Annotated in this window: 59 protein-coding genes and 2 tRNA genes (2 of these 61 only partly in view); 23 read left to right on the forward strand and 38 right to left on the reverse strand. The window is 68.8% G+C overall.

The window, feature by feature from the left end:
* Positions 1–67 carry the 5' portion of an RNA-guided endonuclease InsQ/TnpB family protein gene (locus NO998_RS04685; protein ID WP_267645908.1) on the reverse strand. The gene continues 1,148 nt to the left of window position 1, outside the view, so the window shows 67 of its 1,215 coding nt (coding positions 1–67); the start codon lies at positions 65–67; its stop codon lies off the left edge, out of view.
* 394 nt (positions 68–461) lie between these two features.
* On the opposite strand from NO998_RS04685, the gene thrS reads away from it, so the two are divergent.
* Together thrS and NO998_RS04695 are read left to right on the forward strand one after the other, a co-directional pair.
* Positions 462–2,387: a threonine--tRNA ligase gene (gene thrS, locus NO998_RS04690; RefSeq protein WP_267645909.1), complete on the forward strand. Its 1,926-nt coding sequence runs from the start codon at positions 462–464 to the stop codon at positions 2,385–2,387.
* Between the two features lie 78 nt (positions 2,388–2,465).
* A complete protein-coding gene (locus NO998_RS04695; RefSeq protein ID WP_267645910.1) occupies positions 2,466–3,656 on the forward strand; it encodes a pyridoxal-phosphate-dependent aminotransferase family protein in 1,191 nt (396 codons plus the stop codon).
* An 18-nt stretch (positions 3,657–3,674) separates the two neighbouring features.
* Here NO998_RS04695 and NO998_RS04700 read toward each other — a convergent pair whose 3' ends face one another.
* Positions 3,675–5,033 (reverse strand): MFS transporter, encoded by a 1,359-nt coding sequence (locus NO998_RS04700; RefSeq protein ID WP_267645911.1) that lies wholly within the window; start codon positions 5,031–5,033, stop codon positions 3,675–3,677.
* 70 nt (positions 5,034–5,103) lie between these two features.
* Positions 5,104–6,081 carry a PGF-CTERM sorting domain-containing protein gene (locus tag NO998_RS04705; protein ID WP_267645912.1) on the reverse strand — a complete coding sequence of 326 codons (978 nt, stop codon included), beginning with the start codon at positions 6,079–6,081 and terminating at the stop codon, positions 5,104–5,106.
* 344 nt (positions 6,082–6,425) lie between these two features.
* Between NO998_RS04705 and NO998_RS04710 the strand changes: the two genes are divergently transcribed.
* Entirely contained in the window at positions 6,426–7,925 is a 1,500-nt protein-coding gene (locus NO998_RS04710) for a cryptochrome/photolyase family protein (protein WP_267645913.1), read from the forward strand.
* Positions 7,926–7,953: 28 nt separating this feature from the next.
* On the opposite strand, the gene NO998_RS04715 is transcribed toward NO998_RS04710, so the two are convergent.
* Positions 7,954–8,097 carry a hypothetical protein gene (locus NO998_RS04715; protein ID WP_267645914.1) on the reverse strand — a complete coding sequence of 48 codons (144 nt, stop codon included), beginning with the start codon at positions 8,095–8,097 and terminating at the stop codon, positions 7,954–7,956.
* Positions 8,098–8,183: 86 nt separating this feature from the next.
* Here NO998_RS04715 and NO998_RS04720 point away from each other — a divergent pair, with 86 nt between their 5' ends.
* Positions 8,184–8,804 (forward strand): DJ-1/PfpI family protein, encoded by a 621-nt coding sequence (locus NO998_RS04720; RefSeq protein ID WP_267645915.1) that lies wholly within the window; start codon positions 8,184–8,186, stop codon positions 8,802–8,804.
* Here the strand turns inward: NO998_RS04720 and NO998_RS04725 are convergent, their stop codons facing one another.
* Entirely contained in the window at positions 8,805–9,992 is a 1,188-nt protein-coding gene (locus NO998_RS04725) for an MFS transporter (protein WP_267645916.1), read from the reverse strand.
* A 169-nt stretch (positions 9,993–10,161) separates the two neighbouring features.
* On the opposite strand from NO998_RS04725, the gene sod reads away from it, so the two are divergent.
* The 3 genes from sod (at position 10,162) to NO998_RS04740 (ending at position 11,493) form a co-directional block, all read left to right on the forward strand.
* Positions 10,162–10,764 carry a superoxide dismutase gene (gene sod / locus NO998_RS04730; RefSeq protein WP_267647185.1) on the forward strand — a complete coding sequence of 201 codons (603 nt, stop codon included), beginning with the start codon at positions 10,162–10,164 and terminating at the stop codon, positions 10,762–10,764.
* Between the two features lie 189 nt (positions 10,765–10,953).
* The gene (locus NO998_RS04735) at positions 10,954–11,277 is read left to right on the forward strand and encodes a DUF5827 family protein (RefSeq protein WP_267645917.1); all 324 of its coding nucleotides are present in this window, start codon (positions 10,954–10,956) and stop codon (positions 11,275–11,277) included.
* Between the two features lie 39 nt (positions 11,278–11,316).
* Positions 11,317–11,493: a DUF8178 family membrane protein gene (locus NO998_RS04740; protein ID WP_267645918.1), complete on the forward strand. Its 177-nt coding sequence runs from the start codon at positions 11,317–11,319 to the stop codon at positions 11,491–11,493.
* Here NO998_RS04740 and NO998_RS04745 read toward each other — a convergent pair whose 3' ends face one another.
* Together NO998_RS04745 and NO998_RS04750 are read right to left on the reverse strand one after the other, a co-directional pair.
* A complete protein-coding gene (locus tag NO998_RS04745) occupies positions 11,494–12,282 on the reverse strand; it encodes an HpcH/HpaI aldolase family protein (protein WP_267645919.1) in 789 nt (262 codons plus the stop codon).
* 247 nt (positions 12,283–12,529) lie between these two features.
* Positions 12,530–12,681 (reverse strand) — tRNA-Met (locus tag NO998_RS04750).
* Between the two features lie 96 nt (positions 12,682–12,777).
* Between NO998_RS04750 and NO998_RS04755 the strand changes: the two genes are divergently transcribed.
* Complete coding sequence (locus tag NO998_RS04755) at positions 12,778–13,785, forward strand: DUF7115 domain-containing protein (RefSeq protein WP_267645920.1); 1,008 nt, start codon at positions 12,778–12,780, stop codon at positions 13,783–13,785.
* A 1-nt stretch (position 13,786) separates the two neighbouring features.
* Here the strand turns inward: NO998_RS04755 and NO998_RS04760 are convergent, their stop codons facing one another.
* The 10 genes from NO998_RS04760 to NO998_RS04805 are packed head-to-tail and all read right to left on the reverse strand — an operon-like array spanning position 13,787 to position 24,516.
* The gene (locus NO998_RS04760) at positions 13,787–14,665 is read right to left on the reverse strand and encodes an SDR family oxidoreductase (protein ID WP_267645921.1); all 879 of its coding nucleotides are present in this window, start codon (positions 14,663–14,665) and stop codon (positions 13,787–13,789) included.
* Entirely contained in the window at positions 14,665–15,090 is a 426-nt protein-coding gene (locus tag NO998_RS04765; protein WP_267645922.1) for a DUF5791 family protein, read from the reverse strand. Before NO998_RS04765 ends, NO998_RS04760 begins: the two co-directional genes overlap by 1 nt.
* A 35-nt stretch (positions 15,091–15,125) precedes the next feature.
* The gene (locus NO998_RS04770; RefSeq protein ID WP_267645923.1) at positions 15,126–18,191 is read right to left on the reverse strand and encodes a DUF7286 family protein; all 3,066 of its coding nucleotides are present in this window, start codon (positions 18,189–18,191) and stop codon (positions 15,126–15,128) included.
* Complete coding sequence (locus tag NO998_RS04775) at positions 18,188–19,027, reverse strand: DUF7284 family protein (protein WP_267645924.1); 840 nt, start codon at positions 19,025–19,027, stop codon at positions 18,188–18,190. Before NO998_RS04775 ends, NO998_RS04770 begins: the two co-directional genes overlap by 4 nt.
* On the reverse strand, positions 19,024–19,389 hold the full coding sequence (locus NO998_RS04780; protein WP_267645925.1) for a DUF7285 family protein: 366 nt from the start codon (positions 19,387–19,389) through the stop codon (positions 19,024–19,026). Before NO998_RS04780 ends, NO998_RS04775 begins: the two co-directional genes overlap by 4 nt.
* A 13-nt stretch (positions 19,390–19,402) precedes the next feature.
* The gene (locus NO998_RS04785; protein ID WP_267645926.1) at positions 19,403–19,867 is read right to left on the reverse strand and encodes a DUF7283 family protein; all 465 of its coding nucleotides are present in this window, start codon (positions 19,865–19,867) and stop codon (positions 19,403–19,405) included.
* 39 nt (positions 19,868–19,906) lie between these two features.
* Positions 19,907–21,649, reverse strand: coding sequence for a type II secretion system F family protein (locus NO998_RS04790; protein WP_267645927.1), 1,743 nt, complete (start codon positions 21,647–21,649; stop codon positions 19,907–19,909).
* A complete protein-coding gene (locus NO998_RS04795; RefSeq protein WP_267645928.1) occupies positions 21,649–23,604 on the reverse strand; it encodes an ATPase, T2SS/T4P/T4SS family in 1,956 nt (651 codons plus the stop codon). The genes NO998_RS04790 and NO998_RS04795 overlap by 1 nt, the downstream gene beginning before the upstream one ends.
* Positions 23,579–24,067, reverse strand: a complete 489-nt coding sequence (locus tag NO998_RS04800; RefSeq protein ID WP_267645930.1) for a DUF7311 family protein — start codon at positions 24,065–24,067, stop codon at positions 23,579–23,581. Before NO998_RS04800 ends, NO998_RS04795 begins: the two co-directional genes overlap by 26 nt.
* Positions 24,064–24,516, reverse strand: a complete 453-nt coding sequence (locus NO998_RS04805; RefSeq protein ID WP_267645931.1) for a DUF7310 family coiled-coil domain-containing protein — start codon at positions 24,514–24,516, stop codon at positions 24,064–24,066. Before NO998_RS04805 ends, NO998_RS04800 begins: the two co-directional genes overlap by 4 nt.
* An 86-nt stretch (positions 24,517–24,602) precedes the next feature.
* Here NO998_RS04805 and NO998_RS04810 point away from each other — a divergent pair, with 86 nt between their 5' ends.
* The 3 genes from NO998_RS04810 (at position 24,603) to NO998_RS04820 (ending at position 26,918) form a co-directional block, all read left to right on the forward strand.
* On the forward strand, positions 24,603–25,739 hold the full coding sequence (locus NO998_RS04810; RefSeq protein ID WP_267645932.1) for a tubulin/FtsZ family protein: 1,137 nt from the start codon (positions 24,603–24,605) through the stop codon (positions 25,737–25,739).
* A gap of 66 nt (positions 25,740–25,805) precedes the next feature.
* Positions 25,806–26,327 carry a CinA family protein gene (locus tag NO998_RS04815; protein ID WP_267645933.1) on the forward strand — a complete coding sequence of 174 codons (522 nt, stop codon included), beginning with the start codon at positions 25,806–25,808 and terminating at the stop codon, positions 26,325–26,327.
* 96 nt (positions 26,328–26,423) lie between these two features.
* A complete protein-coding gene (locus NO998_RS04820; RefSeq protein ID WP_267645934.1) occupies positions 26,424–26,918 on the forward strand; it encodes a metal-dependent hydrolase in 495 nt (164 codons plus the stop codon).
* Here the strand turns inward: NO998_RS04820 and NO998_RS04825 are convergent.
* A complete protein-coding gene (locus NO998_RS04825) occupies positions 26,915–27,649 on the reverse strand; it encodes a PHP-associated domain-containing protein (RefSeq protein ID WP_267647186.1) in 735 nt (244 codons plus the stop codon). The two genes, NO998_RS04820 and NO998_RS04825, sit on opposite strands and share 4 nt — an antisense overlap.
* Before the next feature lie 123 nt (positions 27,650–27,772).
* Between NO998_RS04825 and NO998_RS04830 the strand changes: the two genes are divergently transcribed.
* Entirely contained in the window at positions 27,773–28,072 is a 300-nt protein-coding gene (locus NO998_RS04830) for a DUF7565 family protein (protein ID WP_267645935.1), read from the forward strand.
* A 73-nt stretch (positions 28,073–28,145) separates the two neighbouring features.
* Here NO998_RS04830 and NO998_RS04835 read toward each other — a convergent pair whose 3' ends face one another.
* From NO998_RS04835 to NO998_RS04850, 4 genes are all read right to left on the reverse strand, one after another.
* Entirely contained in the window at positions 28,146–28,583 is a 438-nt protein-coding gene (locus NO998_RS04835) for a transcription elongation factor Spt5 (protein ID WP_267645936.1), read from the reverse strand.
* The gene (locus NO998_RS04840; RefSeq protein ID WP_267645937.1) at positions 28,584–28,763 is read right to left on the reverse strand and encodes a protein translocase SEC61 complex subunit gamma; all 180 of its coding nucleotides are present in this window, start codon (positions 28,761–28,763) and stop codon (positions 28,584–28,586) included.
* Between the two features lie 107 nt (positions 28,764–28,870).
* The gene (gene ftsZ / locus NO998_RS04845; protein WP_267645938.1) at positions 28,871–30,040 is read right to left on the reverse strand and encodes a cell division protein FtsZ; all 1,170 of its coding nucleotides are present in this window, start codon (positions 30,038–30,040) and stop codon (positions 28,871–28,873) included.
* A gap of 78 nt (positions 30,041–30,118) precedes the next feature.
* The gene (locus NO998_RS04850; protein ID WP_267645939.1) at positions 30,119–31,459 is read right to left on the reverse strand and encodes a D-aminoacyl-tRNA deacylase; all 1,341 of its coding nucleotides are present in this window, start codon (positions 31,457–31,459) and stop codon (positions 30,119–30,121) included.
* A 114-nt stretch (positions 31,460–31,573) separates the two neighbouring features.
* Here NO998_RS04850 and NO998_RS04855 point away from each other — a divergent pair, with 114 nt between their 5' ends.
* The 5 genes from NO998_RS04855 (at position 31,574) to NO998_RS04875 (ending at position 36,433) form a co-directional block, all read left to right on the forward strand.
* On the forward strand, positions 31,574–32,389 hold the full coding sequence (locus tag NO998_RS04855) for a shikimate dehydrogenase (protein WP_267645940.1): 816 nt from the start codon (positions 31,574–31,576) through the stop codon (positions 32,387–32,389).
* An 83-nt stretch (positions 32,390–32,472) separates the two neighbouring features.
* On the forward strand, positions 32,473–33,279 hold the full coding sequence (locus tag NO998_RS04860; protein WP_267645941.1) for a helix-hairpin-helix domain-containing protein: 807 nt from the start codon (positions 32,473–32,475) through the stop codon (positions 33,277–33,279).
* Positions 33,280–33,324: 45 nt separating this feature from the next.
* A complete protein-coding gene (gene pabB, locus NO998_RS04865) occupies positions 33,325–34,968 on the forward strand; it encodes an aminodeoxychorismate synthase, component I (protein ID WP_267645942.1) in 1,644 nt (547 codons plus the stop codon).
* Positions 34,965–35,564, forward strand: coding sequence for an anthranilate synthase component II (locus tag NO998_RS04870; RefSeq protein WP_267645944.1), 600 nt, complete (start codon positions 34,965–34,967; stop codon positions 35,562–35,564). The genes pabB and NO998_RS04870 overlap by 4 nt, the downstream gene beginning before the upstream one ends.
* Positions 35,561–36,433 carry an aminotransferase class IV gene (locus NO998_RS04875; protein ID WP_267645945.1) on the forward strand — a complete coding sequence of 291 codons (873 nt, stop codon included), beginning with the start codon at positions 35,561–35,563 and terminating at the stop codon, positions 36,431–36,433. The genes NO998_RS04870 and NO998_RS04875 overlap by 4 nt, the downstream gene beginning before the upstream one ends.
* On the opposite strand, the gene NO998_RS04880 is transcribed toward NO998_RS04875, so the two are convergent.
* The 6 genes from NO998_RS04880 to NO998_RS04905 form a co-directional block, all read right to left on the reverse strand.
* On the reverse strand, positions 36,430–36,579 hold the full coding sequence (locus tag NO998_RS04880) for a hypothetical protein (protein WP_267645946.1): 150 nt from the start codon (positions 36,577–36,579) through the stop codon (positions 36,430–36,432). The genes NO998_RS04875 and NO998_RS04880 overlap by 4 nt on opposite strands.
* A 46-nt stretch (positions 36,580–36,625) precedes the next feature.
* Positions 36,626–37,051 carry a Rieske (2Fe-2S) protein gene (locus tag NO998_RS04885; protein ID WP_267645947.1) on the reverse strand — a complete coding sequence of 142 codons (426 nt, stop codon included), beginning with the start codon at positions 37,049–37,051 and terminating at the stop codon, positions 36,626–36,628.
* Positions 37,052–37,219: 168 nt separating this feature from the next.
* Positions 37,220–37,294: transfer RNA gene (locus NO998_RS04890), tRNA-Met, on the reverse strand.
* Between the two features lie 68 nt (positions 37,295–37,362).
* On the reverse strand, positions 37,363–37,809 hold the full coding sequence (locus tag NO998_RS04895) for a GtrA family protein (protein WP_267645948.1): 447 nt from the start codon (positions 37,807–37,809) through the stop codon (positions 37,363–37,365).
* The gene (locus NO998_RS04900; protein ID WP_267645949.1) at positions 37,806–38,573 is read right to left on the reverse strand and encodes a glycosyltransferase; all 768 of its coding nucleotides are present in this window, start codon (positions 38,571–38,573) and stop codon (positions 37,806–37,808) included. The genes NO998_RS04895 and NO998_RS04900 overlap by 4 nt, the downstream gene beginning before the upstream one ends.
* Before the next feature lie 54 nt (positions 38,574–38,627).
* Positions 38,628–41,363: a DNA-directed DNA polymerase gene (locus NO998_RS04905; protein ID WP_267645950.1), complete on the reverse strand. Its 2,736-nt coding sequence runs from the start codon at positions 41,361–41,363 to the stop codon at positions 38,628–38,630.
* 126 nt (positions 41,364–41,489) lie between these two features.
* Here NO998_RS04905 and NO998_RS04910 point away from each other — a divergent pair, with 126 nt between their 5' ends.
* From NO998_RS04910 to NO998_RS04920, 3 genes are read left to right on the forward strand one after another with little or no spacing between them, the layout of a single operon-like run.
* Positions 41,490–41,666, forward strand: a complete 177-nt coding sequence (locus NO998_RS04910; protein ID WP_267645951.1) for a DUF7331 family protein — start codon at positions 41,490–41,492, stop codon at positions 41,664–41,666.
* A 45-nt stretch (positions 41,667–41,711) separates the two neighbouring features.
* Positions 41,712–42,197 (forward strand): DUF7322 domain-containing protein, encoded by a 486-nt coding sequence (locus tag NO998_RS04915; RefSeq protein WP_267645952.1) that lies wholly within the window; start codon positions 41,712–41,714, stop codon positions 42,195–42,197.
* A gap of 41 nt (positions 42,198–42,238) precedes the next feature.
* Positions 42,239–42,670, forward strand: a complete 432-nt coding sequence (locus NO998_RS04920; protein WP_267645953.1) for a DUF7346 family protein — start codon at positions 42,239–42,241, stop codon at positions 42,668–42,670.
* On the opposite strand, the gene rad50 is transcribed toward NO998_RS04920, so the two are convergent.
* The 3 genes from rad50 to NO998_RS04935 are packed head-to-tail and all read right to left on the reverse strand — an operon-like array spanning position 42,667 to position 47,051.
* Positions 42,667–45,360: a DNA double-strand break repair ATPase Rad50 gene (gene rad50, locus NO998_RS04925; RefSeq protein WP_267645954.1), complete on the reverse strand. Its 2,694-nt coding sequence runs from the start codon at positions 45,358–45,360 to the stop codon at positions 42,667–42,669. The two genes, NO998_RS04920 and rad50, sit on opposite strands and share 4 nt — an antisense overlap.
* Positions 45,357–46,655: a DNA double-strand break repair protein Mre11 gene (gene mre11 / locus NO998_RS04930; RefSeq protein WP_267645955.1), complete on the reverse strand. Its 1,299-nt coding sequence runs from the start codon at positions 46,653–46,655 to the stop codon at positions 45,357–45,359. Before mre11 ends, rad50 begins: the two co-directional genes overlap by 4 nt.
* 3 nt (positions 46,656–46,658) lie before the next feature.
* Positions 46,659–47,051, reverse strand: coding sequence for a DUF7966 family protein (locus NO998_RS04935; RefSeq protein WP_267645956.1), 393 nt, complete (start codon positions 47,049–47,051; stop codon positions 46,659–46,661).
* 137 nt (positions 47,052–47,188) lie between these two features.
* On the opposite strand from NO998_RS04935, the gene pan1 reads away from it, so the two are divergent.
* Both pan1 and NO998_RS04945 read left to right on the forward strand, forming a co-directional pair.
* Positions 47,189–48,403: a proteasome-activating nucleotidase Pan1 gene (gene pan1, locus NO998_RS04940; RefSeq protein ID WP_267645957.1), complete on the forward strand. Its 1,215-nt coding sequence runs from the start codon at positions 47,189–47,191 to the stop codon at positions 48,401–48,403.
* Positions 48,404–48,479: 76 nt separating this feature from the next.
* The gene (locus tag NO998_RS04945) at positions 48,480–48,617 is read left to right on the forward strand and encodes a hypothetical protein (RefSeq protein ID WP_267645958.1); all 138 of its coding nucleotides are present in this window, start codon (positions 48,480–48,482) and stop codon (positions 48,615–48,617) included.
* Here NO998_RS04945 and NO998_RS04950 read toward each other — a convergent pair.
* From NO998_RS04950 to NO998_RS04980, 7 genes are all read right to left on the reverse strand, one after another.
* On the reverse strand, positions 48,605–48,727 hold the full coding sequence (locus tag NO998_RS04950; protein ID WP_267645959.1) for a hypothetical protein: 123 nt from the start codon (positions 48,725–48,727) through the stop codon (positions 48,605–48,607). The genes NO998_RS04945 and NO998_RS04950 overlap by 13 nt on opposite strands.
* 40 nt (positions 48,728–48,767) lie before the next feature.
* Positions 48,768–49,706 (reverse strand): PAC2 family protein, encoded by a 939-nt coding sequence (locus NO998_RS04955; protein ID WP_267645960.1) that lies wholly within the window; start codon positions 49,704–49,706, stop codon positions 48,768–48,770.
* A gap of 48 nt (positions 49,707–49,754) precedes the next feature.
* Positions 49,755–49,946 carry an RNA-protein complex protein Nop10 gene (locus NO998_RS04960; RefSeq protein WP_267645961.1) on the reverse strand — a complete coding sequence of 64 codons (192 nt, stop codon included), beginning with the start codon at positions 49,944–49,946 and terminating at the stop codon, positions 49,755–49,757.
* On the reverse strand, positions 49,943–50,737 hold the full coding sequence (locus NO998_RS04965) for a translation initiation factor IF-2 subunit alpha (protein ID WP_267645962.1): 795 nt from the start codon (positions 50,735–50,737) through the stop codon (positions 49,943–49,945). The genes NO998_RS04960 and NO998_RS04965 overlap by 4 nt, the downstream gene beginning before the upstream one ends.
* Positions 50,738–50,743: 6 nt before the next feature.
* The gene (locus tag NO998_RS04970) at positions 50,744–50,917 is read right to left on the reverse strand and encodes a 30S ribosomal protein S27e (RefSeq protein ID WP_267645963.1); all 174 of its coding nucleotides are present in this window, start codon (positions 50,915–50,917) and stop codon (positions 50,744–50,746) included.
* The gene (locus tag NO998_RS04975) at positions 50,914–51,195 is read right to left on the reverse strand and encodes a 50S ribosomal protein L44e (RefSeq protein WP_209489254.1); all 282 of its coding nucleotides are present in this window, start codon (positions 51,193–51,195) and stop codon (positions 50,914–50,916) included. Before NO998_RS04975 ends, NO998_RS04970 begins: the two co-directional genes overlap by 4 nt.
* 119 nt (positions 51,196–51,314) lie before the next feature.
* The gene (locus tag NO998_RS04980) at positions 51,315–51,878 is read right to left on the reverse strand and encodes a hypothetical protein (protein ID WP_267645964.1); all 564 of its coding nucleotides are present in this window, start codon (positions 51,876–51,878) and stop codon (positions 51,315–51,317) included.
* Between the two features lie 388 nt (positions 51,879–52,266).
* Here NO998_RS04980 and NO998_RS04985 point away from each other — a divergent pair, with 388 nt between their 5' ends.
* Positions 52,267–55,143: the 5' portion of a PKD domain-containing protein gene (locus NO998_RS04985; RefSeq protein WP_267645965.1), read on the forward strand. Its footprint extends 27 nt past the window's final position; only the first 2,877 of its 2,904 coding nucleotides appear in the window; it begins with the start codon at positions 52,267–52,269; its stop codon lies beyond the right edge, outside the window.

The following is a 55,143-nucleotide window of genomic DNA, read 5'->3' on the forward strand; positions in this document are numbered from 1 at the left end:
GGAGGAGAGCCGCGTCGCTATCGTCCACGTCCAGTTTGACGATGACTGTACGACGCACCTCAACCATACTTCATACGGGTCTATTCATTTTCCTAATCTGCCCTGACATGTTGGAGTCTGTCCGCACTGTATAGAGGTTGCACCCAGTGCGTCGAGTTTCTTTCCTCACGGATACGGCGGAGTCCCCTGATCACGTTCCTACTATCCGGAACGGGTCTCTAGGCGGCGGTCCCGAATCTCCCATTCCTTACTAGCAGTTCCTTCGTCTTCGGCCTTAAACTCAGGTACGCTTGATCAGGGGGCTCTAGCAGTAAGAACGACCGAGACTCCCTATCGAAGTGAGGATCTCCACTGTCCTCAACTGACTTCTCTCCTGGGGATCAGCCTCCTTTCGACCTGGCACTCTCAGCCCCGCGGAGAGTTGCGTCAACTCTTAATCCCCACGGCTGATCAGGTGGTCTATGAGCGAGATCACGGTCGTGCTACCCGACGGCTCGGAGCTCTCCGTGCCCGAGGGCGCAACGGTCGAGGACGCTGCCTACGAGATCGGCCCCGGGCTCGGGAAGGACACCATCGCGGGGGTCGTCGACGGCGAACTCGTCGCCAAGGAGGACGAACTCCACGACGGCGCCCAGTTGGTCATCGTCACCGACCAGTCCGACGAGTACCTCGACGTGCTGCGCCACTCGGCGGCCCACGTCTTCGCACAGGCGCTCCAGCGGCTCCACCCCGAGGCGAAGCTCACCATCGGCCCGCCCACGGAGGAGGGGTTCTACTACGACGTGACCGGCGTCGACCTCGAGGAGTCGGACCTCGCCCCGATCAAGGCCGAGATGGAGGAGATCATCGAGGCCGACTACGAGATCGAGCGGCTCACGCGCTCCCGCGAGGAGGCCCTCGAGGCGTTCGAGGACAACCGCTTCAAGCGCGAGATCCTCGAGGAGGAGGCCGCCGGCGAGGAGACGGTCAGCTTCTACCGGCAGGACGGCTGGGAGGACCTCTGTCAGGGCCCCCACGTCGACTCGACGGGGGAGATCGGCGCCGTCGAACTGCTCAGCATCTCCTCGGCGTACTGGCGCGGCGACGAGAACAACGAGGCGCTCACGCGGGTCTACGGCACGGCCTTCGAGTCCGAGTCTGACCTCCAGGAGTTCCTCCAGATGCGCGAGGAGGCCAAGGAGCGGGACCACCGCAAGATCGGCCAGGAGATGAACCTCTTCTCCGTGCCGGACGTGACGGGCCCGGGCCTGCCGCTCTACCACCCGCCGGGGAAGACGATCCTCCAGGAGCTCGAGAACTACGTCAACGAACTCAACCGCGATGCGGGCTACGACCAGGTCGAGACGCCCCACCTGTTCCGCACGGAACTCTGGAAGCAGTCGGGCCACTACGACAACTACCGCGACGACATGTTCCTCCTCGACGTAAACGACGAGGAGTACGGCCTGAAGCCGATGAACTGCCCCGGCCACGCGGCCATCTTCGACCAGTCCTCGTGGTCCTACCGTGACCTCCCGATGCGGTACTTCGAGAACGGGAAGGTGTACCGCAAGGAGCAGCGCGGCGAACTCTCCGGGCTCTCCCGGACGTGGGCGTTCACCATCGACGACGGCCACCTGTTCGTCAAACCCGAGGACATCGAGCGGGAGGTCCGGACGACGATGGACATGATCTTCGAGCTGATCGGCCACTTCGACCTCGAAGTCGAGGTCGACCTCGCGACCCGGCCCGAGAAGTCGGTCGGCAGCGACGAGATCTGGGAGAGTGCGGAGGAACAGCTCCGTGAGGTGCTCGACTCCGAGGGGTACGACTACGGGATCGAGCCGGGCGACGGCGCGTTCTACGGCCCAAAGATCGACTTCTCGTTCCGTGACGCGCTCGGGCGCTCGTGGGACGGCCCGACGGTGCAACTCGACTTCAACATGCCCGAGCGGTTCGACCTGACCTACACGGGCGAGGACAACGAGGAGCACCGCCCGGTGATCATCCACCGCGCGCTCTATGGCTCCTACGAGCGGATGTTCATGGTGCTGATCGAGCACTTCGACGGACAGTTCCCGCTCTGGCTCGCGCCCGAGCAGGTCCGCATCCTCCCCGTGTCGGACGACTCGCTGGGCTACGCCCACCGCGTGAAGAACGAACTCGGCGACTTCCGCGTCGAGGTCGAGGACCGCGACTGGACGGTCGGCCGGAAGATCCGGGAGGCCCACGACGACCGCGTCCCCTACATGCTCATCGTCGGCGACGACGAGGAAGAAAGCGGCACCGTGTCGGTCCGCGACCGCTTCGAGCGCGAAGCGGAGGGCGTCGACACCGCGGCGTTCCGCGAGCACCTCGAAGCCGAGCGTGACGAGAAGCGCATCGAACCGGACTTCCTCGACGACTAACCCGGCGGCCCGCTCCGGCCCCGATCGGGACCTTCCGCTGCCCCCACCTTTTAGCCGCCCCACACGAACGCCACAGCCATGGCCGACGCACCCGAGGTCGGAGAGCTCTCGCCGCCGAACCGGACGCTGATGGGCCCGGGCCCCAGCGACGTACACCCCCGCGTGCTGCGGGCGATGTCGACGCCGCTCGTGGGGCATCTCGACCCGTCGTTCGTCGAACTGATGGACGAGGTGCAGGAGCTACTGCGCTACACGTTCCGGACCGACAACGAGTGGACCATCCCCGTCTCCGGAACCGGGTCGGCGGCGATGGAGGCCGCGATCGGCAACGTCGTCGAACCCGGTGATCGGATGCTCGTCCCCACGAACGGCTACTTCGGCGGCCGGATGGCCGACATGGCACAGCGTGCGGGTGGCGAGGTGGTGGCGGTCGACGCACCGTGGGGCGAACCACTCGATCCCGAGGACGTCGCCGCCGCGTTCGACGCCCACGGCGACATCGACGTGTTCGGGTTCGTTCACGCCGAGACGTCGACGGGCGTCCTCCAGCCGAACGTGTCCGAACTGACCGATATCGCTCACGACCACGACGCGCTGGCTATCGCGGACAGCGTCACCTCCATCGGCGGCGTCGAACTCCGCGTCGACGAGTGGGGGATCGACGTCGCCTACGCCGGCCCGCAGAAGTGCCTCTCCTGCCCACCGGGCGCGTCGCCGCTTACGCTCAACGACGCGGCGATGGAGAAGGTCCTGAACCGCGAGACGGACGCCCGCTCGTGGTACCTCGACCTCTCGCTGCTAGAGGGCTACTGGGGCGAGGAGCGCGCCTACCACCACACGGCGCCGATCACCAACGTCTACGCCATCCGGGAGGCGCTGCGACTCGTCGCCGAGGAGGGGATCGAGGAGCGGTGGGACCGCCACCGCCGCGTCGCCGGCGCACTCAAGGCCGGCTTTGAGGCGATGGGGCTGGAGATGAACGCCGCCGACGACTACTGGCTCCCCAGTTTGAACGCCGTGTGCGTGCCCGAGGGCGTGGACGACGGCGAGGTCATCGACTACCTGCTTTCGGCCTACGACCTCGAAATCGCCTCCGGACTGGGCGACCTGGAGGGGGACATCTGGCGGATCGGCTGCATGGGCTACTCCGCGAACCCGAAGAACGTCTCGCTGGTCGTGAGCGCGCTCGCGGACGCGCTCTCCCGGCAGGGCGTCGACGTGGATGCCGGCGCGGGCATCGAGGCGACCGCACGGGCGCTGCAGGAGTAGCCGGCGTCAGCCCTCGCACTACCACTCGGTGAGCGCGCCGCGGCCGTGGAAGTGCGTGAGCACGACCGCGAACGTGAGTGCGCCGGTGACCGCGAACGCGCCGCCGACGTAGAACACCGTCTCGATACCGTACTGGCTCCAGAGCCAGCCGGCCATCACCGGCCCGAGCACGCTGCCGGGGCGCCAGACCAGTTCGCGGATGCCGAAGCTCGCGGCGATCCCCCCCTCGTCGGCGCCCTCGTCGGCGAACAGCGCCATACTCGCGGGCTCGCGGAACGCGTCGACGACGCCGAGCAGCCCGTTGATGACCAGTAGCGGCACGAACGCCGGCCCCAGCGTGCCGAGCAGTGAGTAGCCCTCACCCGAGCCACCGAGTAGCGGCGGGACGATCAGTTCGTACGTCGCCGGGAGCCCCAGCGCAGCACCGATTCCCGGCGCGAACGGCACGGCGAGCGCGACCAGCCCGTAGGCCCCGCCGCCGGCGAAGACGAACAGCGAGCGACCGTAGCTGTCCGAGAGTCGGCCGGTGAACGGCTGGCAGAGCATGTTCGTCAGCTTCTCGGCGACGAGGACGAACGAGACTGCCAGTTCGGCGTAGCCCAGTCCGCCGCTGGCCGCGGAGACGCCGACGAAGATGGCCACCCACGACCGAACGACGGTGACGGCGACGGCGTACTGCGCGCGGAAGGACGTCAGGGTGATGATGCGCTTGTTGAGTGCCAGCCCGGCGAACGGGTTACCGTAGCGGCGCGTCTCGTCGGCCGGGAGGTAGATCCACACGCCGGCGATCCCCAGCGCGAACGAGACGACGATAAGGGTGTAGATGGGGGTGAACCCGACGAACTGGTAGAGCCCGCCGGCGATGATCATGCCGAGGATCGACGCGAGAAACCGGACCGAGTTCGCCTTCCCGATGCTGTTTGCCCGCTCGCCGTGGTCGGCGAGTTCGCCGACCAGCGAGAGCGTCATCAGCCCCGAACCGGTGACGGCGGCGCCCTGTAGCGCCCGGACGCCGATGAACGCCGTACTGTCGGCGACGTTCGTCGAGAGCTCCAGCCCGAACAGCGACGCCGCGACCGCGGCGACGAACCCGCCGATCTGCTGGACGTTCGCGAACGCGACGTAGGCGACCACGCTCAGGCCGAGCACGGCGAGCAGGACCTTCTTCTTGTCGTGGCGGTCGCCCGCCCACGCGAGCGGGATCACCACGACCGTTTGGGCGAGGGTCAGCCCCGTGATGAACAGCCCACCCATGAACTCCGAGGCCTGAAGCACCCGGATGTAGGTGGGGATCAACACCGCGAGCGTGGCGAAGCCAAAGCCCGTCGCGAACCGCGAGAGGTACAGCGACCAGAACTGCAGGCGTTCCTCGTTCACAGGCCGACTGCGAGTGAGTCCGGAAAAGGGGTTTCGTTTCGATACCCCGCGTCAGCGGGGGCGTGTGCGCTTACTCGCGGCGGGCCAGCGCGCCGGCGCCGACGATGGCGAGCAGCGCGGCGACGACGCCGAAGCCGGGAGCGCTCGTGCTGGTCTCGGTCGGCTCCTCGGTCGCGTCGGCGGTCGCGTTCTCGGGAGTCGCAGGTGCAACCGTGGTGCCGGTCCACGTGTTGCCGAGTTCGACGCCGTCGGCGGCGACGGTGATCGAGTACTCCTCGTTGGCCTCGTAGGTGAAGAAGGAGAACTGGGCCGTCGCGCGGCTGTTCTCGTCGACGGTCGTCTGGACGTTCGTCGCGGCGCCCGTCTCGGCGTCGTGGCCGGAGGTCAGCGAGAACGTCAGCGACGTGCCCGGGGCGAGGGTCGTCGCGACTTCGAAGTTGAAGACCTCACCAGCGACCGCCTCGCTCACGTCGTCGGTGAAGCGGACCTTCGGCTCGACGACGCCGAAGCGGGTCTGCTGGGTGTAGTTCTCGCCGTCCGTGACCGAGTCGGTGACGGTCGTGACGGCGGTGAAGCTATCGCCGGCCGCGGCGGTCGCGGTGCCGTTACCCTGCTGGAACGCTGTCGTCTGCAGGTCGAGTGCGACGTAGACGGCGTCCTCGGTGGCGTTGACGGCGACACCCTCGGTATCGGCGCTCACGTCGAGGGTCTTCGCGGAGGCGTTCTCGTCGACGCTGGCGGCGGTCTGGGTCAGTTCGACGGTGACCTCGTCGCCGACCAACGTGCCGTCGCCGTCGGCTTCGGCGGGGATGCCGGAGGCGTTGAGTCGGATGATCGCCACGTCGCTGGCGGCGATGATGCTGTCGGAACCGTCGGCACGGGTTGTCGACTCGGCGGCGGCCGACGCGGCGGTCGAGGCGGGCGCGGCCGTCACGGTGAGGTCGCCGACGGCGTCCTCGGAGACGGGTGCGGCCGCGGCCGTCGCGGGGGCGACGGCGGCGACGAGCAGTACGAGCGTAATCGAGAGCGCAGTGTATCGTGTGTTCATGATTGGTAGGTGGTCCAACACGGCCCCCCCCACCGGGGCGCTCTCCGGACGCTGATGTCGCTGCGAGCACGGTCGCTCTGGGCGGAGGGCGGAGCGGAGGGCGGACGCGGGACCGGGCCGGTCGTCGGCCTCTGTCAACGGGTACGCAGGCGCGGCCTAAACCCTTCCTTTCCGACAGCAGACAGGCAGATAGTACCATGGTACCAATACACAGAAAATAGCGGGACGTGAGTCCGACCAAGCCGATCAGTCACACCGAGAGGCTGACCGAACGAGCACCCAGTCTGTTCCCAGCCTCGACGGTGAGCCAGTAGCTTCAGGCCCCCGCCGGCCGACTGGAGTCCATGAGCGTTTTCTGGCACCGCCGGGACCTGCGGGTCGACGACAACCGTGGGCTGGCGGCCGCCGCCGAGGACGGGGACGCCGTTCCCGTCTTCGTCTTCGACGACGACGTACTGGCACACGGGAGCGACGCCCGCGTCCGGTTCATGCTCGACGCGCTTTCCGATCTCCGCGACGCGTACCGCGAGGCCGGCTCGGAACTGGTGATCGCTCACGGCGACCCCGCGGCCGTGCTCCCCGCCGTCGCCGGGGCCGTCGACGCCGACACCGTCTACTGGAACGAGGACTACACCAAACTCTCCCGCGAGCGCGACGCCCGGGTTCGCTTGGCCCTCGAACGTGCGGGCGTCGACCGCGAGAGCCACCACGACGGCCAACTCCACAAGCCCGGCAGCATCCGTACCAACGCGGGAGAGCCCTACTCCGTCTACACCTACTTCTGGAAGAAGTGGCGCGACCGTGAGAAGGCCGACCCGTTCCCAGCCCCGGACGCCGGCCTCGCCGACGCCGCCGACCTCTCGCCCGCCGCACTGGCCGAGGCGGCGGGGGGTGAGACCACCGACGTACTCCACGAGACGCTCCGAGCCGACCTCCCTTCGATCGAGGACCTCGGATTCGCCGAACCCGACGCCGACGTGCAGGCCGCCGGGACCGCGGCGGCCCGCGAGCGCCTCGCCGACTTCCGTTCGGAGCCGATCTTCCACTACGACGAGGACCGGGACTACCCCGCGAAGCACGGCAGTTCCCGGCTCTCGCCGCACCTCAAGTTCGGCACGATCGGGCTTCGGGAGACCTACCGCGCTACCGAGTCGGCGATGCGGGAGGCCCGCGACCGCGACGAGGGGTCCGAGGGAACCGAGGCACAGGACAACGTCGAGGCGTTCCAGTCCCAACTCGCGTGGCGCGAGTTCTACACGCAGGTACTCTACTTCAACCCGGACGTGATCACGGAGAACTACAAGGAGTACGAGGAGGGGATCGACTGGCACAACGACCCCGACGAACTGGCGGCGTGGGAGGCCGGCGAGACCGGCTACCCCATCGTCGACGCCGGCATGCGCCAACTGCAGGCGGAGGCGTGGATGCACAACCGCGTACGGATGATCGTCGCCTCGTTCCTCACGAAGGACCTGCTGTGGGACTGGCGGGCGGGCTACGCTCACTTCCGGGAACACCTCGCGGATCACGACACCGCCAACGACAACGGCGGCTGGCAGTGGGCGGCGTCGACGGGCACCGACGCTCAGCCGTACTTCCGGATCTTCAACCCCACCAGCCAGGGCGAGCGCTACGACCCCGACGCCGAGTACATCAAGGAGTACGTTCCGGAACTCCGCGGCGTCGACGCCGACGACATCCACGGCTGGACCGAGATGAACGACGAGGAGCGGGCACAGATCGCGCCCGACTACCCCGACCCGATCGTCGACCACAGCGAGCGTCGGGAGCAGGCGCTGGCGATGTTCAAGCGGGCCCGCGGGGAGGACCCCGAAGAGGACTGACCGGCTGTCGCTCGCCGTGGCCGGCGAGCTACCCGTGCGTCGCCGTGTCCGTCGTCCCGAGGATCGTCTCACAGTGGGGACACTGCCAGACGACGGGCTCGCCCCAGTCGGCGTCGATGAACGCGCGTTCGAGCTTCCGCACCTCCCGCTCGCAGGACGGGCACTTGGTCATGGTTCGGCTCCCGGCGGACCGGGATTAATCGTTTCCCCTCGTGGGACGCCCGAGCGCTTTTGCTGACACGGCACACACCACCCGATATGACCACGCGAATCGACGTGTTGCTGTACGACGGCTTCGACGAACTCGACGCGGTCGGCCCCTTCGAAGTGTTCGAGAACGCCGCCCGCGCGGGCGCCGACTGCGAGGTCTCGCTGGTCACCCACGAGACACAGGAGCGCGTGACCGCGAGCCACGGCCTCGACGTCGGCGTCGACGGCACGCTCGCAAACCCCGGCGACGACGATGCGCCGGACGTGCTCGTCGTTCCGGGTGGCGGCTGGTCCGCCGGCGAGGGTGGCGTCCGCCGGGAGTACGACTCCGGAGAGCTCCCCGAGGTCATCGCCGCCTACCACGCCGCCGGGACGACGATTGCCTCGGTCTGCACCGGCGCGATGCTGCTCGAACGTGCGGGAATCCTCGGTACGGGCCCGGCGATCACTCACCAGTCCGCGGTCGAGGACCTCCGTGACGCCGGCGTGACGGTCCCCAACGCCCGCGTGGTCGATACCGGACAGATCGTGTCTGCGGGCGGGGTGACCAGCGGGATCGACCTCGCGCTCCACCTGACCGAACGGGAGTTCGGCAAGGACGTCGCCGAGAGCGTGGCGACGACGCTCGAGTACGAACCGCGCGGGACCATCCGGATCGCGCGTCGGTAGTCAGTCCCGGGCGATAGAGAGCCAGATCGCGACCGCGGCGACGCCCGAGAGCACCGCGAGCGCCGTCCAGCCGGTGTCGTAGCCGACCGTCTCCGCCACGCTGCCGAACAGCGGCGGCGCGACCAGGCCGCCCGTGTTGAGCGCGGTCTGGCCGCCCGCGGTGGCGGCGCCGACCTCGTCGTCGTCGACCATCGCGGTCATCGTCGCGTAGTAGACGCCGGGGAAGCCGAGCACGAAGACCCCGAGGAAGCCGAAGGCGAGCCACGTCGCCGCCTCGCCGCTCGCGAACACGACGCCGACGAAGCCGACACCGGCGAGGGCGGCCTGTCCCGCGAGGACGATGGCGGGCCCGCGGACCGCGGTTCCGGGGATGCGGTCGGCGACTTCCCCGCCGACGAGGCGGCCCGCACTCCCCGTGAGTTGGGTCGTCGCGAGCATGGCGCCGCCGACGCCCGCCGCGGCGGCGACGGAGTCGGTGACGTGCGGGACGACGTAGCTGGTGGTCGTGAACACCGCCGCCCCGAGGAGCAGCCCGGAGATCAGCAGGCCGCGGTAGGAGGGGTCATCGAGCAGCGCGCGCACGTCCGGCGTCGAGAGGTCGCCGCCGCCCGGCTTGCCCTCGTAGCGCCACGCGGTGACCCCGGCGACGACTACGGCGAGGGCGGCGGCGACGAGGAACGCGGCCTGCCAGTCGAAGCGAACGAACCCCAACACTTCGGCGGCGTCCGTCGTCGCCATCCGCGTGATCAGGATGGCCGCGACGGCGCTGCCGCCGGTGACGCCGACCTGTTTGACGTTCATCGCCAGCGCCTCCCGCCCCGGCGGGGCGACGTGGACCGAGGCGCGGTTGGTCGCGGGCATCGCCGTCGCGTACGCGAACCCGACGAACAGCAACGCGGCGAGCAGTACCGGGAACGTCGGCGACAGCGCGACGAAGGCCATCCCGGCCGCGAGCGCGAGCAGGCCGTACACCAACAGCGGCCGCTCGCCGAGGGCGTCGGTGGCGGCGCCGGTGACGAACAGCAACGCGGTGTAGCCCAGCATCATCGCCGTCACCGTCAGCCCGGTGACGCCGAGCGAGACGCCGAACCCCTCGCGCACGAACGCCGTGGCCGCGAACACGGTGTAGAAACAGAGGCTGGCGGTGAACTGCCAGCCGGAGACGAGCGAGACGCCGCGCCAAGACATACGCCCGACTGCGACGGCCCCACGTAAGTGCGTGCCCGTTCCGGAACGTCTCGTGACCGACACCCGCCGGCACCGATTCGGCCGAATCCGAGCGTGTGAGACGCTAACATTCGTTTCCACGAAGGTTTAACATGAACCGCGACGCAAGGAGATGATGGGTGACTTACCGATGACTGATTACGAACTGCCGCCGCTGCCGTACGAGTACGACGCGCTGGAACCCTCGATCTCCGAGCAGGTGCTGACCTGGCACCACGACACGCACCACCAGGGCTACGTGAACGGCTGGAACAGCGCCGAGGAGACGCTAGCCGAGAACCGTGAGAACGGTGAGTTCGGCTCTTCGCCGGGTGCGATCGGGAACGTGACTCACAACGGTTCGGGTCACATCCTCCACGACCTGTTCTGGCAGTCCATGAGCCCCGAGGGCGGCGACGAGCCTTCGGGCGCACTCGCGGACCGTATCGAGGAGGACTTCGGCTCCTACGACGCCTGGAAGGGCGAGTTCGAGGCCGCCGCGGGCGCCGCGGGCGGCTGGGCGCTGCTGGTGTACGACTCCTTCAGCAACCAGCTCCGCAACGTCGTGGTCGACAAGCACGACCAGGGCGCCCTCTGGGGCTCGCACCCGATTCTGGCCCTCGACGTCTGGGAGCACTCGTACTACTACGACTACGGCCCGGCCCGTGGCGACTTCATCGACGCGTTCTTCGAGGTAGTCGATTGGGAAGAGCCGTCCGCCCGCTTCGAGCAGGCGACGGAGCTCTTCGAGTAAGCTAGCTAGTCACGGCTGTCCCCTGCCGCACGCTTCGTCGGGCGGCAACGGGGCCTGACGCCGTGACTGTGAGAAGCACGACGCGAGAACGCGTCCGATCCCGATTTTCTTTCGTCACCGACCGCCAAGCGGCCGCGCCGTCGGTTCGGGACCGGTACTGTTTACGCCGTTCCGACCGAATCGCGGCCCATGCCACAGCGAAAGGAGACCTTCGAGCGACTCCACCCGTGTGACTTCTACACGCCCGAAGAGCTGCTCGCGGAGGACCAGATGTACACGATCTACGAGGTCGCGCGACTTCTCCAGGGCCTCGAACCCGACGCCGACATCGACGAGGAGACCGAGTCGGTGCTGCTCGACTGGGCGGTGCCGTGGGTGATGAACAACGCCAACGAACTCGTCGTCGCCGACCCGCCCGAGGAGGGAGCGCCGGGCTACTACGGCCTGCGCCGCGGCACCGACGTAGCCGCCGGCAACGCCGAGTCCGCGTCCACGGACGGCGACGCCCAGTAGCGGGGGAACCTCCTTTAGGCTCGCCGGCGTCGTGCCGGCATGGAGAGTCAAGCGGTTCCGGGGGCCGTGCTCGTCGTCGGCGGCTCGGTACTCTACATCCCGGCGATGGTGCCCGGAACCACGTGGCTCGGCTATCTCGCGGTGTTGCCGGCCACGCTCGCGTTGATCTACGGAACCCTGCTCGTCGCCCGCTCGGGCGAGGGGCGGGCTGTCTGATTACTGGTCCAGCGACTCGTAGTGTTCCTTCGCGGCGCGTGCGCCCTGCCGGAGGTAGCCGACGTCCGTGCCGACGATCTGGTAGTCGACGCCGTGTTCGAACCACGCGTCGATCTCCGCTGGCCCGGTCGCCAGCGTGCCAACGGGGACGCCCGCGGTCTCGGCCGCCGCGAACGTCGCGTCGAGGGCGTCGAGGAACGCCGGATCGTCGTACTCGCCGAAGCAGCCGAGGCTCGCCGAAAGGTCGGCCGGCCCGACGAACAGCGTGTCGATGCCGTCGACGGCAGCGATCTCTTCGGCGTGTTCGACCCCCGCGGCGGACTCGATCTGCGGGATCACGGCGATAGCGTCGTTGGCGGTCTCGAAGTACTCGACCGTGTGAGCGCCGTAATCGTTGGCCCGGCTGCCGGCGACGCCGCGCTCACCCTCGGGCGGGTACTTGGCGGCGGCGACCAGCGCCTCCGCTTCGGCGGCGCTCTCGATCTTGGGGGCCATCACGCCCGCCGCGCCGAGGTCGAGTGCGCGTTTGACCTCGGCGGTGTCGTTCTCCGGGACCCGGACGACGGCGTCGGTGTCGCCGGCGGCGTCGACGGCCCGGACGAGTTCGCCGGCGCTCTCGACCGACAGCGGCGTGTGCTCCGTGTCGACGACCACGAAGTCGAAGCCCAGCCCCCCGGCGACCTCCGCGGCGGCCGTCGAGCCGAGCGACACCCAACTCCCGATCGGTGCGTCGTCGGCTGCGAGGCGCTCGCGGAGCTCCATCCGTTCGGTCCGCACGTGATTCGACATGGCTCCCCTTCCACACCCGGCGGCAAAAAACCGGCCGGCGTCGGGAGCGCCGCCGCTGAGCGGGTCGTGTTCCGCAAGAGTATGGCCGGGGCGGGCTCCGAACGTCCGGGAGCCCGGCTCCCGTCCCGCCGTTCACTCCGCAGGGCTACGTTCACGGCGACCGTTCCGGGTTCGCCGCCCGCGAGACCGCACCGGTTTTCGGCCGCCTCGCTCACGGCGTTCGCTCGTCGTCGGTGAAAACCGAGAATGGCCGGGGCGGGCTCCGAACCCGCGATCTCCGCATGACCCAGGTCCGAGGCTCGGCGGGCCCCGTGGGGGTTGCGGATGTTTCCTAGGCGTACCGCACCGAATCTCGATACCCTATGAGTGCGGCGCTATGTCCAGCTAAGCCACCCGGCCTCACTCTGGGGTAATCGCATCTCGGACTTAAACCCTGCCATCTCCGCCGGCCGTCGAGCCACGCGGATTTATGCCGTGGGGCGTGAACGCAAGAGCATGACCCTGCCGGAGACCCTCACGCAGTACCTCGACGGCGAGGAGCCGGTCGCGGAGGTCACACTGGGTGGCGACGACCGCCTCGTGGTCACGCCCACCCGGACGCTGGTCTACCGCGCTGAAGGGCTGCTCTCCGACGAAACCGTCGAGGAGTTCGCCCACGACGCCGAACGCATCTCCCTCTCGACGGGTCGCCGCAAGGCCAAACTCACCATCGACTACGGCCTCGACGGCGAGGAGACGCTCGCGCTCCCGAAGGACAAACTCGACGCGGTACTCCACCCGCTGCTCGCCGGCGTCCTCGACGCCCACGGGATCACCGACCCCGGCGAGACGGTCAAGCGAACGTTCCGCTTCTCTGAGCTCACCCTCATCGTCACCGACAGACGTGTGGTCAAACACATCGGCCAGGCCGTCTGGGACGAGGAACACGAGGAGTACGCCTTCGAGAACGTGACCGACCTTGAGTTCGAACCCGGCAACGTCGCCACCAGCGTCGTCCTCACCCACGACGGCCGCCAGGAGCGGTTCAAAGCACCGAACGACGAGGCTCGAGCGGTCGAGGCCGCCATCACCGACGCGCTGCTCTCCTACCACGACGTTCGGGACGTGGCGGAACTCAGGGCACAGACGGAAGCCGACGAGGAGGCCGACGCCGAATCGACGGAGTCCAACTCTCCGTTCGGGGAGGGCCCAGACCTGTTCGGCGATACCGGAACCGACGCCGACGACGGCGACGCCAGCGACGACGCCGAAGCCCCATCGGACGGAACGGCCAACAACACCACCGACCGGATCATCGAGCAGGTAGCCCAGGAAGCCAGCCGCGCGACCGACACGTCGGCTGCTGACGCCGAGACGGCGGCGACCGCCACCGACCCCGGTATCGATGACCTCGCCGCGGAGATCGACGACCTCCGGAGCGTCATCGAGACACAGCAGGCAGAACTCGAACGGCAGAACGACCTGATCGAGCAGTTGATCGAGGAGCTCCGACAGGGCCGCTGAGTTACGGCTCCTCGTTACGCCGGTAGGCGTCGATAGCCGGCTCGTACCCCTCGTAGACGGACGGGAACGTCGGCTCGTACCCCAGTTCCAACAGCCGGTCGTTCCGGCATCGTTTCTGACTGGCGACGCGCAGCCCCGACGATCCGGAGACGCCCGCAAGTCGCTCTTCGACGGTCAGTTTCTCCGGTTCCGGCTCGCCACACTGCTCGGCCAGCCAGTCGGCGAACGCCCAGCGGTCGACGGGCGTGCCGTCGCTCACGAGGACGGTCTCCCCGCGGGCGACGTCTTCGGTCAGGAACCACGCCAGCGCGCCGGCGGCGTCGTCGCGGTGGACCGAGTTCCGCCAGCCCGCCGTCACCGAGTCGAGGTACGACTCGATCCGGTAGCGACCCGGGCCGTAGAGCCCGGCGAAGCGCGCCACGGTGCTATCGAACTCGCTCCGGTGGACGAGCGCCTCGGCCTCAGCGATCACCGCGGCTTTGGGTCGCTCCGGGGCGACCGGCGTCGATTCGTCCACCCAGTCACCGTCGTGGTCGCCGTAGACGCCGGTCGTGGAGGTGAACAGCAGCCGTTCGGGCAACTGATCGCGCCCCGTGAACTCGGTGACGACGGCGCCGAGGCCGTCGACGTAGAGCGAACGCGCCCTTTCGACGCTCCCGCGGCCCGCCGATGCGGCGAAGACCAGCGCGTCCGCGTCGGGGAGCGACCCCACTGCTTTCGGGTCGGTCAGATCAGCCTGAACCGCGCTGACGCCAGCAGCCTCGACGGCGTCGGCACTCGACTCCGAGCGGACGACGCCGGTGACGGTGTGTCCCGCGTCGAGCAACTGCCGTCCGAGTTCCCGGCCGACGTAGCCACAGCCGAGTATCAGGACGTGCATCAGCGTCGGGCGTCGACGTACGCTTGGACAGCGGCGAACTGGGCGAGGGTCGCCGGCAGCCGCCCTTCGATCAGTTGCTGTATCTCCTTGCCGTCGAGGTCGAGATCCGTCTCGCGAGCGATGGTGTCGACGTCGACGACCGCCGCCGACATCCCCATCAGGACGTGATCGCGGGCCTCCCACGCGATCGATTCGGCGTCCGGCGCGCCGTCCTCGAGTGCGAGCACCGCGGCCGCCTCTTCGAGGGTGAGCTCCGGTTCATCACCGTCGGCGAGCGCCGCCACCGTGTCCCGGTCGAGCCCCGTGGCACCGACGACGGTGTCGACGCCCAGTTCCGCGACGACCGCCGCCAGTTCCGCGAAGTACGTCGCCCGGAGCGCCGACGGCGACAGCTCCTCGCCGGCCTCGGCTACGTCGTGCAACATAGCCGCCTGTGGGCGTCGCCCGGGCAAAACGGTTGTTACTCCGGCTGGTTACCGTCCTCGCAGGCGTCGCCGTGCTCCACGCCAGGACAGGGCCACCCGGGCGACTGTTCGTCCCGGTTCCCGTCGACGTCGCCGACGCCGGGCGGTCCCGACGGGACGACGGCGACGACCGTCGTCGATGCGTCGAACGATACGCGTTCGTTCCTGCCGAGGACCTCCGCCTCGCCGTCGCCGTCGGCGTCGAAGCGAACCGTCGATCCGTCCCGGACGTAGCGAACCACGCCCCCACTCCCGTCCGGGCCGGTGCCCGCCGCTCGCACAGCGAACCGCCCGTACTCCCCGCGGACGGTGACGCTCCAGGCGTTCGCGGTCGCGATCCAAGGGTACGGCGGCGGTGCGACCGGGACGCCGGCCGGCAGCCGGGACGCCCCAGTGAGCCGTCGCATCGCACGCCGGCTGGCGTTCTCCGTCAGTGCACTCGCCTGCTGGCGAACCAGTCGTTCGGCCAGCCGCTGTGTCGCCGACGCGGTTCGGTTGGTGGTCGCGGCGGGCACGCTCGTCTCCCGCTCGGCGTCGAGTTCGCGGAGCCGGACCCGCACACGGACTGCCGCTTCGTCGGCCGTCGCGGCGTCGACGCCCCCAGCCGCCAAGGAATCGGCGAACGCGGCGGCGTAGCTCCCGTTCGCCATCGCCTGCGCCCGGTGGCCCAGCGTCGACCAGCGGCTTCGGGTGTCGACGACTGCCGCCCGACAACGGTCCCGTTCGATCGCTGTGCCCTCCAGGGCGGCGTCACAGGCTGCCCGTTCCGCGTCCAACGTCGACCGGCGGACTGCGACAACGAGTTCCTCACGGGTGCCAGCCAGTACCGCCGACCCGTTCGTCTGCGTGCCGGCCGGCGCAGTCCGGTTCGCCGCGATCAAGGTCGCCGCCGCAGTGCCGAGGCTCACCTGTCGATCGCCGCCCCCGAACAGCGTGTCCACGAGGCCGTCGGCAACGTCGCCGTACGGCATGGCGACCCAGTTCGTCGTCCGTGCCGTGAGCGGGTGCGCCGACTCGCCGGCCGGGACGCTCGGCACCCGTTCGTGGTCGACCGGTTCGAGGGTGAGGTAGGCTGGCGAGCCGTCAGGCGTCATCGAGAGGCCGTCGTCACCGCTTTGCCCGCGCTGGTGCGTTCCGACGGGTGGCACGTCGTCCGCCCCCTCCCGGCCGAGGGCGATCAGTTCCGAGAGCGACCCTGTGACCCGACCGGGGAGTTCCTCGCGGTAGTCGACGTTCCGACCGCGCGTGTTCGCGGCTCGGTCCTCCAGCGACGCGAGGACGCGGTCGAGGAACGCTGCCCGCGCGGCGACTCGTGCTCGGTCGGCGACGCCGTCGTAACTCTCCGGGGCGTCGAGTAGCGCCGTCCGGCGCACCCGCAGTCGTTCTGCCAACAGCGCAGGTGCGTTCGCCTCGCCGACGGCGACCGCCCGGCGCGGCACCGAGACCGAGACGTTCGCGACCCGCTGGCGGAGCCCCCGAAGGTCCGCGGTGATCCACGCGTCGAGACCGTCGGGCCGCGCCCCGGTGACGGTCCGCGAGTGTTCGAGGGAACGCCCATTGCCGCCCGCCCGAGCGACGGTTTCTGCGATGGCGTCGATGCCGCCGTTCGCTTCGACCAGCGCCTCTGCTGCACGCCGGCGAGCACCGACGAGGTTCGGGCCGTCGAGAGCGCCGCCGCGCTCGAACAGCGGTTCCGTCCGCCGGTCCAGTGCCGTGTCGTCGGGCGCGTACATTGCCCCGACATGCACGGCCACGTGGACAGTCTCGTCCCACTCGTCGGTCGTCGTCCGGAACGTCCCGTTGCGGTACCAGCGCCGCTCGATGGTGTGACGGGTCGTCACCTTGCGCACCGTCTCGACGGTCGCGCCGGTGCGTGTCGAGGGATGGGCGACGACGGTGACTCTCGTCCGCTCGCTCGTCCGTTCGGTCAGGAGCGTCCAGTTTTCCAGCCTTGCGGGCGTCCGGGGTTCGCTCGAACGGTTCAGAACCTCCGTCCGAAGTCGGGCACGGACGCGGTAACTCCCGGCGGTGTCCGGTTGCTCGCTCGCGAGGAACGCCTCGTCGGCCGCGGCAACTGGTTCGGCGGTGATCGGCGGCGCATCCGGTGGTCGGGGGTCGAACCCGCTCTCCGCCGCCGGGTCCGTATCGGTTCCGACGGCGCCCGGGTCGAGGAGCGTCTTCGTCCAGTCGGCGGCAGCACCGTGGCGGCCGCCGAGCACGTCGAGCACGCCGACCCGGACTGTCGCCACGCCGACGGCCCGTTCCCCGTCGGGGTCGGCGCGGCCGAACGCTGCCCGCTGTTGGGCGAGGAGTGCGGCGTTCGTCGAGAGCGCCACGTGGCGGTTCCCGAGCACGTTCTGTATCGGCGCCCCGCCGTAGCGCCCGTAGGCTCGCGCCATCGTTATCGCCGTCAGCCGCCCGGTCAGCCCTCGTGCGAGCCCTGGTCCGGCGATCGCGCCACGGTTCAGCCGTCTCTCGTACCGTTCGGTTCGCCGGTGGAGCGCCAGCGTCGGTGTGGCGACGGTCAGACTGACGTTTTGGCGCCGTTCGGCGACGACTCGGCCGTCGTTGTGGGCCCGTATCGTGACGTTCCGGAGCGTGACGACCATCGACGCTCCGCCGTCTGTCGGTCGCACGTCGACCCCGCGTTTGGCCCGCCGGAACGACTCAGTCGCGCCATCGATCGCGGGAAGCCCCGCCGTTGCGGTGACTCCGTTCCGCCGGCGGGTGATCCCCGAGAGGGCCTCGCGAGCCTCTGCGGCGATCCTGAGTCGAAGCGCGTCGGCGAAGGGCGCTGACTCGTTCACTGCCCGGCCGGCCGGCGTATCGGCCGGCGCGGTCACCGGTTCGAGAGCGGATTCCCGGGCGGCGGTACGGACTGCGGCCCGTAGTGCCGGACGGGTATCACGGCTCACGTCGTCCATCGCCGCTCCGGCGGGTCGTTCGACCGACGGCGCCGAACGGTCGGCGACGCCCGTCGCGTATACCGAGGCGCCGAGCAGCACCAACACGCCGATCAGCGCGAAAGGGACCCGGCCGCGTCGGTCGTCACAGAAGCTCACGGCGACCACGTCCGTACGGAGATCTCGACAGTCTCCAGTTCGAGCCTGACGGTCACCTCGTCTGAATCACCCGGGCCACGGAGGTCTGCGGCGATCCTGTCGGCCATCGCCGCCGCGATCAGTCGGTTCGCGGCGTGAGTGGCGCCTCGATCGATCGCTTCGTCCGTATCCACGCCGTACTGCTCGTCCACCCGCTGGTAGCGATGGCGCACGAGGTCGTCTACCGGTGGGTCACCGGCAAGCGCCAGCCGCCCCTTCTCGGGCGGCAGGAGCCCGGCGACCAGCGACTCGGCCGCGGCACGACCGATCGCGTCGGGGGACTGGTTCGCGGTCTCTCGGTCTGTCAGTCCATCGACCCCACTCGGTGCGAACACGGTCGCCGCGTACACGTCTGCGTCCGGGGGCGGCGACGGTCCGACCGCGAACGCACGGCCCACGTCACCGCCCGGGACCGGCTCCCACGTCACCTCGACACGAGTCCGTGGCGGCAGTTGTTCGGCGACAGTCTCCCGAACCGCCGCCGCGAACCCCTCGCTCGTCCCGGTGAGCGCTTCGCCGTCGACGTGAACCGTCCGAACGGCGGCGTCGGCCAACAGCGAGACGAGTGTGCCGTGAGCGACCCGGCGGAGCTCGGGGTTGTCGTCGCCGGCCGATCCGGGAACCGGTCGCAGCCGGTACGGAACCTCCGCAGTCGTCGCGGCCAGCGTCTCGGCGACTGCGTCGGCACGGTTGGCGTCGCCAGGGCCGGCCTCCGGCGTTGGCGCGCTCGTGACGGTGACGGCGGCGGCGCTGAGCAACAGCAGACACAGACAGGCGTCCAGCGCTGCGCTGGTCATCGGTGAATCACCACTCGAAGCCACCCCGACCTGACCTGGCCGGGACTGATCCGGATCGGTACGCGGCGGTCTGCGGCCCGTGACTCGGCCGTTGGTTTCGGTGCCGGCCCGGCACTCCACCGTCGGTCTCCGGCACGCAGTTCGACGTAGAGTTCCCACCCGTCGGGCCCGACACTCGTCGAGGGGGCTACCTCTCCTGGGGCAGCGACGCCAGCCGGTGCGACGACATCGTGAACTGCCGAGAGCGTCGGCGTTGCTACGTCGCGGTGGGTCGTCGGGACGGCGCCGGCGAAGGCGGTGGCGTACAGCGAGAGTCCGAGGCCGATGGCCGTGACGGCGACCAGCGCCGCCGTCGGCGACACCTGCCCACGGCGCTCAGACGCCGACGAGGGTAAAGCGCTCCCCATCCCAACTCACCCCCGTAACGGTGATTTTCTCGGACGCGACCCACCGTGGATCGCGGTTCCGTGCTGCCTCGACCGCGGCGATGAACGCGTCACGGTCGGAGAAGGCGGTCTGGGGTGCAGTTCCTGCGAGCACCGCCCGGAGTGGTCCGTCTCGAACGGGCACGATGGGACCGAACGCGAAGGTCGCGTGCGCGGTGCCGCCCTCGTTCCGGAGCGCGATCCCGTCGGGTCGGAGCCTGACGCTGTCGGCTGCATGTCCGTGAGTCGTGATAGACGGTGCCTCCGCGACGGCGACGCGGTCGACGGTGTCGGCGACGCCACCGGCGTCCGGTGCGGGGCGGGCCGGGAGCGACCCGGCGACCGCGATGAACGCGACTGCAGCGAGCACGAGGCCGGCGTGGAGCGCCGGCGAGTCGGTCGGGAAAGAGAGCACGGGGCGGAGTGGCCCCATTCTCCCACTTGAACTCTCGGCTCAGAGCAGCGTCCCGGCGGCGACGACCGCCGCGACGTACGCCGCCGTCGCCGTCGGGAGCGCGATACCGACCCGGTAGCCGATCAGCGAGCGGTCGAGACCGCGTTCCAACGCGGTTGCCAGCCCGGTCAGAATGGCTGCCAGCAAGAGGACGTACAGGCCGACGACTGGACCGATAGCCGCGATGTCGAGTGCCGCCTCGCCGGAAGCGGGCGTCGTCCCGGTGGCTGTCGCTGTCCCCGCAGCCGTGCCACGGACCGAGCGGCCGGCGTCGGGGAGCCGACCCACCATCGCCACCGACACGCCGCCGACGAGCGGGCCGAAGAGGGCGGCCGTGTTCGACAGCGTCCCGGTGATGGACGCCAGTTCGCGGCGCGCGTCGCGTTCGACTCGCGCGAGTTCCCGCAGGTGCTCGCCGGCCGCGATCAGGGCGTCACCCGCCGGTTCCCCTTCCGTCGCGGCGACACCGAACAGCCGACCGGCGTAGCGGGCCCGTGGGCTCGGTACGTCATGCAGCGCGCCGAACCGACCGAAGAACCCGCCCTCGACGGGCAGTCCCAGTCGCTCCAGCCGTCCGACTGCCTCCTCGATCAACTCGCCTGCAGGCCCCGGCAGTTCGTCGGCGACCTCTTCGAGCGCCCGCTCGACCGCCACCCCGTCCGCGACACGCCGCCCGACCAGCGAGAGCGCGTCCGGTATGCCGGACTCGACCGCGCGGAGTTCGCGTCGGAGTTCCCTCGCCGGAGCGAACAGCCACACGAGCGCCACGCCGCCACCGACACCGAGCGCACCGACCGGTGCTGCCCACGGGAGGACGACCAGACAAACGACACCGGCGAGTGTCCCTGTCGCCGCTCCGAGCAGGCTGGCCGCCAACCGACGGTCGGGAACGTCCGGATGTGTGCTGTCGACCGGCGCCGGTGGGAAGGAGACCGGCCGCCGGGCGAGCAGCCAGCCACTCGCTGTGATCAAGCCGCCGGGGAGGATGACGTCGTACAACACGGCCAGTGTGCTGACACCGAGTCTTACGCCGGCGAGTCTCGCTGCCGGAAGCACGCCGACGAGCGCGAGCGGCAGCAACACGCCGAACGCGTAAAGCCCCGTCAACGCCGGCCGTACGTCGCCGGCGAAGGCAGCGGCGCGTTCCTCGACCCCAGCGCGGACCGTCTCCAGCGCCCGTTCACACGCCCGTTCGCGTGCCTCGGCCGGCGCCTCGGCAGCGTCGACGACCAATGCGGCCGCCCGCTCGATGCTCGGGGCGCGGTCACCCCACTCGGCCGCGAACGACTGGAACCCCGCGTCCGGCGTCCCGCGGGACCGACGGGCGTGCGCCTGCAAGGAACCTGCGAGGGTGTCGCCGCCGCCGGCGAACTCGACGGCCCGCTCCAGATTCGGCTCGATTCGGAGTCGCAACGTCAGACGGCCGAACAGGGCGGGCGCCTCGCCGACGGCGCGGGTCGTCGCTACCGCCGCCATCGCTGGGGGGACCTGACGCGTGGCGAGTAGCGGGGTGATACCGGCCACGAGCGCGAGTGGCAGCAGCCCCGGCGAAATCACGGCGGCGACGGCGCCGGCCCCGATGAGTGCAACCGCGCCGACCACCTCGCCGGCGGCGACGAGTTCGGCCGCATCCGGCCACCCGAGGCGGTCACAGGCCTCGACGAGGTCTGACGGTGGTTCGGGCCCTCGGGGCCACGAAGCAGCGACCCGCACAACGACTCGTTCGACATCGCGCTGGTCCACTACCACGTTCCCACCCCCTCCTCGGTCATCCTCTCCACTCCAGCGCCCCGTTCCATCCGTTCTGCGCGGATCGTCGAGGGCCGGACTACGCCGTCGTCGGCGAGCGAACGCAAGTGGTCGGCCCGCTCGCGAAGTCGTGCCAGTACGTCCGTGTAACGCTCGTCCGGTGTCGACATCCCGGCGAGCAGACTGCTTTCCCCACGGTCGAGCCGACCCGTCGGGGTGAGGTCCCCGCGGTCGTCGAGCGTGAACAACGGCTGGATATCGGTTCCACCGTCGACCGCCTCTACTTCCTCGAGGGCGACGGCGCGGCGACCACGGTCGGTGTCGGCCACGGTGAGAACGAACCCCGTCGCCCCGAACGCCGACTCCTTCACGCCGAGGTCCTCGGTCATCCGGGTTCGGATCGCCTCGGCACCGTCGCCGTGGACCGTTCCGAGCACCGTCCCCGATGCGGCGCCGACCCGCATCGCCTCGTACAGCGTTCCGGCCTCCTCGCCCCTCACCTCGCCGACGACGAGGGCGCCCTCGCCTAACCGGAGCGCCGTCCGGAGCGCCGAATCGGGTGTCGTCTCGCCGGTGGCGCCGTCGCCGCGCGCGACGCTGAGTGCCTGCACGTCGCGGCCCGCCGCCTGCAGCGCCGCGGCCGGGAGTTCGGGCGTGTCCTCGATCAACACCGTCCGCGTTCGCCGTGGGAGCGCCCAGAGAAGCGCACCGAGCGTGGTCGTCTTCCCGGCACCTCGGGCGCCCGCGACGAGTCCGGCGGCGCCCCGCTCGACGGCGAGTGAGAGCAGCGCGGCCGCACGCGCCGAGAGCGAGCCAGTCGCCACGAGCCGGGGCAGCGTCCACGGCGTCGCGTCGTGGCGCCGGAGCGCGAACCCCGTACCCGGAGAGAGCGGTCGGGTCACGCCTGCCACGCGAACCTGCTCTTGCTCCCCGGGTGGACCAACCGGAATCCCGGCGTCGACCTGCGGACTCGCCCGCGAGAACGCGCGGCCGCTCGCCCGCCGAACCCGTGAGGCCAGCGTCGTGACGCCCTCCGGCGTGAGCCGCACGTTCGTCGGCATCGTCTCGTCGTCGACGACGACCCGGACCGGCGTCGCCGTCACGGGAGCGGTGATGTAGACATCCGAGACGCGAGCGTCGGCGAACAGGTCCGCCAGCACGCCCACTCCGCGGGTGTGTTTCCGGAGTGTTTCGGTAAGTGCCTCGACGGGGCGCCCGTCGTCGGCGACTGCCCGGACGGCTCTCGCCGGCCCGAACGCTCCGGAGCCCCCGGCGTCGGCGAGCCACGACGCCGCCTCGTCGAGTAGTTCGAACGCCTCCGGGTCGAACGACGCCGAGGCCGGTGTGAGGTGGTAGAGTGAGTCGTCACCCGTGGGTGACTCCGTGCCCAACGCGTACCGCCTGACCGTTCCCCCCGTCGGGATCGGTTCGGTATCACGGAGTCGCGCCCCGGCGGGTGATCGGTGGTCGACTCGACAGCGAGCGATCACGGGGCCGCCGTGGGAGCGGAACACGTCGTCATCGTCCACGCACTCGGCACCGGCGGCGAGACCCGTTTCCCCGGCGAGTCGACCAATCGGACCCGCTCGCCCGGCGGCCTCGTGTGCCGCCGCCAGCGGGTCGGTTCGCGCCGTCGCGGCGATGGCGTCGTCGTGGTGGCTCGCCAGCGCAACGAAGCGCCCGGCAGCGGTGAGGAGCGCCACCGCGTCGTCGGCGTACCAGCGCTCGTAGCCGCCCGATCGGCTGCGGACGGCGTCGGCGTCCCGGTCCGCCAGCGCGTCGACGACGGTCCCGCGGCAGGGCGACGACGATGCGAGATCGCCACCTCCCGAGCAGCCGTCGGCGTCCACACGGAGTTCAACGCGGTCCTCGACGCCCGTTCCTCCGACCTCGACGAACGACGCTCGGCAGCGACACGCCTCCTCAGGTGCCCGCGTGAACAGTGACATGGGGTCGTTGGTCCCGGTCTCGTACTTGAGTCCTCGGCAGGGAGTCGGCGGCGACTCGGACGACCCGACCGTCGACGCCGTCGACGAGCGTCAGCGTCAGTCGGTACTCGCCGGGCGTTCCGAACCGGATCGGTCCGTCGGCGGTCGTCAGCGGGAGCGCGAGGCGGTACGTCCGTGACCCGCCGCCATCGAGGGTGTACCGAACCGCACAGTTCGAACGACACCCCACCGCGAAGCGCTCGACGCCGGCGGCGGTCAACGACGCCCCCGGGAGCGTGATGCGTACCGTCCGCCGTGCGCCCGGATCGTCCTCGGCGAGCAGCGAGTGGCCCGCACGCGCCAGCCGGTCGAGATCCCGGTCGAGGCTGGCACGTGTTCGATCCGTCGCCGCCGACTCGACCGCCGGGACTGCGGCCCCGAAGAGTGCGGCAGCCAGCGCGACGGCGAGGAGCACACGGATCACCGCAGGCCCCGGAGTCGCTCCCGAAGCCCGTGGTTCGACGCGCTCTCGGTACCTCCGTCGTCTACCGACTCGCGGTCGCTGGAGCGGTCACATCCGTACTCGTTAGCAGTCGCCCGCTCGTCACTGTCCTCGCCGAAACGCTCCTCGATGCTGCCTTCGGTGTCCCCGTGGATCTCCGTCTCCAACCGATCGACGGCGGCGACGGCGGCGTCAGCGCGGCGCTCGACGGACTCGTTCACCGCGGAGACGCCGCCGAGGAACCCACGGACCGCCTGTAGAGCGGCGTCCAGTTCCTCGACCCGCGTTTCGAGCGTATCGAGCCGTCCGTCGACGTCGTGCCCGCGCGAGACGGCGTCGATGTCGTTGTCGCCGACGGCTCCGTCGTCGCCGTCGCCGAGTGCGCGTTCGACCGCCGCGAGCCGTCGTTCGAGGTCCTCGCTGTCGACCATGTCGCTGGGTGCTCGCCCGATCGGAGATAAGGTTCAGGGGGGCACCCGGGCGAAGCTTAACAACCCGTGGGAGTGAACGAGCGTTCATGAAGACGGTCCTCGTCGGTGTGGGGCAGGCGGGTGGAAAGGTGACGACTGCCCTCGCCGAGTACGACGACGAGATGGGCTTTCACGCCGTGCGCGACGCCCTCGCGGTCAACAGTGCGAAAGCGGACCTCCAGAACCTCCCGCTCGAGACGGTGTTGATCGGCCAGGACGTGGTGAAGGGCCACGGCGTCGGCGGCGACAACGAACTCGGCGCCGAGGTGATGCAGCGCGACGCCGACGAGGTGGTCAACGCCCTCGGCGACAAGATTGACTCGGCGACGGAGGCGGTGTTCGTCGTCGCGGGGCTAGGTGGTGGGACGGGTTCGGGGGGCGCGCCGGTGCTCGCGAAGGAGCTCAAACGGATCTACGACGTACCGATATACACCATCGGCATCCTCCCCGGTCGGGACGAAGGGTCGCTCTATCAGGCGAACGCCGGCCGCTCGCTCAAGACGCTCGCCCGCGAGGCCGACTCGGTGCTCCTGATCGACAACGACGCGTGGCGCGAGAGCGGCGACAGCGTCGCCGAGGGGATGGCGTCGATCAACGAGCGCATTGCGCGCCGTGTCGGGCTACTGCTCGCGGCCGGCGAACCCATCGAGGATCGCTCGCTCGGTCTCGGGGGCGGCGGCGTCGACCGGGACGTGGCCCAGAGCGTCGTCGACACCAGCGAGGTCATCAACACCCTCCGGAAGGGGGGGCTCGCTGCCGTCGGGTACGCCGAGTCCCCGGCCAGCGAGGACGCCGACGACAACGTCAACGTGGTCACGAGTACGACTCGACAGGCGCTGCTGACCGGGACCAGCCTTCCCGACGCGACGGCGGCCGACGCCGCCCTCCTCGTCGTCGCCGGCCGCCCGGACACCCTCTCTCGGAAGGGGGTCGAGCGGGCCCGCTCGTGGGTCGAAGAGGAGACCGGCAGCATGGAGGTCCGCGGCGGGGACTTCCCGCTCGAGACCGACGCGATCTCCTCGTTGGTCCTGCTGAGCGGCGTCGAACGCTCCCCCCGGATCAAGGAGTTCATGAACCGCGCCGCGGAGGCACAGGCCGACGCCCGGGACGAACGGGACGAAGGCGCTGCCAAGCGCGACGCCGCCGCGTCGTTCCAGAACGACGAACTGGACGACCTGTTCTGATCTCTCCGGGAGGGGCGTCGCCGCCTCGCCCGTCGCCTATTTCTCCCCGGCGACCGGAGTCGGCCTATGCGCGAGTACGCCGACGACCCGCCGATCGAGCAACGCATCGGTGACGCCCTCCGGGAGCGTGACGCCACCGTCGCCGTCGCCGAGTCCTGTACGGGCGGCCTGATCGGGTCGCTCCTGACCGACGTGCCGGGCTCCTCGGACTACTTCGACCGCTCGGTCGTCACCTACTCCTACGACGCAAAGCTGACCGAGTTGGCGGTCTCCCGGGAGAGCCTCGACGGCCACGGCGCCGTCTCGGCACCAGTCGCCGAACAGATGGCCGCCGGCGTCAGGGACACCGCGGGAGCGACGTTCGGCCTCTCGACGACGGGGATCGCCGGTCCCGAGGGTGGCAGCGAGGAGAAACCCGTTGGAACGGTGTTCATCGGCCGCGCCTACGCCGCCGACTGGGGGACCGGTGGCTCCTACACCGAGGTCTCCCGCCACGTCTTCGACGGTTCGCGGACCGAGATCAAAGAACAGATCGCGCGGAAAGCACTGGAACTGCTGCTGTCCGACGCCGATCTGTCGGACCGCTGACTGGGTGCCGTTCGTCCAGCTGTAGCGACACGATCGCGGGGTTCTGAGCCGTCTCCGGCCGAAACGCTTTGTGCCGACCCGCTCGCTTGACCCTACATGAACAAGAAAGGGCACGTACTCAACGCCATCCTGCTGGCCATCGGCGTGGGGTACGTGTTGGAGCCCTCGGGGGACGTGGAGACGTTCGTCGCCATCGGGGAAGTGTCGCTGCCGCTGGTGCTCGGGGCGCTGTTCCCCGACGTGGACACCGCCTTCGGCAAACACCGGAAGACGCTGCACAACCTCCCGGTGCTCGGGATCGCGCTCGCATACCCGGTCTTCTTCGGGAACCTGAGTTTCGTCTGGGCGGGGATCCTGAGTCACTACGTGCTCGACATGCTGGGGAGCAAGCGCGGGATCGCGCTGTTCTACCCGTTCTGGAGCGAGGAGTTCGGCTCGCCGACGGGCGTCACCACGTCGAGCACCTACGCCGACGTGGTCACTATCGTCGTCACGCTGATCGAGGTCGGCGTGTTCGCCCTGTTCGTCCACGTGCTCCCGGGCTATCTCCCGCCGGGGCTCGAACTGGGCGGCGTCACGACGATGATCTAGTAGACGGCGACGTCGTCGAACCGGCCGCCGTACGCGATGTGGTCGGGGTGGGTGGGCTCGGTGCCCGAGAGGAACAGTCGGTTGATCTTCCCCCACGAGTTCTCGTAGCCGAGGTGGGCGAACTCAGCGAGGTTCCGGAGCCGGTGGCTCGGCCCGGCCCGGTGCACGACTCGCCGGTCGACTCCCGAGACGAGCGCCTCCACGAGGTCGATCTCGCGCTCGATCCCGGTCTCGAAGGCGGTCCACGCCTCGCCGATAGTGCCGCGGAGGTGGGCGTACGACGAGCCGAAAGCCGGCAGGCCGGCCTCCTCGGCGACGCGTTTGGCTTGACTGTTGACCGGCGGCAGGGACTTGGCGTTGTACGTCTCGACGGCGTCGATGTGGTCGGCGTAGGCCCGGACCTCCGGGCGCCCGAGGCTGACGTTCAACAGCGTCGGGTGGGGGACACAGAGGGCCGCACCCTGCTCGGCAATCGCCGACAGCGCCCCCTCGAAGGAGATGAAGTCCGGCACGGGGTCTGAGAGCCCTATCGCGAGCAGGTGGCGCCGGTTCTGCCAGTTCCCCGTGAAGATCTCTCGGCCCGGCACCACCAGCAGTTCGTCGTCGCTGTGGCGCTCGGCGCGCTTCCGGATCTCGGGGAGGCGCTCGAAGTGTGGGGCGTAGACGAGCACGTCGAGACCGCGCGCTTTCGCCCGCTCGACGACTCGACCGTCGAGCGTCTTGACGTGCATATCGACCCGCGTCGTCGCCGTAGTCACGTTCCGTTCGAGTCGGTCGGCGCCCAAATAGCCTCCGTGTTTCCCCGCCGGCGGTCGGGGAGAACCCTTTTGCCGACACCACTCCAGAGACCGCCTATGAGTCGATGGAACTGCGGGATCGCCGGCTGCGGCCGGGAGTTCGACGGCCCCGAACCCGTCATCGTCCACCAGACGACCGAGCACCAACGCCACGAGTGTGCGGTCTGTGGCACGATCGTCCCCGAGGGCTACTTCGCGATCCGCCACGCCTTCGACGAACACACCCGATCGGAGTACGTTCGCGCCTACGACGCCGACAGCAGCGACGTGCGTGCCAGGGAAGCCGTCAAGGAGGAGATCGAGGCGAACGCGGACCTCCAGAGCGTCGTCGAACAGCTGAACGCCCGCTCGCAGTAAGGGTCGGCGCTGTCAGAAGGGACTGCTTCCGTTCCGGTTCACGGCGCGACGCGCCGCGTGTCTGCACGAAGAACTACCGTTCTTCGGAGTCGAGCACCCGGATCTGGTCCCCGCGGACCGTGACCGGGATCGGGACCGTCGCCTCGTAGAGTTCGACGGTCACCTGGTCCTTGCCCTCGTCGATGCGCTGGACCTGTGCCTTCTCGCCCTTGAACGGGCCGGCGATGAGTTCGACGATGTCGCCCTCCGCGATGCCCTCCACGTCGGGGGTCGGCGAGAGGAAGTGCTCGACCTCGGTCATCGACGACGTGCCGGGGACCATCCCTCGGGCGTGAGGGATCTCCTCGAGCACGCGCTCGATGATGGAGTCGTCGTCGGCTTCCACCATCACGTAGGAGGTGAGCGAGTCCGGCGCCAGCACGGCGTGGATGTCGGCCATCTCCTTGCTGGCGATCATGTCGGCGACGGTCTCCTCCTGCCGGGCGGTGGTCTTGACGGCGAAGATCGGCATCTAGACACCACCCGCGCCCGGCACGAAGGTCATGATCGCGAACATCACGAACCCGAGGAAGCCGATGAGGAAGATACCGGCGCCGGCGATCTTGGCGACCATCGAGAACTCCTCCCACTCGGGGGTGCTCGCGAGTTTGAGCACGCGTACGTACTCCGAGAGGTCGTATTTGACGTCCATCTTGGTGTGAGGTTCTGCCCGACGCCTTTTCTATCTATTGAATGTGCTCTCCACGGAGCAACGCGTCGCGTGGGGGACGACCCGCGAAAAACCGCCCTGGCCGTCGATCAGTTCACGTCCTGCAGCTGCTCGCGGGAGGGGCCGCGACCGGCGCCCTCGCCGCCGGCGTAGATCTGGGGGGACTCCACCCCAGTCACGACGATCATCGTCCGCATCCGACCCTCGATCTCCTCGTCGACGGAGGTCCCCCAGATGATCCGGGCGTCGGGGTCGATCCGGTCGTAGATCTCCTCGACGACGCCCTCGGCCTCGCCGATGGACATGTCCGAGCCGCCGGTGACGTTGACCAGCGCCGAGTTCGCCCCGGAGATGTCCACGTCCAACAGCGGCGACCGGAGCGCGGACTGCACCGAGTCCTCGGCTTTCTCCTCGGTGTCGGACTCGCCCAGCCCGATCATGGCGACGCCACCCTTCTCCATGACGGTCCGAACGTCGGCGAAGTCGAGGTTGACCAGCCCGGGCTTGGTGATGAGTTCGGTGATTCCCTTCACCGAGCGCATCAGCACCTCGTCGGAGACCTTGAACGCCTGCTTGACCGGGAGCTTGCCCACGGCGTCAAGGAGGCGGTCGTTGGGCACGACGATCACGGTGTCGGAGACGTCACGGAGCCGTTCGAGGCCGGCCTCGGCGTTGGTCCGTCGGACCTCACCCTCGGCGGTGAACGGCGTCGTCACGATGGAGATGGTCAGCGCGCCCGCGGCCTGTGCGGCCTTGGCGACGACGGGCGCCGAGCCGGTCCCGGTGCCGCCGCCGAGCCCGGCGGTGACAAAGACCATGTCCGAGCCGGCGATGGAGTCCTTGATCTCCTCTTGGGACTCGATGGCTGCCTCTTCCCCGACCTGCGGGAGCGACCCCGCACCGCGGCCCTGGGTCTTCTCCTTGCCCATCAGGATCTTGGTGTCGGCCTCGATGGAGACGAGGTGCTGCACGTCGGTGTTCGCTGCGACCAGCTTCGCGCCGTGAATCCCCTCCTCGTGCATGCGGTTGACGGTGTTCCCGCCGGCACCCCCACAACCGACGACCGTGATGTTGGTCTTCAGGTCCTGCAGGACCTCCTGAAGCTGCTCGTCGGTCATCTTCCCCGAAGCGGGAGTGTCGCCGCCGGTGTCAACGTCGGCGTCGGGCTCGGCAGCCCCCTCATCATCGGCCGTCGGCTCCGGTTCCCCGCTGCCTTCGCCTTCGGCCTCGTCGATTGCCTCTTCTACGATGGAGTCCATTTGCTCGTGGCTATACAGTGGAGCCTATTCATCTTTCTCCCTTTCCGGTGGTTCTCGCCACCATCGGTAGGATCCCCCTTACTCGACGGGGAACCGCTCCTCGCGTTCGCTGTGGACGGCTGTCGGCGGAATCAGTTCGCCGTCGACCTCGACTGACTCCCCACTGGAGAGCATCCCCATCTTCGGCCCCTCGGGGATCCCCAACTTCCGCGCCTTCTCCGGGTCGAACGCGTTCTCGCGGGCGACGACGGCGCCGTCGTCGACGCTGACGCTGTCGTAGTCGGTCCGCAGGATCGCCGCGAGATCGTCGATCAGGTCGTCGTAGGCCTCGGCGTCCGGGATGGCCGCTGCCCCGTTCGCCCGCGTGCCGTTCTCGATGGTGTCGAACGCGACCGTGGCAGCGTCGACGGCCGCCCGCGTCGCCTCGGCGTCGACGTTCTGGGCGGCCGCGAGCAGGTCGTCCGGCAGGTCCACGCGCTCCCAGTCGCCCTCCGCGTCGGGAACGACCGAGCCGAAGCGCAGTCCGTCGTCGACGGTGGCGACCCCGGACTCCAGTTCCCGGACCAGCCCCAGCGGGCGGTCGCCGACCGTCCGGACCCACGTCTCGCTGACGACCCGGTAGCCCATCTCCTCGACCGCATCGGCCACCTCCGAGTGCTCACCGTCCAGCAGCGCGTGGGTCGCGCCGCTGCGTCCGAACGCCGCACGGAGCGTCTCGCGCGCGGCGTCAGTCCGCGGGTGGCCCAGTTCGTCCAACTGCCAGTCGCTGGCGATGTGCCCGACGGCCCACGGCGTCTCCTGTACGACGCGGCCGAACCGCGGCGCGTAGTGGCCGCCGCCGATCCCGACCAGTTGTCGCTCGCGGTGGGCAGGCACCCCACGAAGCGAAAGCACGGCCTGTGCGACCGCGCGGGCACCGGCAGGGTCGTCCCACTGCTCGTCGCCGCTTCCCAACTCCGCGAACAGCGAGGGGGTGTCGAGTGCAGTCGGGCCGTGGTGGGTTCCCTCGACAGCCACGTCGTAGCCTTCGGGGGCGTGTGCCGACAGCGCGCCGAGGTACGCCGAGAGCGCGCTCGGGGCGGCCTCGGCGAGGTCGCCGTCCTCGCCGCCGTACTCCGCCTCGCCGAAGTTACCGGTGAAGTGGCCCGTCAGGAGCGCGCCGGTCTCCCCGGAGTGCCGGGAGACGAAGACGAGCAGGCGCGGCGCCTCGCTGAACGCCGGCGCGGGGTCGTCCAGATGGATGTGGAGTTCGTCGAACTCCCGGACTTCGAAGGGGCCGTCGCGGTAGTAGGTGCCGCCGCCGTCGGCATCCGGTCGATCGGGGTCCTCGTGTTCGGTCCAGTCGGCGCGGGCGAACAGCTGCTCGCCGATGTGGAGCGAGGCTCTGTCGGCCCGCGAGACGACGATGCCGATAGTCATGGCTGGGACTCGGCCGGCGCCGGGGAAGTAGCCGTCGGCTCCGGCGTAGGGGTCGACCTACCCCCCGCGATGCTGGCGCGAGGTTTTTTCCGGCCCGCACGCCCCACCCCACCCATGGACGTCTACGGCCTGATCGGCAACCCCGTCGAACACTCGCTCTCGCCGCCGATGCACGAGGCCGCCTACGAGGCGCTCTCGCTGGACGCGCGGTACGTCACGCTGGAAGCCGACCCCGACCGGATCGGGGCCGCCGTCGAGGGCGCCGACGCGTTGGGCGTCGCCGGACTCAACGTCACGGTGCCGTTCAAACAGGACGTGCTGGCCCACGTCCACCCTACGGAGACGGCCGCGGCTGTCGGCGCGGTGAACACGATCACGTTCGCTGGCGACGGCACCACCCCTGAGGGCCACAACACCGACGTAGAGGGTGTCGTCCGCGCGTTCGCCCACCACGATGTGCCGATAGAGGGGCGCTCGGCGGTCGTCGTCGGCGCCGGTGGGGCGGGCCGGGCAGCGACCTACGCGCTCGCCGACGCCGGCGCCGACGTGTTCGTCTCCAACCGGACCGTCGAACGTGCCGAGGCGTTAGCGGACGATTTCGAAGGCCTCGGCGTTGAAGGAGGCGGCCTTGACGCGCTTGAAGACCGGCTCCCCGAGGCGGACCTCCTCGTCAACGCGACCAGCGTGGGGATGGAAGACCCGGACACCTCGCCGGTCCCGGCCGAGCTCCTGCACGACGGGCTCGCGGTGTTAGACGCCGTCTACACGCCGCTCCGGACCAAGCTCCTCCGGGAGGCGGCCGCGGCGGGGGCAGAAACGGTCGACGGCGCGTGGATGTTGCTGTTTCAGGGGGTCGCCGCGTTCGAACGCTGGACCGGCGTCGAGGCCCCCGTCGCCGTGATGAACGAGGCGCTCCGCGACCGCCTCTGAGGCCCGGAACCGGCCGTTTGACACCCGAACCGACCGAGGGCGACGCTGCCTTTTTACCACCGGGGGTCATCTTCCGCGACAGTATGGTACTGCGGAAGCTCAAACGGCTCCTCGGGTTGGAGTCCAGTGATGACGGGGGACGCTCCGAGCGCGACGTGACGGTACAGCAGGAGCGCCCGGACCCCGACGCCGAGAACGAGGCGGCGGTCAAAGGGGTCGACGACGAGGAGGACGGGGAGGACGAGGAACCGGCAGCGGCCGGCACCGACGCCGCCGCGTCCACGGGGTCGCTCGTCGACGAGGCCGAGGCGACGGAAGAGCCCGAGGGTCGGGCCGAACCGGCCGAGGCTGCCGCCCCGGAGGGCCAGGACGAATCGACCGATTCGGCGGCGACCGAGGCCGACGACGCCGAAACGGAAGCTGACGTCGACGACGATGCGGAGGCCGACGACGACGAGGACGCCGAGCCGGTCGCCGCCGGCACGGACGCCGACGCCTCCACGGAGTCGCTCGTCGACGAGGAGGAGGCCCAGTCCGAGCCGTCCGGACGAGCCGAGCCAGCGGAGGCCGCAGGCCCCGACGCAGAGGACGAGTCGACCGACGTGTCGGAGGCCGACGCCGACGTGGACGAACCCGACGCGGAGAAGACTGTCGAGGACGAGATCGCCGAGGCCGAAGCCGAGGAGGGAGCCGACGAGGCCGACGCCGACGACGGCGTCCCCGTCGACGAGATCAAAGGGATCGGCCCGGCCTACTCCGAGCGCCTCGCCGAGATCGGGATCGAGACGGTCGCTGCGCTCGCGGCCGCCGACGCCGCCGACGTGGCCGAGCGAACGACGGTCCCCGAGAAGACCGTCCAGAAGTGGATAGACCGCGCGAACGACGCCTGAGCCGAACCCGCTCGTTTTTAGCGCCCTGCCGCCGACTGTGCAGCCATGACTGACACCACGGTGGTTACCGCGCCCGAGCGCTTCCACGCCGTGGCTGCCGACGCCCCGGCGGGCGCTCGCGTGCCCGTCGAGATCACGACCGTCGTCGACGACCCCTTCGACGCCTATCGCCGCGCCCGCGGCGAGCGCGGCGGCGCTTTCCTCGAAACGACCGGCGGCCAAGAGGGCTGGAGCTACTTCGGCGTCGAGCCGATCGACTTCCTCACCGCCTCGCCGGACGCCGTCCTCGCCGAGAACTGGTGGAGCGACGAACCGGACCGTGGCTTCGGCGCCAAGCGATCCGAGAGCCTCGCCGCCCTCGACGGCCTGCTCGACGGCGAGTCGCTCGTCCGCGGCGACTGTGACGTGCCCTACCCCTGTGGCGCCATCGGCTGGCTCTCCTACGACATCGCGCGGGAGTTGGAGTCCTTCCCCGAGGACGGCGCGGAGGACGAGGCCGGCCACCGCGGGCTTCCACGGCTCCAGATCGGCGTCTACGACTGCCTCGCGGCCTGGAAGGAGCCCCACGACGGCGAGGTCACGCTGCGTATCAACGCCTGTCCAGAGATCCCGGAGGGCGCCGGCGAGGCCGAACTCGACGCCTGCTACGACCGCGGGCTGGCGAAAGCCTGTGAACTCGGGCGGCAGGCCCACGTGGGGGACCCCGATGTCGGTCCCGCGCCCGTCGAGACCGACGAAGCCCGGTTCCGGAGCACCTGCGGGCGCGAGCAGTTCCGCGAGCGCGTGCGCCGCGTGAAGGAGTACGTCCGGGAGGGCGACACGTTTCAGGCGAACGTCTCCCAGCGCCTCGCCGCCCCCGCGGCGGTCCACCCCGTCGACGCCTACGACGCGCTCCGAGAGGTCAACCCAGCACCCTACTCCGGCCTGCTGGAGTTCCGCGGCGTCGATCTGGTAAGTGCGAGCCCCGAACTCCTGCTCGACCGCGAGGGTGACAGCCTGCTCACGGAACCGATCGCCGGCACGCGCCCCCGCGGCGACACCGACGAGGCGGACGCCGCGCTCGCCGACGACCTCCGGACCGACGAGAAGGAGCGCGCCGAGCACGCGATGCTCGTCGACTTGGAGCGCAACGACCTCGGGAAGGTCAGTGCCTACGGCTCCGTCGAGGTAACGGAGTACCGTCGGATCGACCGCTACGCCGAGGTGATGCACCTCGTCTCGTTGGTCGAGGGGCGACTCCGCGAGGACGGCACGCTCGCCGACGCCGTCGCGGCGACGTTCCCCGGCGGCACCATCACCGGCGCGCCCAAGCCGCGGACGATGGAGATAATCGACGAACTCGAACGCCGCCGACGCGGCCCCTACACCGGCAGTATGGGGATGTTCGGCTTCGACGGGCGAGCGACGCTCAACATCGTCATCCGAACCCTCGTCCGCCACGCCGCGGAGTACCACCTCAGCGTCGGCGCCGGGATCGTCCACGACTCCGAACCGGACGCCGAGTACGAGGAGACCCTCGCGAAGGCGAAGGGGCTGATCCGAGCGGTCGACACCGCGTTGGAGCAGGGCCACCTCGAAGTGGCCGACGAGCCGGCCGACGGTGACGCTGATCCCGCTGCTGACACAGGCGACGGCTCCGCCGCTGCGGAGGCCGGCGACCGACGCGCCCCCGAAGAGGTGGACCGATGAGCGGGCCGCAGATCCTCGTGATCGACAACTACGACTCGTTCGTCTACAACCTCGTGCAGTACGTCGGCGAGGCCGTGCAGTCGACGAACGGGGAGGTCACGGTCCGGCGGAACGACGCCGTCAACGCTCGGGAGATCAGGCAGTTAGCGCCGGACGGCATCGTCGTCTCGCCGGGGCCGGGGACGCCGGCGGAAGCGGGCGTCTCGATGGACGTGTTCGACCTCGACTACCCGACGCTGGGTGTCTGTCTCGGTCACCAGGCGCTGTGTGCGAACAACGGCGCGCCGGTCGGCCACGCGGACGCGGTCGTCCACGGCAAACCCTCACGGATCTCCCACGACGGCGAGGGGGTGTTCGACGGGCTTCCGGAGGGTATCCGGGTCGGCCGCTACCACTCGCTGGCGGTCGAGCGTGACGCCATTCCCGACACCCTCGTGGAGACGGCGACGACCGACGACGAGGACGTGGTGATGGCGGTTCGCCACCGCGAGAAACCCCACGTCGGCGTGCAGTTCCACCCCGAGAGCATCCTGACCGAACACGGGAAGGCGATGGTCCGGAACTTCCTGATGATCTGCCGGGAGTGGGAGCGATGACCGAGGAACGCCGGTACCACGTCGACGGGCAGCTTCTCCCCGCGAGCGAGGCGTCGGTCTCCGTCGAGGACCGGGGGTTCCAGTACGGCGACGCGGCGTTCGAGACGATGCGGGCCTACGGCGGTGAGCTGTTCGAGTGGGGAAGTCACGCCGCCCGGCTCGAGGGGACCTGTGAGGTGCTCGCGCTCGACCACGGGCTCTCGCGGGCCGACCTCTACGAGCGGGTCCACGAGACCCTCGACGCCAACGGGTTCGACGACGCCTACGTCAAACTCTCGATATCCCGGGGCGTTCAGCCCGGGAAGCTCGACCCCCAGCCCGAGGTTGACCCGACGGTCGTCGTCTACGTCAAGCCGCTGCCCCGCGGCGGCGTCGACGGCGAGCCAGTCTGGGACGGCCCGGCGACGCTCCGGACGGTCTCGACCCGGCGGGTTCCCGACGCGGCGATTCCCGCGCGGGCGAAGACCCACAACTACCTCAACGGCATCCTCGCACGCCTCGAACTCCGGGGGACCGACGCCGACGAGGCGCTCATGCTCGACGGCTCGGGGTCGGTCGCGGAGGGTGCGACGAGCAACGTCTTCGCCGTCGACGGCGACGGGCTTCTGACGCCGCCGCTCTCCGGGCCGGTGCTGCCGGGGATCACGCGGGAGACGGTGCTCGACATCGCCGCCGAGGAGGGGATTCCGATCCGCGAGGCGACCGTCGGGCCGGACGCGCTCCAGCGGGCGGACGAACTGTTCGTCACGAACTCGACCTGGGAGGTCCGGCCCGTCGACGCTCTCGACGGGACGACCATCGGCGGCGGCCCGGTGACGGAGCTACTGGCACGGAGCTACCGCCAGCGTATCGAGGACCGGTTCTACTAGGTCGCGGCCATGACGATCACCACGAGCGCGTAGACGAGCACCAGCAGTACCGCGGCGATCACGAACTTGAGCACGCGGCCGTCCTCGGTCGGCGTCTCGCCCTCGGGGAGGCTGTCGTCGTAGAGTTCGCCGTCGTCCTCGCTCATTACCCGAAAGAGGGGACACGCGGGTATCAATCCGTCCTTCGTGGCCTCAGAAGTCGAACGGCGAGTCGCTCGTGGGGTCTTCCGCCCCGCCGTCGTGGTCGCTTCCTCCGAGATGGTCGAACGTGTAGGCGTCGTCGTCGAGCAGCACGTCGCCGTCGACGGTTCGAACGTCGAGGGCGTCGAGCGCATCGCCCTCGCAGGGGCCTGCGGTGCAGCGGCCGCTGTCGCACTCGAAGGTGGCGCCGTGTTGCCGACAGAGGATCAGGCCGTTCCGGATGTCGGCGCCGTCGCCGCGGTCCAGGGACACGCCGGGCCAGTGTTGGCAGTAGTTGAGCCATCCCTCGACGCCGCCGTCGGTTCGGACGAGGATCGCTTCGCGCTGCTGGCCGCCCTTGCGGTCGCGGACGGTGAAGAGGAGACTCCCTCCCTCCGGGACCGAGTCGGCGTCGGTGATCCGCTCGCCGTCAGTCATCGGCGCCGATAGCCGGCCGGCAGTAAAGAGGGGTTCGGGTCCGTAGAGGGATCGAAGTAGGCGTCGACGGCACGCTCTCGGGAGATGTCGTCGAACGCAGATTGAGGGTCGCTATATCCCCGCCGACGGAGTCACGGCTCGTGGGTCGTGATCGTCGGCAGGAGAATATAGCGGGAGGTAGATTTGAACTACCGATCTCCGGGTTATGAGCCCGGCGGAATCTCCTGGCTATCCCATCCCGCTACCTGTACCAACTGGCGTTCGACGGTTAAGGGTTCTGATTCGGTCGTCGTCTCGTGGTTTCGGCCACCTTACTCCGTGGTCACACGCCACGTGAACAGGCTCTCGGCCACGTAGTTGACGACCATCCCGACGCCGATGCCGCCGACCTTCGAAACGACGAACCACGCGTCCAGTCCCGCGAGGGTCCACTCGACACCGAAGGCCCGGTAGAGCAGGCTGAACGTCCCGAGTTGGACGAGGATGCCGCCGATACGGACGAGGTTCGAGCGGGCCAGCCGTCGCAGCCCCGCCGCGAGGCCGTCGACGCCCCGCTCGGCGAACGTCCAGTTGTCGTTGAGCAGGAACATCACCACGACGGCGACTTCGATGCCGACGAACACCGCGAGTTCGGGGTAGACGCCGAGTTCACGCATCCCCGTCGAGACCGCGAGGTCGAACGCCGCGCCGACGACGCCGACGGAGACGAACTGGCCGAACCGTTCGGGGGCGACCAGTTCGTCGGGCAGCAGTCTCACGACTCCACCCGGTCGATCAGGAGCGGCCGATCCAGCCACCCGGATAGTCGCTCGTGGAGCCGGTTCCCCGCCGCCGCCTTCGCCCGGTGCCGGGCGCTCAACAGCCCGGTGAACATCGAGACGGTGTCGCTCACGGGGTCGACCGTCGACTCCGGTTTGTCCTCCCAGACTACCGGGACCTCGGCGATCTTCCCGCCGAGGGCGCCGGCGACGGCGAGCAGTTCGATGTCCCACGCGAAGCCCGGCTCGGTGAGGTGCCGGCGCACCCGCGCCCAGAAGTTCGCCGAGACCGCCTTCGCACCACACTGGTAGTCGTGGAGGTCGGGCGTCAGCAGTTGGCGGGCGAGCCACGCGAAGCCGTCGCCGAGCAGTCGGCGCAGCGTCTTCTGGTGGGACTGGACCTCCGCCGCAGGGTGTCGACGGGAGCCGGCCGCGAGGTCGAACTCGCCGCTGGCGACGGGGTCGATCACGGCCGCCACCGAGTCAGCGGGCGTCGAGCCGTCGGCGTCGGCGAAGGCCAGCACGTCCGTCGAGAGGGCGTCGAACCCCTCGGTGATCGCGGCGCCCTTCCCGCGGCGACGGTCGGCGACGTGAACCGTCGCTGGGAGGTCGGCGAGCGCCTCGGCGTCGCCGGGGGCGGGGTCGTCGAGTTCGATCCGTAGCTCCGTCGGGTCCAGTCGCTCGTCGAGGGCGCGCACGTAGCGCGAAAGCCGGTCCACGTTCGGCTGGTAGGCGGGGACCACCACGCCGACGGAGCGAGCCATACGGCGAGGTTCCGCGCCGGTCGGGAAAAAGCGTCCGAACTTACGCGACTCGGGTCAGGCCCACTGGCCGAGACCGGTCTGTTCCTGCCCGGACTTCACCTCGTCCCACGAGAGGCCGAGCGCCTCGATAACGCGCTCGATCGGTCCCTTCAGCGTCTTGTCGAGCATCTTCGGCCAGTCGATCTCGAAGGCGTCGGGGACCTCCTCGGCGTACTCGAAGCAGATCACGTCGGGGTCGCGTTTGAACTCGCGGTAGAGCGGGTCGGTCTGGGGGTTGAACCCCTCCTCCTCTTCCATGTGCTGCCAGAACTCGGGGTGGACCTTCTTCAGGTAGAGCCGCTTGGGTTTCGAGCCCCGCTGGAAGTTCGTACCCAAGAGGAGGTTCGCGTACTTCGCCCCGCGGACCTGTGCGGTGTCGGTGTCGTAGGCGTCGAGGCGCTTCCCGATGCCGCCAGGGATGCCGACCTCCTCTAAGTCCGCGTCGCCCTCCTCGAAGGTCGTGATCTCCTCGTGGAGGTACTCCTTGACCTCGTCCAGTTCCTCCCCGCGGACGATCATGTCGATCACTTCCTTCTGGACGCGCTTGGTGACCGCCGCGATGTCCGAGCGCTTGTACTCGAAGCCGGTGATGTCGATGTCGTCGACGTCCTTGCCCTCCTTCCAGACGATGTGGCCAGCGTAGCGTTTCTTCTTGCCTGCTTGGAAGAACCGGCGGTAGAGCTTCTCGAACTCGATCTGGAAGCGGTGGCTGTCGGCGTTGAGTTCTTCGCGGGCGAAGTCGTCGTAGCGCTCGTTGATGTGCTCCTCGATGCCGAAGGACTGCTCGATGGCGTCTTCTTTCGAGGCGTCGGGACCCAGCGAAAGCATCACCGAGTCGGTGTCGCCGTAGGCCACCTCGTGGCCGAGCTCCTCGGCGGCGGTCTCGGTGAACTCGATCACTTCCCGGCCCGTCGCCGTCACCGCGGCGGCCCCCTCGGTGTCGTAGAGGCGGAAGCGGTCCCACCCCGAGACGCCGTAGAGGCTGTTCATGATGACCTTCACCCCGCCCTGCTGGCGGTCGTAGCGCTCGTAGGCCTCCGAGTCGGGCTCGTGTTCGTCACGCAGGGCCTTCTTCTCCTCGCGCTCGGTGAGGAGCTCGTCGATCATCTCGCGCATGATCCCGTCGGGCTCCTTCCGGAAGTGGGTCCCGTCGGGGGCGTGGTACGTCTCGCCGTCGTACTCGTCGGGGTCGACCTTCGTCTCGGGCGAGGAGTTGATCGTCGCCATCGACATCGGGTAGAGCGACTTCAGGTCGAGCACGGTGACGTTCTCCTTGACACCCGAGATGGGCTCGAAGACGGCGCCGCCCTCGAACTCCTCGGCGGCCTCCTGCTGACCCTTCGAGGGGAGCCCGAACTCGCCGTAGGCCTTGTGCAGGACGTACATGTCGACCGCGTCGCCGGCGGTCGGAGCGTCCTCTAACTTACAGCCGACGAACGAGCGTACCTCGTCCCAGAACGCCACGACGGACTGCTTGCGGTCGATTTCGACACAGAGCTCCACGTCACGGAGGTTGTACTCGAGTAGCTGTTCGGGGTCCTGCTCCCAGAGGTCGCCGATGTCGCCGGAGTAGTGTTCCTTCCCCACGTCGAGTTCGCGCTCGCCGATGGCGTCGAGACGGAACGACTCCAACTCCTTGATGACGATCTGTTTGTAGCCGTACAGCAGGTCGAACACCACGCGGCCCTTCACGTCCGGGCCGCCCCAGTCCGAGCGCCAGACCTCGTTCACCCGGGAGAGCCGGTCGATGTCGAGGTCGTACTCGCTGCCGTGGTCCACGACCTCCAGTCGGTCGAGCACGTACGGCATGTCGAAGTCCTCGAAGTTCCAGCCCGTGAGCACGTCGGGGTCGGTGTCCTCGATGTAGGAGACGAACGCGTCGAGCATCGCGGCCTCCTCCTCGAAGGTCCGCACGTCGACGCTGCCGGAGTCGGCGATCGGCTCGTAGCCGTCGAGGTCCTCGGGTGCCGGAACCTCGGCGTCTGGGGCGTCGTAGAGCCAGACCACGTACTCGTCGTCGTAGGAGTCGTGGGAGGTGAGACAGACGATGGGCTCCTCGCCGTCCTCGGGGAAACCGTTGCGGTCGTCGACCTCGATGTCGAAGGTGTTGACGCGGAGGTCGGCCGCCGTCGGTGCGTCGACGGCGACGAGCTGTTCGTCGTCGTAGCGCACCTGGATCCGGCCGTCGTCGAGTCGGCGCTCGGGCACCTGCAGGCCGGCGCTCACGTCCTTGTCGATGAGGAAGCGGTTCGGGAACAGGATGTCCGCTTCGTAGTGCTCCTCGAAGTCGTCCCGCATCTGCCCGACGTCCCGTGGGGTTTGGCCGATGACCTTCGTCAGGGGCCGCCCACGGATCGACTCGAAGGGGTCGCCGTTCGGGTCCTCGGTCCGGGTGTCGAGGATCGCGTCGTACTCCTCGGTCAGCGCGCGGTCCGCGACGTTCTCGGTGGGGACGTAGAAGTACGGTTCGACCCCGAGCACGCGCACGTGTTCGGACTCGTTGTCGGCGGTCCGGCCGAACACGTGGATCACGGGGTACTCACCCGCGCCCGACCCTTCGATGGTGTAGTCCACCTGCGAGACCGTCATCTCCACGACCCCCTCGCTGTCGGGGAACCGCAGGTCCGCGGCGTCGACGACCTCGCTCACCGTCTGGCCGGCGTCGCCGGCGACGACGGCGGCCTCCTCGTCCGGTCGACCCCCGCCGCTCCCCCCGAAGTCGGCGAGACCCGACTGCTGACGCTCGCTCATTACCGATGCTTTGCCGTGATCCGTTAAAACGGCGGTGGTCCGCCCCGCCCCGTACTGTCGGCCGACCGAGCGACGGGTTCTCACACTGCCGAAAGGCATATCACCACTGGTTTGGTACAGTGTGACATGCCCGACGAGAGCGGCCTGACGGAGGCGGCATCGGAGCGTCCCGGACCCGCAGACGACGGCTTCGAGACCGTCGAATCCTACGAAGTCGACGGTGGCGTCGTGCTCTACGACGCCGAGGCACCGCTCGCGTGGATCCGGAGTGACGGCGCCGAGCGCTTGAACGATCACTGCTGAGCCGGACTGCGAACCCTTTTCCCGGTCGGTACGACAGAGTGAGACGTGAGTGACGACGACCCGGTGGACGCGTTCGTCGAGGGCACCGTGGAGCCGTTCGGCGACGAGGACGACGAGCCACTGGGCCCGTCGGCCCCGAAGGCGCGGGACATGGAGGCCGAACTCCGCGAGCGGACCGGCGCCGACCCCGACTCGACGGAGGACCTCTCGGAGATCGACGGCGACACCGCGACCGCGTTCTGGGCAGCGGTGTTCTACGTCAACGTCGGCGTGCTCCTGCTCGCGGTCGGACCGATCCTCTACGTCGACCGTGGGAACGCGCTCGTCTCGCTGGCAGTCTTCGCCGCCGGCGCCGCGCTCGTCGGCCGTGCGTACATGGTCTACCGGAACTTCCGAGCCGAACGGGACGCGGAATCGGCGGACGAAGAGGACCCGGACGGGGAGAGGGACGCCGAGCAAAAGGATACTGTCGACGAAGCAGCCGAGGAAGACGCTACCGACGACGGGGCGACCGACACCGACGACCTCTGACCCCGGAAGCGTTTTGCGCGGCCCGCGCCTCCCCCGAAGCGATGCGATCGGTCGAGACGCCCGACGGCGAACGCCACGTGTTGCTGTCGAGCACCGACGGGACGGCCCGCGTTCGTGACCCGGCTACCGGGGTCGAACGGACCGTCGACACCGCCGACGTGGAGTTGATCGAGGAGTCGCCACTCTCAATCGCCGCCGGGGGCGTTCCGTCGGCGGTGAGGCGAGCGATCACGGCCGTCCACGACGAGCGAACGCTGGGCGTGCTCGTGACACTCGTCGACGACGGCCCGACGGCGGTCGTCGACCTGCTGGGCTACGCCGGACTGTGTGAGAGCGACTTCAACGGACTGTTCGGCGAACTCCGCGCGGCGGGGCTGGTGAGCGAGTGCCGCGTCGCCGGCGAACGGGGCTACGAGGCGACAGAGACGGCAGAAGAGGCGGTGGAACTGCTCCGGGGCGCCGGCGGCGATTAGTCGTCGTTCTCCATCAGCGCTTCCGCCCTCGCGAGCGTCGCCGCGTCCTCCCGCCGGGCGGTCGAGCGGTTCGTCGTCGTGTCCTTCTCGACGGTCACCAGGTCGTCGGCGGCGTCGACCAGTTCGTCGTCGTGGCTCACGATCAGGATCTGTCGTACGCCGAACCCCCGCATCTCCTCGACCAGATCCACCAGCCGTGAGACGTGGCCGGCGTCCAGGAACACCGTCGGCTCGTCGAGGATCAGCGGCGGCGTCGGCGCGGCCCCTTCAATCCCCTCCGAGAGCAGCCGGTAGATCGCACAGCGCAGCGAGAGGTTGAACAGCGCGCGCTCGCCGCCGGAGAGTTGGTCGGGCGACAGGGGCGTGCCGTCCTTCTGGTAGACGGTGAGGTCGTACTCGCCGTCGAGTTCGATGTGGGAGTAGGCGTCGTTGCCGTAGGCGAGATCGAACGTCTCGTTCAGCATCCGTTCGAGACTCTCGACGTTTCGCTGGCGCAGTTCCGCCCGGAGGTCGCCGTAGGTCCGCTCCAACTCCTCGGTTTCCTCGTGGAGCGACTCCAGATCGGCGACGGTCTCTGCGAGGTCGGCGTGTTGCTCCCGGAGCGCTTCCAGTTCCTCGATCTCCTTTTCGACGCTCCCGATCCGGCCGGTGAGGTCGTCGCGCCGTTCCCCCAGCGAGTCGAGTTTCGCCTCGACCTTTTCGAGGTAGTCGACGGCGTTCTCACGTTGCGTCCGGGCAGCCTCGACGCGCTCGCGATCGAACTGCTCGCGGAGTTCCTCGCGGCGCTCGCGCAGGTCCTCCAGCCGGTCACGGCGCTCGGCGGCGAGTTCGCCCTTGCTCTCACGTCGCTCACGGAGTCGTTCGATCTCGTCCTCGTCGTCGTCGATAGCTGCGAGCGCCTCGTCCACGTCGCCGAGTCGGTCGCGGCGCTCGTCGATAGTCTCCAGTTCGTCGTCGATCTCGGCGACCCGTTCGGCAGCCGTCTCGGCCGCCTCTGCGGCCGACTCGGCTGCCTCGTCGGCCGTCTCCGCCTCCGCTTCGAGGTCGTCGGCCTCCGCACGGAGGCGCTCGGCCTCGGCGCGGTTCGACTCGACGCTCCCCTCCAGTTCCTCGGCGCGCTCGTCGAGCATCTCCCGACGCTCGGCGAGGGACTCGGCGCGGCCCTCGGCGTCGGCGAGCGACTCGGCGTCCTCGATGTCGGCTTTCAGTTCCGCCTTCCGACCGTTGAGTCGGCCGAGTTCGGCGGAGAGTTCCTCGACGCGCTCGCGGTCGGCGTCCAGCGAGTCGACGTGCGGGGAGTCCTCGACTGGCTGCCCACACTCGGGGCAGTGGCCCGCTTCGAGTAGCTCTTCGACCTCTTCGACGCGGTCCCGTGCGGAGGCGAGCCTCCCGACCGTCTCCTCTATCTCGGCTTGGACGTCGTCGAGGTCCTCACGGAGCGACGCGCGGTGGGACTCGGCCTTGCCCATCACCACGGGCGCGTCGGCGAAGCGGTCCTCGATCCCCTCGCGTTCGTCGGCGACGTCGTCGAGGTCCTCACGGAGGTCGTCGAGGTCGGCTTCGGCCGCGTCGGCCTCGGTTTCGAGTTCGTCGGCGCGCTCGCGCTTCTCGGCCGCCTGCTCGCGCAGTCGTTCGGCGTCGTCCCGACGGCTCTCCGTCTCGTTCTCGCGGTCGTTCACGCGGTCACGCTGCTCCTGGCGCTGCTCCCGTAGTTCGGCTTCGCGGTCGGAGAGTACTTCGCGTGCGTCGGCGACGGCCGCCTCCGTCGCAGCGTCGATGCCGGCGGCGTCGGCGAGGTCGGCGAGGTCGGCCTCGCGTTCGTCGATCCGCTCGCGGATCTCGGTGATCCGGTCGAGAAGCGTCTCGCGTTCACCCTCCGTCTCGCGGATGGCGGCTTCGAGCTCCTCGATCTCCTCGCCCAGTTCGTCGAGTTCCTGTTCGCGGTCCTCGGCCGCCTCGATGATCGACTCGGCCTCGTCGCGGCTCTCGCGAGCCTCCTCGCGGTTCCCCTCGAAGCGCTCGATCTCCCCGTCGAGTTCCGACAGGTCGCTTTGTAGCCCGTTGAGCCGTTCGTGGAGGTCCTTCGCCTCCTTCTCGTCGATCTGGTCGTCGAGTTGGTCCAACCGGCCGCGTTTGTTGTCGAGTACGTCCTCGACGCCGAGCCGGGCGTCGCCGGCGCGCTCGCGGTACTCCTCCAGCTTCCCCAACTGGAGCAGGTCGTCGATCATCTCACGGCGCTCCCGCGGCGTGGCGTTGATGAGGCGGTTGACCTCGCCCTGTCGGATGTACGCACAGTTGCGGAACGCGTCGCTGTCCATCCGGAGCAGGTCGTCGCCGACGAACTCGCGCACGTCGCGGGCGCCCTCGATGGTCGTCTCGGGGCCCTCCAGCACGCAGGTCCGGGTCGAGACCGACCCCCCCGACCGGCGGAGTTCGCGGGTGATCCGGTAGGAATCGCCGGCGTGGGTGAACCACAGTTCCACGTCGGTCTCGTCGGCGCCGGTGGTGACGGCGTCGTCGAGCGTGCCGTCGAGGGCCTTCGAGCCGTAGAGCGCGAAGAAGCAGGCCTCGAGCAGCGAGGACTTTCCGGAGCCGTTCAGCCCGTGAATGACCGTGACGCCGTCCTCGAAGCGCAGGTCGGTGTCCGCGTAGGGCTTGAAGTTCCGGAGCCGCAGGCGGTCGAACTTCACAGGTACTCCTCCATTGTTCCCTGCCCGTCGCCGTCGGGGTCGGGCTCACTCTCCGAAGCAGCCCCCGAGGCGTCGGTGGTCGCGGTCGCCGCGGCAGCGTCGGCGGCCGTCGGTTCGTCGCTCCCGGCGGTTTCGTCCTCGTCGGCCGGCCCCTCGGCTGACGGGTTCTCGCCCTCCCCGTCGTCGGCCCGGTCGAACGCCGCGGGCTCCTCGCCGAGCAGTTCTGTCACGCGGTTCTTCACCTCGTCCCGGACGTTCGAGTCCGAGACCTTGCTCTCCCGGACCGTCTCGTCGATGTCACGGGCCGCCGACGAGAGGCCGAGGTCGGCGACCCGATCGGTGACGGCCTCGTCGGGGTCGGCGAAGCTGACGCCGATTTCGGCGGCGTCCTCGATCTCCCGCCGGTCGGTGACACGGACCAGCAGGGCGCCCTCCTCGGCGCCGGCCTCTTCGACGGCCGCGGGGGTGACTGGCTCGCCCTCGCCGGTGATCTCGACGATGCAGACCGCGTCGGTCAGGTCGTGCTGCCGGACCTGCTCGCGAACGCGTTCGACGCCCTCACCCTCGGCGAGGTCGACCGAGACGAACGCGAAGGGCCGGGTATCGAGGCTCCGTCGGCGGATGTCGACCTCGCCGTCGAAGGTGACGAGGTTGTAGCCGCGGGCCTCCTCCTCGCTCGCGCTCGCGCGCTCGGTCGACCCGCAGTAGGTCACCCACGTTCCCGAAACCTCCGCGGTGTCGGGCTTGTGGTTGTCCCCGAGCAGCATGGCGTCGAACTCGACGCTGGCTTCGGAGAGCACCGTCTCGCTGTCCCACTCCCCGAACTCGAAGGGGGTGAACAGGCCGTGGGAGACCAGCGCCGCGTACTCGGCCTCGTGGTCGGCGAACTCGTAGTCGAGGTCGGGGCGTCGGGCCTCGGGCACCCAGTCCAGCCCGTAGAACGCGGTGTCGCCGACGACCGTTGGGGTCTCGTCGAGTCGCGTCGCCAGCCCGGTTCCCTCGAACAGGTCCAGCCACTCGCCGGTCCGGGTCGCCTCGTGGTTGCCGACGACCGCGAGGAACGGGATGTCGGCGTCGTCGAGTCGGCGCAGCGCCGACAGCACGCCCATCAGGTCCGGCAGTTCGGGACGGCGGTCGTGGAACAGGTCGCCGGCGTGGACCACCGCGTCGACGCCCGCCTCGATCGCGTCGTCGACGACGGCGTCGAACGCCCGGCGGAAGTCCGCCCGGCGCTCCGGGGAGTGGTACTGCTGGTAGCCCACGTGGGTGTCGCCCGTATGTATCACCCGAGTCATCTGTCACTCGGTATGTTCCCTCCCCGGAAGAGCGTTGTGCGAGCGCGGTGGAAGTGGTTCGTCCCCGACCGTCTCCCCCTTGGCGTCGTCGGCGCCCGCCGCCGCTCTGAGGGTTGAGAGGTCCGAGAGCACCGCGGTTCCGCGCTCCACGATGGTCTCTTCGCCCGCCCGGTCGGCGGTTCGGATCGCTCGCCGCAGTCGACGTTCGCCCCCGGCATCGACGAACGCCGCCGTATGGGTCACTCGATCCATCGCTGTCTCGGCTTCCGTGACGGTTCGCTCCAGATCAATCTCAGGGTCGGTGGGGTGTCCGTCGGTGAGGTCGTCAGCGCCGTTCGCGGGCACGCCCTTGGCGAGCCGTCCCAGCGCCCGTGCGACTGCGTTCGGGTCGGTCACCGCGGGAGTGGGCCCGTCATCCCCCTTGAGAATTCGGTCGAAACACCAGAGAGCGGCGCCCTGTCGGCCGTTCCGGGCGGCGGCCGATTCCGTCGCGACCCGAAGCCTCATAAGAGTCAGCCGCCTACGGTCCGGCAATGAGCGACACGGTTGACGACGTGGATCTCCCCTACGAGGAGACGGCGTCGCAACAGGAGAAGATCGAGTCCCTTCGTGACCGTCTGGAGGATCTGGAAGACCAGAACGAGCAGATGCGGGACAGCCTGCTCGACGCGAACGCCGAGAACAACAAGTACCAGCAGAAGCTCGAGCGGCTCTCCCACGAGAACGAGAAGCTCAAGCAATCGCCGCTGTTCGTCGCCACGGTTCAGGAGATCACCGACGACGGCGTCGTGATCAAACAGCACGGGAACAACCAGGAGGCCCTGACCGACGTGACCGACGAGATGCGCGAGCAGATCGAGCCCGACGACCGCGTCGCGGTCAACAACTCCCTCTCGGTCGTCCAGAAGCTTACCCGCGAGACCGACGTGCGGGCTCGCGTCATGCAGATCGACCACTCGCCTGACGTGACCTACGCCGACATCGGCGGGCTCGGCGACCAGATGCGCGAGGTGCGCGAGACCGTCGAACTCCCGCTCACGCAGCCCGAGACGTTCGACACCGTCGGGATTCAGCCCCCGAGCGGCATCCTCCTCCACGGCCCGCCGGGGACGGGGAAGACGATGCTCGCGAAGGCCGTCGCCAACGAGACCGACGCGAGCTTCATCAAGATGGCCGGCTCCGAACTCGTCCACAAGTTCATCGGCGAGGGCGCGAAGCTGGTGCGTGACCTCTTCGAGGTCGCCCGGGAGAACGAGCCCGCGGTCATCTTCATCGACGAGATCGACGCCATCGCCTCCAAGCGGACCGACTCGAAGACCTCCGGCGACGCCGAGGTCCAGCGGACGATGATGCAGCTCCTCTCGGAGATGGACGGCTTCGACGAGCGCGGGGACATCCGCATCATCGCGGCCACCAACCGCTTCGACATGCTCGACGAAGCGATCCTCCGACCCGGCCGCTTCGACCGCCTGATCGAGGTCCCCAAGCCCGACGTCGCGGGACGGGAGCTCATCTTCCAGATCCACACCCGCGACATGAACGTCGACGACGACGTCGACTTCGCCGAACTCGCGGAGATCGCCGAGGACGCCTCCGGCGCCGACGTGAAGGCGATCTGTACCGAGGCGGGGATGTTCGCCATCCGCGACGACCGCACGGAGATTCGCCGCGAGGACTTCGAGGCCGCATGGGAGAAGCTCCAGCAGGACGACACGATGGAGACGGGCGACTCCCCGGCGTTCGCCTGACCCGGTAGCGACTCGATACCGGCCGGACTTTTTCTTCCCCGGCGCGATCCACGCGCTCTTGGTCGACGGTTCAGTGATGTCTCAACACCGCGACGCCGCACGCTTTCTCGACGCCGACCCCCCTGACGTCGATGCGCTGGACGCGTCGCTGGCGAACATCGAGCAACGGATCGAACGTACGGCCGATGCCGGACCGGGGTCTCAGAGCAGGTAGAAGATCGCCGTCGGCACCGCGAACAGCAACAGCGTCATCGCCAGCAGGATCAAGCCGTAGCCGCCAAGCGCCCCCGCCAGCGCGCGCCACGAAGGGTGTCGGATGTCCATACCGAGGTACGGACCCGCCCCGACTTAGTTTTGCAGGGTCTCAGCCGATGTACCGAAGCTCCTCGTCGCCGCCCATCCCGCCACCGCCCTCCTGCATCTGCTGGATCTTGCCGACGACTTCCTCCATCTCCTCGGCGCGTTTCTCGAGTGCGGCGAAGTCGACGCGGAAGTCGAGTTGGGCCTCGAGGGTCTCCAGCACCGCCTTCGCGCTCTTTGGGTCGACGAGGTAGCCGCTGGTCTCGCCCATCAGGCAGGCCACGTCGAACCCGCGACGGCCGCCGAGGCCGAGCAGCAGCCCCGAAACGCCGACGATGCCCCCGGCTGGCTCGTCACCGCGGAACTCCACGCCGGCGTCGGCCAGCGAGTCGATGAGGTCGGCGTCGCTGACGGCGCCGAGGACGTTGTGTTCCTCGATGAGTTCACCGGTCGGGACGCCGCCGAGCGCGTAGGCCTCCTCGACGCCGAACTCCTCGGCGACGTCGAGGAACGCCTCGGTTAGCTGGTAGTGGCCCTTGTTGCTCCCGGCCTGGTGGTTGCCGGTCAGCACGAGCAGGTCCCGGTCCGCAGTGACCGTCCCGGGCCCCTCGTCGTCTTCGGCGTTCTCGGTCTCGTCGTCTCCCTCCTCGGTTTCGCCGCCGTCGGCGAGTGCGTCATCCTCGGAGTCCGCCCCGTCGGGGTCGGCATCACCGTCGGCTTCCCCGTCTTCCTCTTCCTCTTCCTCGATTTCGGTCGGCGTCGGCGAGGAGAGGTCGACCGCGTGGAAGGACGCACAGGTGAGCGAGGCGACGCCGTCCTCGTCGACGTCGACCTGGGGGGGGAACTCGTCGGCGTACACTCGGCGAACGAGCGTACTCTCGAACTCCTCGAGGAGGTGCTCGGCGGCGAGTTTTCCCACGTGGCCGACGCCGGGGAGTCCCTCGACCAGCACGGGCTCCCGGAGTTCGGGGTCTTCGAGGGTCTCGATATCGATGGGGTCCATACCGGCGAATGGGTCACCGATGGGTAAAGTGCGTCGAAACGGGCCCTGTCAGGACGTGTCAGGCCCCTCGTCGCGGGCCCGCCGCCGGTACGCGCCGTAGGGGTCCGCCGGATCGAACGGCGCGGGCGCGGAGTTGATCGCGTCGGCGCCACAGTCGGGACAGGTCGAAGAAAGCGTGTAGACGGGACGTTCGTGTGCGGACTCCCACGCCGAACAGACGCGGATGTCCGATTTCGTCATTCCTCGTCTTCCCGGCGTTCGCGGTGGTACTCGGCGGTGCCGCCGAGTTCCTCGATGGCGGCTTTCGCGCGGGCCGCCGCGTCCTCGAGTTCGGACTCCGCGACCTTGTAGTCGGGTGCCTGCACCTCGATGCGGTACTCCGGCGCGCCGACGTAGGAGACCGACAGTTCGACCTCCTCGGGGACGTCGTCGTCGCCCTCGCCTTCGGCCGCACGCAGCGCCGTCTTCACGTCGTCGACGCCGTCGGGACCGGGCGAACGGATGTCGACGTAGCCGGTCACGTTGACGTACGGAACCGAGACGTTCTCCCGGGCGGTCTGCACGACCGCCTGGACGGCGTCGTCGTCGATGTCGACGTCCTCGAGTGCCTCCATCCCGTGGATGGCGGCGTCCTCGAAGGCGTCGTACAGCGAGTCGTGGTCGACCAGCAGCGCCTCGACCACGTCGTCGCGGCCGTGGTCCTCGCCGAAGGCGAGTTCCATCCACTTCTCGGCTTTCTGCTGGTTTTTCCAGCGCTGGATCGTCTCCTTGCGCTGGTGTTCGTTGACGTCCTTGAGCGAGAGGTCGACCTGTTGGGCCGACTCGTCGACTTCGAGCACCTTGGCGACGACCGTGCGGCCGACGCTCACGTGGTCGCGGACGTTCTTGATCCACCCGGAGGCGACCTCCGAGATGTGGACCAGTCCGCGGTGCTCGTAGCCTTCGAGGTCGACGAACACGCCGAAGTCGGCGATCTCGTCGACGGTGCCGACGACGAGCTCACCCGGTTCGGGCCACTCGTTCCCCGCCATCAGGCGTTATCGCGCCTCGACAGTGTCGGCGACCTCGCCGTTGAGTTCGGCTTTGCCGCCGGTGGGCGTCGCCAGCGTGGTGCCACAGACGGCACAGTTGACCGTCGTGGACGCCTTCTGGAAGACGACCTGCTCGTTCTCACAGTCCGGACAGACGACCTGCAGGAAGTCCCCGGTCATTCCTGGAACTCCAGACGGCCGGTACGCCATCCTTCTCGCATGTGAGCCTTGTTGCAGTCCGAGCAGATGTACTTCAGGTGGGTCTTCTTCGTCGGCTTGTCGCCGGACGGAACCTTCGAGAACTTACCCGTGTTCCCGATGACCTTCTTCCCGCGCTTCTGCTGGCGGGCGGCCCACTTCATGCCGGTCTGGCGGCCGGATCGAACCTTCTCGACCTCGTGTTCGTGGTGGGCGTCACAGTGCGGACAGTACGTGTTCATGCGGCGTGGCATCTCCATGGATATTCGCCTCTTGTCGGCGACTTCGGGAGGACCGCTTAAAACCCGTTTGGTCTCGTCCGACGACGCGTCATCACCGGCCCGGTACTGCAGGGAAGCCGTTCCGGGGCTGAGCGCACCTACTTCGCGATCAGTCCGACGACGGCGATCAGTAGAAGCGCGGACAGTCCACCGATGACGAGCATCGTCGTGCTCACACCCGAGGAGGAGTCACCGGACTGGCTACCCTGCGGTGCTTCCGTCGCGGTCACCGGCTCCTGTACGTCGAAGCTCATGGAGATCCCGTCGATCTCCTTGGCCATGTCTTGGTGCCCGACGGGCCAGTACTGGATGTCGGCCGTCACCGTCCGGTCACCGGTGTTCTCGCTGTAGACGTTCGCGCGGATGCTTCGGATGTTCCCGGGGTTGACGGTGAACTGAGCGGTTACCAGCCCCGCCCCACCGCTCATGATGTCCGAGGACCCTTCGATCCGCATCCCGCTGGGCACCTGCATCGTGATCGACACTTCGACCGCGCAGTTCGCGGTCGCATCGACCTGGAAGCCGCCGGAGATAGCCCCTGGTTCACCCTCCGAGAGGGTCTTCTCGGGAGCGTAGAGCCGTGACTGGGAGAGAGACGGGTCGTCGTCGCCGGGGTCACACGCCTCCGCCTCGGTCGCCGTCGATGCCGCGGTGGAAGTCACTTCCGGGGTTTCGGTCGGTGTTCGAGTGGGCGTTTGGGTCGGTGTCGCTGTAGGCGTCGCGGTCGGCGTTGCTGTCGCGGTGGGTGCCACCGTCGCGGTAGGTGTCGCCGTCGCAGTCGTATTGTTCGTCTGGACGACGTTTGCTTGGCTCCCTTGTGCCCCGATCGCCGCCTGGGTTCCAAGAACGGACAGAACGATAACGACTACAAGAAAGAGCGAAAAGCGTGTCTGGTCTCGACTCACGAGGCCACCTGAGTGTGTTCGTGACTTAACGCTTGGCGTTCAGGTAACGTGATGTTCGAAACGTCTTTCCCGGGTGACGATATTCCCCATGTGAGACATAATGGACCACCGAAAGACGGCTCTCCTCCTGTTTACTGCACTTCTGGTGGTCTCATTCGTACCCGTGGCGCTGGGGGCGTCACCACCGTCGGCGTCGCTCTCGTACTCGCCGACGACGCCGAACCCGGACGAGACCGTTACGCTCGACGCGAGTGGATCGACGGACTCGGACGGCGACATCGTGGAGTACGAGTGGGACACCGACGGCGACGGCTACTACGGCGACTACGACGACGCTTCCGACGGACAGACGGCCAGGATATCGTTCGACGAGGGGGGGACGTACACCGTTGGCGTCCGGGTTTCGGACTCGGAGGGGAACACGGACACGGAACGAGTCCGAATCACGGTCGACAACCCGGCACCCGACCCGTCGTTCACGTTCAGCCCGTCGACGCCGAACCCGGATGACACGATTACGCTGGACGCGTCCGGTTCGTCGGATGCTGACGGGAGCATCGTCAAGTACGAGTGGGACACCGACGGCGACGGCTACTACGACGACTACGACGACGCTCCAAGCGGACAGACGACGCAGGTCTCGTTCGGAGAGGGCGGCACGTACACGGTCGGCCTCCGCGTCACCGACAACGGCGGGAAGAGCCGCGAGATCACCAAGCGGATCACGGTAGACAATCCGGCACCCGAACCGTCGTTCACGTTCAGTCCGTCGACGCCGAACCCGGACGACACGATCACCCTCGACGCGTCCGACTCGTCCGATTCCGACGGGAGAATCGTGGAGTACGAGTGGGATACCGACGGTGACGGCTACTACGACGACTACGACGACGCCCCAAGCGGGCAAACCACCCAAGTGTCGTTCGGAGAAGGTGGGACCTACACGGTCGGTCTCCGCGTCACCGACAACGGCGGCAAGAGCCGAGAGATCACGAAACGCATCACGGTAGACAATCCGGCACCCGAACCGTCGTTCACGTTCAGTCCGTCGACGCCGAACCCGGACGACACGATTACGCTGGACGCGTCCGGTTCGTCTGATTCCGATGGATCGATCGTGGAGTACGAGTGGGACACCGACGGCGACGGTTACTACGACGACTACGACGACGCCCCAAGCGGACAGACTACCCAAGTGTCGTTCGGAGAGGGTGGAACCTACACCGTCGGTCTCCGCGTCACCGACAACGGCGGCAAGAGCCGAGAGATCACGAAACGCATCACCGTGGAGAACCCCCCGCCCGAGCCGGCGTTCACGTTCAGTCCGTCGACGCCGAACCCGGACGACACGATCACACTGGACGCATCGAGTTCGTCCGATCCCGACGGGAGTATCGTGGAGTACGAGTGGGACACCGACGGCGACGGGAATTACGGCGATTACGACGACGCGGCCGACGGGCAGACGACGCAGGTCTCCTTCGACGAGGAGGGGACCTACACGGTGGGCCTCCGCGTCACCGACAACGGCGACGTCGAGCGGACCACCACCCGACAGATCACCGTCGAGAACCCAGCGCCGAATGCGTCGTTCGTCGTCGCGGAATCCGACTCCGAGGGACTATCCGTGGCGCTCGACGCTGCGTCGTCAAGTGATCCGGACGGATCGATTGTTGAGTACGACTGGTACGTCGAGGGAGCGCGTGAAGCGACTGGCTCGTCGGTCACGCTCGACTTCCCGCGCAAGGGCGCCTACGAAGTGCGCCTCACGGTGACCGACAACGGTGGCAAAACCGCATCCGTCACTCGGACGGTCGGCGTGAGTGAGCCACCGACGCCACGGATCACGTTCGAACCCGGCCAGACAGTCGGGACCGGCCAAGAGATCCGTCTCTCGGGCACGGAGTCGTCCGACCCCGACGGTCGGGTCTCGGCCTACCGGTGGGCAATCGGTGGCGGGGACACTGCTCAGGGCTCGGAGATCACCCGAAGCTTCCGGCGGCCGGGCGAGTACGACGTGACGCTGACGGTGCGCGACGAGACGGGACAGGAGCGGAGCGCGACACGAACCGTCGTCGTTCGGGAACCACCCACGGCCTCCTGGCAGTTCTCCCCTGATGACCCGATCGACGAGGAGACGATCACGTTCACGGCCAGCTCGGAGGACGACATCGAGACGTTCCGGTGGGACTTCGACGGCGACGGCGAGTTCGACGCCACGGGGCCGGAGGTCGAACACGCGTACAGCGACGGGGAGACCAAGGACGTGACACTCGTCGCCGTCGATCAGTTCGGAGTGGCCACGCGGGTCGAGAAACAAGTCCCCGTCGAGGAGGTGAAACCCAGCGCCTCGTTCGAGTGGCGGCCGGACAAACCCCGGAGCGGGCAGGACGTTGTCCTCACGGGGTCGACCGATGCCGACGACGCCACGATCGAGTGGGACTTCGACAACGACGGGGAGTTCGACGCCTCGGGCGAACGGGTGACGACGGCGTTCGACGAGAACGGGAAGCAGGTCGTCGTCATGCGGGTCACGGGGCCCAACGGAGACACGGCCGAAACCAGTCGGGTCGTCACGATCCAACAGAGCGCCTCCTTCGAACTCACCAGCGAACAACGGACCATCACCACCGGCGACGAGGCGGTCATCCGGTTTACCGCCTCGAACGAGCTTGCTGACGTGCCGATCAGGGTCCGGCTCGACATCGACCTCCCCGGTTCCGGCGCGGGGATATCGGGAGTCAGCGGCGCGGAGTTAGCGAGTAGCAGCGCCACGACGTTCGTCGACATCGAGCCGGGCGGTGAAGACTCGTTGAACCTCCGAGTCCAGTTCAACAGCCCTGGCGAGTACAACCTCACCGGTACGGCCGTCTACTACATCGGGACCGGGGAGAACGAATCCCGTCGAACGACGACCATCGGTCCCGTTCGAGTAACGGCCGTCAGCCCGGACGCAGCCGTCCAGACGGGCGTTGTGAGTCCTGGGTTCGGGGTCGGAACCGGTCTGATCGCGCTTCTGCTG

The sequence above is a fragment of the Halolamina litorea genome (assembly GCF_026616205.1).
In the GTDB taxonomy this organism is placed as follows: Archaea; Halobacteriota; Halobacteria; order Halobacteriales; family Haloferacaceae; genus Halolamina; species Halolamina litorea.

Bases quoted from the DNA above. Each gene is read 5' to 3' on its own strand.
- NO998_RS04805 (WP_267645931.1), bottom strand. From the start codon at position 24,516: ATGGTCGACAGCGAGGACCTCGAACGACGGCTCGCGGCGGTCGAACGC.
- NO998_RS04840 (WP_267645937.1), bottom strand. From the start codon at position 28,763: ATGGACGTCAAATACGACCTCTCGGAGTACGTACGCGTGCTCAAACTC.
- NO998_RS04880 (WP_267645946.1), bottom strand. From the start codon at position 36,579: ATGAGCGAGGACGACGGCGAACTCTACGACGACAGCCTCCCCGAGGGC.
- NO998_RS04695 (WP_267645910.1), top strand. From the start codon at position 2,466: ATGGCCGACGCACCCGAGGTCGGAGAGCTCTCGCCGCCGAACCGGACG.
- NO998_RS04825 (WP_267647186.1), bottom strand. From the start codon at position 27,649: ATGCACGTCAAGACGCTCGACGGTCGAGTCGTCGAGCGGGCGAAAGCG.
- NO998_RS04885 (WP_267645947.1), bottom strand. From the start codon at position 37,051: ATGACTGACGGCGAGCGGATCACCGACGCCGACTCGGTCCCGGAGGGA.
- NO998_RS04970 (WP_267645963.1), bottom strand. From the start codon at position 50,917: ATGACCGGGGACTTCCTGCAGGTCGTCTGTCCGGACTGTGAGAACGAG.
- NO998_RS04795 (WP_267645928.1), bottom strand. From the start codon at position 23,604: ATGTCACTGTTCACGCGGGCACCTGAGGAGGCGTGTCGCTGCCGAGCG.
- NO998_RS04975 (WP_209489254.1), bottom strand. From the start codon at position 51,195: ATGGAGATGCCACGCCGCATGAACACGTACTGTCCGCACTGTGACGCC.
- NO998_RS04735 (WP_267645917.1), top strand. From the start codon at position 10,954: ATGCCACAGCGAAAGGAGACCTTCGAGCGACTCCACCCGTGTGACTTC.
- pan1 (WP_267645957.1), top strand. From the start codon at position 47,189: ATGAGCGACACGGTTGACGACGTGGATCTCCCCTACGAGGAGACGGCG.
- NO998_RS04810 (WP_267645932.1), top strand. From the start codon at position 24,603: ATGAAGACGGTCCTCGTCGGTGTGGGGCAGGCGGGTGGAAAGGTGACG.
- NO998_RS04725 (WP_267645916.1), bottom strand. From the start codon at position 9,992: ATGTCTTGGCGCGGCGTCTCGCTCGTCTCCGGCTGGCAGTTCACCGCC.
- NO998_RS04855 (WP_267645940.1), top strand. From the start codon at position 31,574: ATGGACGTCTACGGCCTGATCGGCAACCCCGTCGAACACTCGCTCTCG.
- NO998_RS04960 (WP_267645961.1), bottom strand. From the start codon at position 49,946: ATGACGAAATCGGACATCCGCGTCTGTTCGGCGTGGGAGTCCGCACAC.
- NO998_RS04830 (WP_267645935.1), top strand. From the start codon at position 27,773: ATGAGTCGATGGAACTGCGGGATCGCCGGCTGCGGCCGGGAGTTCGAC.
- NO998_RS04875 (WP_267645945.1), top strand. From the start codon at position 35,561: ATGACCGAGGAACGCCGGTACCACGTCGACGGGCAGCTTCTCCCCGCG.
- NO998_RS04755 (WP_267645920.1), top strand. From the start codon at position 12,778: ATGACCCTGCCGGAGACCCTCACGCAGTACCTCGACGGCGAGGAGCCG.
- NO998_RS04910 (WP_267645951.1), top strand. From the start codon at position 41,490: ATGCCCGACGAGAGCGGCCTGACGGAGGCGGCATCGGAGCGTCCCGGA.
- thrS (WP_267645909.1), top strand. From the start codon at position 462: ATGAGCGAGATCACGGTCGTGCTACCCGACGGCTCGGAGCTCTCCGTG.
- ftsZ (WP_267645938.1), bottom strand. From the start codon at position 30,040: ATGGACTCCATCGTAGAAGAGGCAATCGACGAGGCCGAAGGCGAAGGC.
- NO998_RS04775 (WP_267645924.1), bottom strand. From the start codon at position 19,027: ATGACCAGCGCAGCGCTGGACGCCTGTCTGTGTCTGCTGTTGCTCAGC.
- NO998_RS04860 (WP_267645941.1), top strand. From the start codon at position 32,473: ATGGTACTGCGGAAGCTCAAACGGCTCCTCGGGTTGGAGTCCAGTGAT.
- sod (WP_267647185.1), top strand. From the start codon at position 10,162: ATGACTGATTACGAACTGCCGCCGCTGCCGTACGAGTACGACGCGCTG.
- NO998_RS04715 (WP_267645914.1), bottom strand. From the start codon at position 8,097: ATGACCAAGTGCCCGTCCTGCGAGCGGGAGGTGCGGAAGCTCGAACGC.
- NO998_RS04705 (WP_267645912.1), bottom strand. From the start codon at position 6,081: ATGAACACACGATACACTGCGCTCTCGATTACGCTCGTACTGCTCGTC.
- NO998_RS04870 (WP_267645944.1), top strand. From the start codon at position 34,965: ATGAGCGGGCCGCAGATCCTCGTGATCGACAACTACGACTCGTTCGTC.
- mre11 (WP_267645955.1), bottom strand. From the start codon at position 46,655: ATGACTCGGGTGATACATACGGGCGACACCCACGTGGGCTACCAGCAG.
- NO998_RS04920 (WP_267645953.1), top strand. From the start codon at position 42,239: ATGCGATCGGTCGAGACGCCCGACGGCGAACGCCACGTGTTGCTGTCG.
- NO998_RS04710 (WP_267645913.1), top strand. From the start codon at position 6,426: ATGAGCGTTTTCTGGCACCGCCGGGACCTGCGGGTCGACGACAACCGT.
- NO998_RS04905 (WP_267645950.1), bottom strand. From the start codon at position 41,363: ATGAGCGAGCGTCAGCAGTCGGGTCTCGCCGACTTCGGGGGGAGCGGC.
- NO998_RS04745 (WP_267645919.1), bottom strand. From the start codon at position 12,282: ATGTCGAATCACGTGCGGACCGAACGGATGGAGCTCCGCGAGCGCCTC.
- NO998_RS04945 (WP_267645958.1), top strand. From the start codon at position 48,480: ATGTCTCAACACCGCGACGCCGCACGCTTTCTCGACGCCGACCCCCCT.
- NO998_RS04965 (WP_267645962.1), bottom strand. From the start codon at position 50,737: ATGGCGGGGAACGAGTGGCCCGAACCGGGTGAGCTCGTCGTCGGCACC.
- NO998_RS04900 (WP_267645949.1), bottom strand. From the start codon at position 38,573: ATGGCTCGCTCCGTCGGCGTGGTGGTCCCCGCCTACCAGCCGAACGTG.
- NO998_RS04720 (WP_267645915.1), top strand. From the start codon at position 8,184: ATGACCACGCGAATCGACGTGTTGCTGTACGACGGCTTCGACGAACTC.
- NO998_RS04740 (WP_267645918.1), top strand. From the start codon at position 11,317: ATGGAGAGTCAAGCGGTTCCGGGGGCCGTGCTCGTCGTCGGCGGCTCG.
- NO998_RS04835 (WP_267645936.1), bottom strand. From the start codon at position 28,583: ATGCCGATCTTCGCCGTCAAGACCACCGCCCGGCAGGAGGAGACCGTC.
- NO998_RS04850 (WP_267645939.1), bottom strand. From the start codon at position 31,459: ATGACTATCGGCATCGTCGTCTCGCGGGCCGACAGAGCCTCGCTCCAC.
- pabB (WP_267645942.1), top strand. From the start codon at position 33,325: ATGACTGACACCACGGTGGTTACCGCGCCCGAGCGCTTCCACGCCGTG.
- NO998_RS04815 (WP_267645933.1), top strand. From the start codon at position 25,806: ATGCGCGAGTACGCCGACGACCCGCCGATCGAGCAACGCATCGGTGAC.
- NO998_RS04820 (WP_267645934.1), top strand. From the start codon at position 26,424: ATGAACAAGAAAGGGCACGTACTCAACGCCATCCTGCTGGCCATCGGC.
- NO998_RS04955 (WP_267645960.1), bottom strand. From the start codon at position 49,706: ATGGACCCCATCGATATCGAGACCCTCGAAGACCCCGAACTCCGGGAG.
- NO998_RS04765 (WP_267645922.1), bottom strand. From the start codon at position 15,090: ATGTTGCACGACGTAGCCGAGGCCGGCGAGGAGCTGTCGCCGTCGGCG.
- NO998_RS04760 (WP_267645921.1), bottom strand. From the start codon at position 14,665: ATGCACGTCCTGATACTCGGCTGTGGCTACGTCGGCCGGGAACTCGGA.
- NO998_RS04950 (WP_267645959.1), bottom strand. From the start codon at position 48,727: ATGGACATCCGACACCCTTCGTGGCGCGCGCTGGCGGGGGCGCTTGGC.